This is a genomic window from Brevibacterium iodinum ATCC 49514, from assembly GCF_900169265.1.
GTDB lineage: Bacteria > Actinomycetota > Actinomycetes > Actinomycetales > Brevibacteriaceae > Brevibacterium > Brevibacterium iodinum.
Window position 1 is genome coordinate 1 of sequence record NZ_FXYX01000004.1, and the last position, 54,095, is coordinate 54,095.

At 64.7% G+C, this 54,095-nt stretch carries 61 protein-coding genes and 2 pseudogenes (1 of these 63 running past the window's edge); 46 read left to right on the forward strand and 17 right to left on the reverse strand.

Annotation, left to right across the window (positions count from 1 at the left end):
• On the forward strand, positions 1 to 201 hold a 201-nt coding region (locus BI49514_RS04655; RefSeq protein WP_145996179.1), incomplete at its 5' end, for a transposase.
• Positions 202 to 270: 69 nt separating this feature from the next.
• On the forward strand, positions 271 to 1,524 hold the full coding sequence (locus BI49514_RS04660; protein WP_167443934.1) for a 5'-nucleotidase C-terminal domain-containing protein: 1,254 nt from the start codon (positions 271 to 273) through the stop codon (positions 1,522 to 1,524).
• A 33-nt stretch (positions 1,525 to 1,557) separates the two neighbouring features.
• Here BI49514_RS04660 and BI49514_RS04665 read toward each other — a convergent pair whose 3' ends face one another.
• Positions 1,558 to 2,382: a maleylpyruvate isomerase family mycothiol-dependent enzyme gene (locus BI49514_RS04665; protein WP_101544710.1), complete on the reverse strand. Its 825-nt coding sequence runs from the start codon at positions 2,380 to 2,382 to the stop codon at positions 1,558 to 1,560.
• Between the two features lie 146 nt (positions 2,383 to 2,528).
• Here BI49514_RS04665 and BI49514_RS04670 point away from each other — a divergent pair, with 146 nt between their 5' ends.
• From BI49514_RS04670 to BI49514_RS04695, 6 genes are all read left to right on the forward strand, one after another.
• Positions 2,529 to 3,404 (forward strand): hypothetical protein, encoded by an 876-nt coding sequence (locus BI49514_RS04670; RefSeq protein ID WP_145996180.1) that lies wholly within the window; start codon positions 2,529 to 2,531, stop codon positions 3,402 to 3,404.
• Positions 3,401 to 4,429, forward strand: a complete 1,029-nt coding sequence (locus tag BI49514_RS04675; protein ID WP_208634974.1) for an ABC transporter ATP-binding protein — start codon at positions 3,401 to 3,403, stop codon at positions 4,427 to 4,429. The genes BI49514_RS04670 and BI49514_RS04675 overlap by 4 nt, the downstream gene beginning before the upstream one ends.
• Before the next feature lie 63 nt (positions 4,430 to 4,492).
• On the forward strand, positions 4,493 to 5,551 hold the full coding sequence (locus BI49514_RS04680; protein WP_101544713.1) for an ABC transporter substrate-binding protein: 1,059 nt from the start codon (positions 4,493 to 4,495) through the stop codon (positions 5,549 to 5,551).
• Complete coding sequence (locus BI49514_RS04685; RefSeq protein WP_101544715.1) at positions 5,548 to 7,323, forward strand: ABC transporter permease; 1,776 nt, start codon at positions 5,548 to 5,550, stop codon at positions 7,321 to 7,323. Before BI49514_RS04680 ends, BI49514_RS04685 begins: the two co-directional genes overlap by 4 nt.
• A complete protein-coding gene (locus tag BI49514_RS04690; RefSeq protein ID WP_101544716.1) occupies positions 7,313 to 7,984 on the forward strand; it encodes a metallophosphoesterase family protein in 672 nt (223 codons plus the stop codon). Before BI49514_RS04685 ends, BI49514_RS04690 begins: the two co-directional genes overlap by 11 nt.
• Before the next feature lie 106 nt (positions 7,985 to 8,090).
• Entirely contained in the window at positions 8,091 to 8,834 is a 744-nt protein-coding gene (locus BI49514_RS04695; protein WP_101544718.1) for an SDR family oxidoreductase, read from the forward strand.
• A 114-nt stretch (positions 8,835 to 8,948) separates the two neighbouring features.
• Here BI49514_RS04695 and BI49514_RS16660 read toward each other — a convergent pair whose 3' ends face one another.
• Together BI49514_RS16660 and BI49514_RS04705 are read right to left on the reverse strand one after the other, a co-directional pair.
• On the reverse strand, positions 8,949 to 11,759 hold the full coding sequence (locus BI49514_RS16660) for an amino acid ABC transporter permease (protein WP_219618448.1): 2,811 nt from the start codon (positions 11,757 to 11,759) through the stop codon (positions 8,949 to 8,951).
• Positions 11,760 to 12,286: 527 nt separating this feature from the next.
• Positions 12,287 to 12,556 carry a helix-turn-helix domain-containing protein gene (locus BI49514_RS04705; protein ID WP_101544720.1) on the reverse strand — a complete coding sequence of 90 codons (270 nt, stop codon included), beginning with the start codon at positions 12,554 to 12,556 and terminating at the stop codon, positions 12,287 to 12,289.
• An 857-nt stretch (positions 12,557 to 13,413) separates the two neighbouring features.
• Between BI49514_RS04705 and BI49514_RS04710 the strand changes: the two genes are divergently transcribed.
• The 4 genes from BI49514_RS04710 to BI49514_RS04725 all read left to right on the forward strand — a co-directional run bounded on the left by BI49514_RS04710 (position 13,414) and on the right by BI49514_RS04725 (position 17,576).
• Positions 13,414 to 14,613 (forward strand): MFS transporter, encoded by a 1,200-nt coding sequence (locus BI49514_RS04710; protein WP_101544722.1) that lies wholly within the window; start codon positions 13,414 to 13,416, stop codon positions 14,611 to 14,613.
• A gap of 367 nt (positions 14,614 to 14,980) precedes the next feature.
• Positions 14,981 to 15,382 (forward strand): HhH-GDP family DNA glycosylase, encoded by a 402-nt coding sequence (locus BI49514_RS04715; RefSeq protein WP_101544723.1) that lies wholly within the window; start codon positions 14,981 to 14,983, stop codon positions 15,380 to 15,382.
• Between the two features lie 125 nt (positions 15,383 to 15,507).
• Positions 15,508 to 16,368, forward strand: coding sequence for a 3-hydroxyacyl-CoA dehydrogenase (locus tag BI49514_RS04720; RefSeq protein ID WP_101544725.1), 861 nt, complete (start codon positions 15,508 to 15,510; stop codon positions 16,366 to 16,368).
• A gap of 182 nt (positions 16,369 to 16,550) precedes the next feature.
• Complete coding sequence (locus tag BI49514_RS04725) at positions 16,551 to 17,576, forward strand: DUF2254 family protein (RefSeq protein WP_244195070.1); 1,026 nt, start codon at positions 16,551 to 16,553, stop codon at positions 17,574 to 17,576.
• A gap of 10 nt (positions 17,577 to 17,586) precedes the next feature.
• Here the strand turns inward: BI49514_RS04725 and BI49514_RS04730 are convergent, their stop codons facing one another.
• A complete protein-coding gene (locus BI49514_RS04730) occupies positions 17,587 to 18,018 on the reverse strand; it encodes a uracil-DNA glycosylase family protein (protein ID WP_101544727.1) in 432 nt (143 codons plus the stop codon).
• A gap of 59 nt (positions 18,019 to 18,077) precedes the next feature.
• Complete coding sequence (locus BI49514_RS04735) at positions 18,078 to 19,835, reverse strand: oleate hydratase (protein WP_101544728.1); 1,758 nt, start codon at positions 19,833 to 19,835, stop codon at positions 18,078 to 18,080.
• A gap of 87 nt (positions 19,836 to 19,922) precedes the next feature.
• On the opposite strand from BI49514_RS04735, the gene BI49514_RS04740 reads away from it, so the two are divergent.
• The 7 genes and pseudogenes from BI49514_RS04740 to BI49514_RS04775 all read left to right on the forward strand — a co-directional run bounded on the left by BI49514_RS04740 (position 19,923) and on the right by BI49514_RS04775 (position 25,563).
• Positions 19,923 to 20,645 (forward strand): TetR/AcrR family transcriptional regulator, encoded by a 723-nt coding sequence (locus BI49514_RS04740; protein WP_101544730.1) that lies wholly within the window; start codon positions 19,923 to 19,925, stop codon positions 20,643 to 20,645.
• A 612-nt stretch (positions 20,646 to 21,257) separates the two neighbouring features.
• Entirely contained in the window at positions 21,258 to 21,656 is a 399-nt protein-coding gene (locus BI49514_RS04750) for an AAA family ATPase (RefSeq protein ID WP_167443935.1), read from the forward strand.
• Between the two features lie 18 nt (positions 21,657 to 21,674).
• A pseudogene (locus BI49514_RS04755) lies at positions 21,675 to 22,394 on the forward strand (ISL3 family transposase); the annotation flags it as partial.
• A 259-nt stretch (positions 22,395 to 22,653) separates the two neighbouring features.
• Positions 22,654 to 22,902, forward strand: coding sequence for an AbrB/MazE/SpoVT family DNA-binding domain-containing protein (locus BI49514_RS04760; protein ID WP_070545069.1), 249 nt, complete (start codon positions 22,654 to 22,656; stop codon positions 22,900 to 22,902).
• The gene (locus BI49514_RS04765) at positions 22,899 to 23,828 is read left to right on the forward strand and encodes an ABC transporter ATP-binding protein (protein WP_101544733.1); all 930 of its coding nucleotides are present in this window, start codon (positions 22,899 to 22,901) and stop codon (positions 23,826 to 23,828) included. The genes BI49514_RS04760 and BI49514_RS04765 overlap by 4 nt, the downstream gene beginning before the upstream one ends.
• On the forward strand, positions 23,825 to 24,577 hold the full coding sequence (locus tag BI49514_RS04770) for an ABC transporter permease (RefSeq protein WP_101544734.1): 753 nt from the start codon (positions 23,825 to 23,827) through the stop codon (positions 24,575 to 24,577). The genes BI49514_RS04765 and BI49514_RS04770 overlap by 4 nt, the downstream gene beginning before the upstream one ends.
• Positions 24,574 to 25,563: an IS481 family transposase gene (locus BI49514_RS04775; RefSeq protein ID WP_101544736.1), complete on the forward strand. Its 990-nt coding sequence runs from the start codon at positions 24,574 to 24,576 to the stop codon at positions 25,561 to 25,563. The genes BI49514_RS04770 and BI49514_RS04775 overlap by 4 nt, the downstream gene beginning before the upstream one ends.
• A 5-nt stretch (positions 25,564 to 25,568) precedes the next feature.
• On the opposite strand, the gene BI49514_RS04780 is transcribed toward BI49514_RS04775, so the two are convergent.
• Together BI49514_RS04780 and BI49514_RS04785 are read right to left on the reverse strand one after the other, a co-directional pair.
• Complete coding sequence (locus BI49514_RS04780) at positions 25,569 to 26,381, reverse strand: restriction endonuclease (protein WP_208634976.1); 813 nt, start codon at positions 26,379 to 26,381, stop codon at positions 25,569 to 25,571.
• A 108-nt stretch (positions 26,382 to 26,489) separates the two neighbouring features.
• Positions 26,490 to 27,173, reverse strand: a complete 684-nt coding sequence (locus BI49514_RS04785) for a hypothetical protein (protein ID WP_145996181.1) — start codon at positions 27,171 to 27,173, stop codon at positions 26,490 to 26,492.
• Positions 27,174 to 27,438: 265 nt separating this feature from the next.
• On the opposite strand from BI49514_RS04785, the gene BI49514_RS04790 reads away from it, so the two are divergent.
• The 4 genes and pseudogenes from BI49514_RS04790 to BI49514_RS17260 all read left to right on the forward strand — a co-directional run.
• Positions 27,439 to 27,645, forward strand: coding sequence for a type II toxin-antitoxin system RelE/ParE family toxin (locus BI49514_RS04790; protein ID WP_244195071.1), 207 nt, complete (start codon positions 27,439 to 27,441; stop codon positions 27,643 to 27,645).
• A complete protein-coding gene (locus BI49514_RS04795) occupies positions 27,620 to 27,940 on the forward strand; it encodes a HigA family addiction module antitoxin (protein WP_101544748.1) in 321 nt (106 codons plus the stop codon). Before BI49514_RS04790 ends, BI49514_RS04795 begins: the two co-directional genes overlap by 26 nt.
• A 17-nt stretch (positions 27,941 to 27,957) precedes the next feature.
• The gene (locus tag BI49514_RS04800; RefSeq protein WP_208634977.1) at positions 27,958 to 28,224 is read left to right on the forward strand and encodes an NUDIX hydrolase; all 267 of its coding nucleotides are present in this window, start codon (positions 27,958 to 27,960) and stop codon (positions 28,222 to 28,224) included.
• A gap of 48 nt (positions 28,225 to 28,272) precedes the next feature.
• Positions 28,273 to 28,420, forward strand: a pseudogene (locus tag BI49514_RS17260) (helix-turn-helix transcriptional regulator); the annotation flags it as partial.
• Positions 28,421 to 28,716: 296 nt separating this feature from the next.
• Here the strand turns inward: BI49514_RS17260 and BI49514_RS04810 are convergent.
• Both BI49514_RS04810 and BI49514_RS04815 read right to left on the reverse strand, forming a co-directional pair.
• Positions 28,717 to 29,757 carry a methionine synthase gene (locus BI49514_RS04810; protein ID WP_101544752.1) on the reverse strand — a complete coding sequence of 347 codons (1,041 nt, stop codon included), beginning with the start codon at positions 29,755 to 29,757 and terminating at the stop codon, positions 28,717 to 28,719.
• A gap of 17 nt (positions 29,758 to 29,774) precedes the next feature.
• A complete protein-coding gene (locus BI49514_RS04815) occupies positions 29,775 to 30,767 on the reverse strand; it encodes a putative oxygenase MesX (protein WP_101544753.1) in 993 nt (330 codons plus the stop codon).
• Positions 30,768 to 30,890: 123 nt separating this feature from the next.
• On the opposite strand from BI49514_RS04815, the gene BI49514_RS04820 reads away from it, so the two are divergent.
• Positions 30,891 to 31,838: a LysR family transcriptional regulator gene (locus BI49514_RS04820; RefSeq protein ID WP_101544755.1), complete on the forward strand. Its 948-nt coding sequence runs from the start codon at positions 30,891 to 30,893 to the stop codon at positions 31,836 to 31,838.
• A 646-nt stretch (positions 31,839 to 32,484) separates the two neighbouring features.
• Here the strand turns inward: BI49514_RS04820 and BI49514_RS16495 are convergent.
• Positions 32,485 to 32,715: a hypothetical protein gene (locus tag BI49514_RS16495; RefSeq protein ID WP_180954353.1), complete on the reverse strand. Its 231-nt coding sequence runs from the start codon at positions 32,713 to 32,715 to the stop codon at positions 32,485 to 32,487.
• Between the two features lie 500 nt (positions 32,716 to 33,215).
• Here BI49514_RS16495 and BI49514_RS04840 point away from each other — a divergent pair, with 500 nt between their 5' ends.
• The 3 genes from BI49514_RS04840 (at position 33,216) to BI49514_RS04850 (ending at position 35,623) form a co-directional block, all read left to right on the forward strand.
• Positions 33,216 to 34,445 carry an alpha/beta hydrolase gene (locus tag BI49514_RS04840; protein WP_180954354.1) on the forward strand — a complete coding sequence of 410 codons (1,230 nt, stop codon included), beginning with the start codon at positions 33,216 to 33,218 and terminating at the stop codon, positions 34,443 to 34,445.
• A 364-nt stretch (positions 34,446 to 34,809) separates the two neighbouring features.
• Positions 34,810 to 35,019: a hypothetical protein gene (locus BI49514_RS16665; RefSeq protein ID WP_208634978.1), complete on the forward strand. Its 210-nt coding sequence runs from the start codon at positions 34,810 to 34,812 to the stop codon at positions 35,017 to 35,019.
• A gap of 163 nt (positions 35,020 to 35,182) precedes the next feature.
• On the forward strand, positions 35,183 to 35,623 hold the full coding sequence (locus tag BI49514_RS04850) for a YtoQ family protein (protein WP_101544760.1): 441 nt from the start codon (positions 35,183 to 35,185) through the stop codon (positions 35,621 to 35,623).
• Positions 35,624 to 35,714: 91 nt separating this feature from the next.
• Here the strand turns inward: BI49514_RS04850 and BI49514_RS04855 are convergent, their stop codons facing one another.
• A complete protein-coding gene (locus tag BI49514_RS04855; RefSeq protein WP_101544761.1) occupies positions 35,715 to 36,185 on the reverse strand; it encodes a phage tail protein in 471 nt (156 codons plus the stop codon).
• A 37-nt stretch (positions 36,186 to 36,222) separates the two neighbouring features.
• Here BI49514_RS04855 and BI49514_RS04860 point away from each other — a divergent pair, with 37 nt between their 5' ends.
• The 3 genes from BI49514_RS04860 (at position 36,223) to BI49514_RS04870 (ending at position 38,635) form a co-directional block, all read left to right on the forward strand.
• Positions 36,223 to 36,720, forward strand: a complete 498-nt coding sequence (locus BI49514_RS04860) for a nucleoside deaminase (RefSeq protein WP_101544763.1) — start codon at positions 36,223 to 36,225, stop codon at positions 36,718 to 36,720.
• A gap of 99 nt (positions 36,721 to 36,819) precedes the next feature.
• Complete coding sequence (locus tag BI49514_RS04865; RefSeq protein WP_101544765.1) at positions 36,820 to 37,764, forward strand: alpha/beta fold hydrolase; 945 nt, start codon at positions 36,820 to 36,822, stop codon at positions 37,762 to 37,764.
• A 19-nt stretch (positions 37,765 to 37,783) separates the two neighbouring features.
• Positions 37,784 to 38,635 (forward strand): GNAT family N-acetyltransferase, encoded by an 852-nt coding sequence (locus tag BI49514_RS04870; RefSeq protein ID WP_101544767.1) that lies wholly within the window; start codon positions 37,784 to 37,786, stop codon positions 38,633 to 38,635.
• Positions 38,636 to 38,693: 58 nt separating this feature from the next.
• Here the strand turns inward: BI49514_RS04870 and BI49514_RS04875 are convergent, their stop codons facing one another.
• Genes BI49514_RS04875 through BI49514_RS04890 form a run of 4 tightly spaced genes read right to left on the reverse strand, consistent with a single transcriptional unit; the run spans position 38,694 to position 40,899 of the window.
• Positions 38,694 to 39,188, reverse strand: a complete 495-nt coding sequence (locus tag BI49514_RS04875) for a mycothiol transferase (RefSeq protein ID WP_101544976.1) — start codon at positions 39,186 to 39,188, stop codon at positions 38,694 to 38,696.
• A gap of 45 nt (positions 39,189 to 39,233) precedes the next feature.
• Positions 39,234 to 39,677, reverse strand: a complete 444-nt coding sequence (arfB, locus tag BI49514_RS04880; protein WP_101544769.1) for an alternative ribosome rescue aminoacyl-tRNA hydrolase ArfB — start codon at positions 39,675 to 39,677, stop codon at positions 39,234 to 39,236.
• A 1-nt stretch (position 39,678) separates the two neighbouring features.
• Complete coding sequence (locus BI49514_RS04885) at positions 39,679 to 40,284, reverse strand: 1-acyl-sn-glycerol-3-phosphate acyltransferase (protein ID WP_101544771.1); 606 nt, start codon at positions 40,282 to 40,284, stop codon at positions 39,679 to 39,681.
• A 33-nt stretch (positions 40,285 to 40,317) separates the two neighbouring features.
• The gene (locus BI49514_RS04890) at positions 40,318 to 40,899 is read right to left on the reverse strand and encodes a hypothetical protein (RefSeq protein ID WP_101544772.1); all 582 of its coding nucleotides are present in this window, start codon (positions 40,897 to 40,899) and stop codon (positions 40,318 to 40,320) included.
• A gap of 99 nt (positions 40,900 to 40,998) precedes the next feature.
• Between BI49514_RS04890 and BI49514_RS04895 the strand changes: the two genes are divergently transcribed.
• Together BI49514_RS04895 and BI49514_RS04900 are read left to right on the forward strand one after the other, a co-directional pair.
• On the forward strand, positions 40,999 to 41,661 hold the full coding sequence (locus BI49514_RS04895) for a hypothetical protein (protein ID WP_145996182.1): 663 nt from the start codon (positions 40,999 to 41,001) through the stop codon (positions 41,659 to 41,661).
• Between the two features lie 98 nt (positions 41,662 to 41,759).
• Positions 41,760 to 42,446: an SDR family oxidoreductase gene (locus BI49514_RS04900; protein WP_101544775.1), complete on the forward strand. Its 687-nt coding sequence runs from the start codon at positions 41,760 to 41,762 to the stop codon at positions 42,444 to 42,446.
• 137 nt (positions 42,447 to 42,583) lie between these two features.
• Here BI49514_RS04900 and BI49514_RS04905 read toward each other — a convergent pair whose 3' ends face one another.
• Complete coding sequence (locus BI49514_RS04905; protein ID WP_101544777.1) at positions 42,584 to 43,222, reverse strand: dihydrofolate reductase family protein; 639 nt, start codon at positions 43,220 to 43,222, stop codon at positions 42,584 to 42,586.
• Between the two features lie 119 nt (positions 43,223 to 43,341).
• Here BI49514_RS04905 and BI49514_RS04910 point away from each other — a divergent pair, with 119 nt between their 5' ends.
• From BI49514_RS04910 to BI49514_RS04920, 3 genes are all read left to right on the forward strand, one after another.
• Positions 43,342 to 43,833, forward strand: coding sequence for a winged helix-turn-helix transcriptional regulator (locus tag BI49514_RS04910; protein ID WP_101544778.1), 492 nt, complete (start codon positions 43,342 to 43,344; stop codon positions 43,831 to 43,833).
• 189 nt (positions 43,834 to 44,022) lie between these two features.
• Positions 44,023 to 44,355, forward strand: coding sequence for a VOC family protein (locus BI49514_RS04915; RefSeq protein ID WP_101544780.1), 333 nt, complete (start codon positions 44,023 to 44,025; stop codon positions 44,353 to 44,355).
• Positions 44,356 to 44,368: 13 nt separating this feature from the next.
• Positions 44,369 to 44,806, forward strand: a complete 438-nt coding sequence (locus tag BI49514_RS04920; RefSeq protein ID WP_167443937.1) for an SRPBCC domain-containing protein — start codon at positions 44,369 to 44,371, stop codon at positions 44,804 to 44,806.
• Here BI49514_RS04920 and BI49514_RS04925 read toward each other — a convergent pair.
• On the reverse strand, positions 44,796 to 45,701 hold the full coding sequence (locus BI49514_RS04925; protein ID WP_101544782.1) for a carbohydrate kinase family protein: 906 nt from the start codon (positions 45,699 to 45,701) through the stop codon (positions 44,796 to 44,798). The genes BI49514_RS04920 and BI49514_RS04925 overlap by 11 nt on opposite strands.
• A gap of 119 nt (positions 45,702 to 45,820) precedes the next feature.
• Here BI49514_RS04925 and BI49514_RS04930 point away from each other — a divergent pair, with 119 nt between their 5' ends.
• The 11 genes from BI49514_RS04930 to BI49514_RS04980 form a co-directional block, all read left to right on the forward strand.
• Positions 45,821 to 46,279, forward strand: a complete 459-nt coding sequence (locus tag BI49514_RS04930; protein WP_101544783.1) for a DUF2695 domain-containing protein — start codon at positions 45,821 to 45,823, stop codon at positions 46,277 to 46,279.
• Positions 46,280 to 46,305: 26 nt separating this feature from the next.
• Positions 46,306 to 47,439 carry a nucleoside hydrolase gene (locus BI49514_RS04935; protein ID WP_101544785.1) on the forward strand — a complete coding sequence of 378 codons (1,134 nt, stop codon included), beginning with the start codon at positions 46,306 to 46,308 and terminating at the stop codon, positions 47,437 to 47,439.
• Complete coding sequence (locus BI49514_RS04940; RefSeq protein WP_101544787.1) at positions 47,436 to 48,314, forward strand: histidine kinase; 879 nt, start codon at positions 47,436 to 47,438, stop codon at positions 48,312 to 48,314. The genes BI49514_RS04935 and BI49514_RS04940 overlap by 4 nt, the downstream gene beginning before the upstream one ends.
• Positions 48,311 to 49,147, forward strand: coding sequence for an energy-coupling factor transporter transmembrane component T family protein (locus BI49514_RS04945; RefSeq protein WP_101544789.1), 837 nt, complete (start codon positions 48,311 to 48,313; stop codon positions 49,145 to 49,147). Before BI49514_RS04940 ends, BI49514_RS04945 begins: the two co-directional genes overlap by 4 nt.
• Position 49,148: 1 nt before the next feature.
• On the forward strand, positions 49,149 to 50,558 hold the full coding sequence (locus BI49514_RS04950; protein WP_101544791.1) for an ATP-binding cassette domain-containing protein: 1,410 nt from the start codon (positions 49,149 to 49,151) through the stop codon (positions 50,556 to 50,558).
• Between the two features lie 91 nt (positions 50,559 to 50,649).
• The gene (locus BI49514_RS04955) at positions 50,650 to 51,186 is read left to right on the forward strand and encodes an HXXEE domain-containing protein (RefSeq protein ID WP_101544793.1); all 537 of its coding nucleotides are present in this window, start codon (positions 50,650 to 50,652) and stop codon (positions 51,184 to 51,186) included.
• 59 nt (positions 51,187 to 51,245) lie between these two features.
• A complete protein-coding gene (locus BI49514_RS04960; RefSeq protein WP_101544795.1) occupies positions 51,246 to 51,887 on the forward strand; it encodes a hypothetical protein in 642 nt (213 codons plus the stop codon).
• Positions 51,888 to 51,947: 60 nt separating this feature from the next.
• A complete protein-coding gene (locus BI49514_RS04965) occupies positions 51,948 to 52,520 on the forward strand; it encodes a DinB family protein (RefSeq protein ID WP_101544981.1) in 573 nt (190 codons plus the stop codon).
• An 11-nt stretch (positions 52,521 to 52,531) separates the two neighbouring features.
• Complete coding sequence (locus tag BI49514_RS04970; protein ID WP_101544797.1) at positions 52,532 to 52,993, forward strand: VOC family protein; 462 nt, start codon at positions 52,532 to 52,534, stop codon at positions 52,991 to 52,993.
• A gap of 103 nt (positions 52,994 to 53,096) precedes the next feature.
• A complete protein-coding gene (locus BI49514_RS04975; RefSeq protein WP_244195072.1) occupies positions 53,097 to 53,777 on the forward strand; it encodes a PepSY domain-containing protein in 681 nt (226 codons plus the stop codon).
• Positions 53,770 to 54,095: the 5' portion of a thymidine kinase gene (locus tag BI49514_RS04980; protein ID WP_101544800.1), read on the forward strand. 304 nt of this gene lie beyond the right edge of the window; the window shows 326 of its 630 coding nt (coding positions 1–326); the start codon lies at positions 53,770 to 53,772; its stop codon lies beyond the right edge, outside the window. The genes BI49514_RS04975 and BI49514_RS04980 overlap by 8 nt, the downstream gene beginning before the upstream one ends.

The following is a 54,095-nucleotide window of genomic DNA, read 5'->3' on the forward strand; positions in this document are numbered from 1 at the left end:
ACGTTGAAGCGTCGAGCTGCTGATGTGCTCGCGTTCTTCACCCGACCGGGAACGTCGAACGGTCCCACTGAAGCGATCAACGGCAGACTCGAGCATCTACGCGGGTCCGCGCTGGGATTCCGCAACCTCACGCATTACATCGCGAGGTGTCTGCTCGAGTCCGGTGGCTTCAGACCGGTTCTACACTCTCAATTACGATGAGCCGGAAAAGAGCGTCCCGTTATCCAGACCGGCTCGTACGCGGCGAACATCGGGCGCGTCACCCTCACCGTGGATCCCGAGACCCACGACGTCACCTCCTATGAGAAGGAGAACGTCCCGGTTCCGGCCAAGGCGGATGGCGCGAACCTGAACGATCCGGTCGTCGCCGACGTCAAGCAGATCGTCGACGACACGCTGCAGCGCGCGAAGGTCGAGGGGGAGAAGCCGGTCGGCGCGGTCGCCGGCGACATCACCACCGCGCACTCCGGTGGCAAGCGCGACGACCGCTCCTCCGAGTCGGCGCTCGGCAATCTCGTCGCCGAATTCATGGTCGATGCGGTCGCCGATCGCGGCGGCGCGCAGATCGGCTTCATGAACCCGGGCGGTCTGCGCGACGAGCTTCTCAACGACCCCGAGGGCGCCGAAGACAACATCAACAAAGCCGAGGCCAACGGCGTGCTGCCGTTCGCGAACACCATTGTCACGATGAAGATGACCGGCGGGCAGATCAAGAACGTACTCGAGCAGCAGTGGCAGCCGGACGGCAGCTCGCGGCCGTTCCTCGCTCTCGGCACGAACGACGCGCTCACCTGGACTTTCGATCCCACGCGCGAGCGCGGCGACCGCATTACCTCAGTGAGCTTCGAGGGTCAGCCCATCGACGAGAGCGAAACCTGTTCGGTCGTCTCGCAGAGCTTCCTCGCCGGAGGCGGCGACAACTTCACCGAATTCGCCGAGGCGACGGAGAAGGCCGATACCGGGCTCATCGACTCGGACACGTGGATGGACTTCATCAGCGAGAACTCGCCGCTCGAGCCGGACTTCTCCCGCCGCGCGATAGCGGCGAAGAACCTCCCGGGCACCGTCACCGCGGGGAAGAAGACGAGCTTCACGCTGTCCGACCTCAACCTCACTTCGCTCAGCGCAACGAAGGCCACGAAGGCCACCGTGAAACTCGGCGAGGACGACCTCGGCACCTTCGATGCCACGTCGGAGGTCGACGACTCGACCTTCGGTGCCGGCGCCTTCTCCGCGCCACTCGACGGCAAGGTCGACATCGACGTCGAGATCCCGGCCGACGCGACTGCCGGGGAACAGATCCTCACGGTCGACCTCGACAACGGCACGACCGTGTCGATCCCGGTCACCGTCGGTGCGGGTGAGGATGATGGTGACGACGAAGACGGCACCGACACCCCCAGCGCCGGTAGCCTCGCGAGCCTCGCCCCAGTATTCGGTTCCTCGGTCGCGCTGCTCCATGTCCTCGGCTTCGAGGTCGCGGGCGCCGAGGGCAGCCTCGAGTCCCAGACCATCGGCAGCTAGCCAGGCCGAGGCGGCCCCGGCCGCTCGTGGCCTCTACATAGTGACGGCGAGCTCGCTAAGCACCCGCTGGGCGAGCTCGCCGTCCCCGTCTATCTGGATATCGTCCGACACGTCGGCCGGCGCGACTCTTCCGCCGTAGAGACGCGCGAACACGCCTGCCGGCATCGTGAGCGTCACCGTGGGCTCGGCCGGAGGGGCGTCGATAAGCCGAGCCCGGCCCTCGACGGCCACAGAAACGGTTCGGCCAGCAGCTCCGGTAAGTCGCAATGTGAGCGTCGACCCGTCGGGAGCGGAAGCTCGTTTGCCGACGATGTAGCCGAGTTTGCCGACCATCTCCTCGATCGCGATGGCCGCTGCCGGCGAATCCATCCCGCCCTGCGCCAAGATCGCGTCGCGCAGATCCTGCTCGTGCATCCAGCGGTCGAAGATGCGGATCCGCATGAACTTCGCGTAGGTGCCTTTGCCCTCCGGAGTCCACGACTCGGCGTGGAAGTCCTCGTCCGCCATCGCGCGCAACGTCTCGGCCCGGGAGCGTGTGATCGTTTCGAACTGGTCGACCAGCTCAGCCGTGTCCACTCCGCGGAAGTGTTCGATCCACGCCTGGTTGAGCGCACCGATCTCGTTGCGCACGAACGACGGAGCATCGCCGCTGGATGCCGGTGCCTGCTCGCCGGCGAGCATTGATTCGGTGCCGATGATGTGGGCGATGATGTCGCGAGAGCTCCATCCGGGGCACGGCGTCTGGGCGCCCCAGTCGATCTCGTCGAATGTAGAGGTCAGCTCGCGGATCGCCGCCCATTCGCCCGTGAGGGCATCGATGATGCGGTCGCGTTCAGAAGTAAGGTTCTCGGTGGCCATGCAAGAAATCTAGCGTTGCCGGCGGCAGCGAAGGCTCGAACCGGGCAAATTGCGCCTCCGATTGTCCCCATTCCTTCGGCGCGAATTCAGCGGGGCATCGCCAGTCGTTTCCCTTAAATTAAGTTGAGAACCGTAAGGTTACTCGAGTGAACAAAATAGGTAAGCGAACTTTTCGCGGGTCGGCCGGGTTTGTCGCCGCATTCGCCGCCGGCGCACTCACTCTCGGAATCGCCCCCGTGGCCACTGCGGCCGGCGTCGCGGAACCCGAGGGCTACCAGGTGAAGCTCCGCCTGGACGACTCCGTCCTCGACGGATCGGGCAACCTCACCGCCGAGGCCGCGGGCTACTTCGGTATCCCGGAGGCGGCGGGCAACGCCGATGCGCCGGAGACCGAACAGAGCGTGTACGTGGATTCGAAAGATTCCGCGCTCGGCTCGAAGGGCTGGACAGCACGGCTGCGACACAAGGCAGGCGACGACGAATACGACCTGACTTTCAAGTACCGCCAGGACCTGTCCGACAACACTCTGTCGCAGGATTCGATCGACGAGGCGCTGGCCAAGGCCAAGGACGCCGATTTCGACAGTTCGGACGATAATTACGAACCTCAGGTCAACGCCAGCTACGCCACGAGCACACTCGACTTCAGCAACAAGAAGTCCGCCGAGTGCGTCTCGGACGATTGCGCGATCCCGAGCGGAGAGAAGGCGGTCGAGCTCCTCGACGAGAAGCTGCCCGGGAAGCTGGAGAAGCAGACCGGCGGCACGCTGGAAGACGCCGGCGCGACGGCATCGCAGGTCGTTACCCAGCGCACGTGGCCGGTCACGGTCGACGGGACCGAGGCCGAACTCGAGGTCACCGCGATGTCCGGCGGATACTTCGTCGAGATCACCACCGAGCTCGCAGGGCGTGGCGATGCGGCCGATGCCCGCGCCGACCTCATCGAGGCGCTCGACGACGAGGCCATCCTGCGCCACTCCGACGCATTCAAGACCCAGCTCGTCCTCGACGGAACCCTATGACGGCAACCGAGACGGTGGCCGCGCCAGAGAAGACGGCGTCCCCGATGCTGTCCCTCGACGCGGTGGCGCGCACGTTCGCAGATGGCACCGGCCTCAATCCGGTCACCATTGACGTCGCGCGTGGAGAGTTCATCACCGTGCTGGGGCCGTCGGGGTGCGGAAAGTCGACGCTGCTGCGCTGCGTGGCGGGCCTGGAGATCCCGACGTCCGGCGTCATGCATCTGGCTGGTCGAAAGGTATTCGATGCCGGCAGTGATGGGGCGCGAGCGGTCAACGTGCCGCCCGCCCGGCGTAGCTTGTCCATGGTGTTCCAGGATCTCGCGCTGTGGCCGCACATGACAGTGGCCGGGAATGTCGAATTCCCGTTGACGGCGCGGGGCGAGAAGATTCCCGCCTCAGAGCGCAGACGGCGCGTGGGGGAGGCGCTCGAGATGGTGGGGATCTCGGCGAAGGCCGGGCAGCGCCCGCACCAGCTTTCCGGCGGTCAACAGCAGCGCGTCGCGATCGCCCGCGCTGTCGTCGACCGCCCCGACCTGTTGCTCATGGACGAACCTTTGTCCGCTCTCGACGCGGCGCTGCGCGTGCAGGTGCGCAGGGAAATCACCGACCTTGCGCGCGAACTCGGGCTCACCGTCCTCTACGTCACCCACGACCAGGAGGAGGCGCTGTCCATGGCGGACCGCGTTCTGGTGCTCCGCGACGGCAAGGTCGCGCAGTTCGATCGGCCCGCGGTCGTGTACGAAAACCCGGCGGACGAGTTCGTTGCCGATTTCGTCGGAACTATGGACCGGCTCGAGAGTGGCCTCGCCGTGCGCCCCGAACAGGTCGAGGTCGCCGGCCTCGCCACGGACCCGGGCCACGGGACTGCGCCTGGCACCGAGGCGACCGTCGAATCGTGCAGCTACGTCGGCGGCCGCTACGAGATGCGCTGCGCCGTCCCCGGCGCGCCAAGGCCGTGGCTCGTCCACTCGCGCGACGAACACGCCCCCGGCACCCGCCTTCTGCTGCGCCACCCCGGGGCCTGACAGTCCCTCTCGCCCCACCACACTTCACACCTCAACGACACTCGAACACGAAGGAGACCCACCATGCGCTCACGAATTATCTCCGGCCTCGCCGGTGTCGCCCTCGCCGCGACGATGGCCGGCTGCGGATCGGTCGATGCCGCCGACGATTCCGGAAACGACAGCGCCGCCGACGCGCAGGAATGGACGGCGCCCGAAGGACTCGAGGGAGAGCTGACCTATTACTCGGCGAACCCGCAGGGGCTCACCGACGATCTGGTCGGCGCGTTCGAGGAAAAGACGGGAGTCACCGTCAACGTGTTCTCCGGGGAGACCGGTAAAATCACGGCGAAGCTCAAGGCCGAACAGGCCAACCCGCAGGCTGACGTCGTCTACCTCGCGAGCTGGTCCGCGGCGCAGTCGCAGTCCGAGACCGGCGCGTTCGAGAAGTTTGCGCCGGAGGGCGCGGACAAGGTGCACGAGGGCTGGACGGCGGAGTCCGGGGACTTCACCGGCCGCGACGGCTCGGCGCTCGGCCTCGTCGCCAACACCGAGGCCATCGAGGGCGGAGAGTCGCCGCAGGATTGGGAAGACCTCGCCGATCCGAAGTACAAGGACAAGGTGATCATGCCCGACCCCCGCGAGTCCGGCACTGCCGCCGATCTCATCGCCGCGATGGTCGAAAAGTGGGGAGAGGACAAGACCTGGGAGCTGTTCGACTCGCTCTTCGATAACGGCATGCAGGTGCAGGGAGCGAACGGGCCCGCACTCGACGCGGTGACCTCCGGCTCCAAGGCGGTCGTCTTCGGCGGTGTCGATTACTCTGCATACGCCGCAAAGGCGAAGGGCGAGCCGCTCGAATTCGCGATCCCGTCCTCGGGTACGACCGTGACTCCGCGCCCGATTCTCGTCAGCGATAAATCCGACAACAAGGACGCCGCCGAGGCGTTCGTCAACTTCATGTTCTCCGAGGAGGGCCAGGCGATCAGCGCCGATAACTACATGATTCCCGCCATCGAGGGGGTCGAGCCCGCCGAGGGCGAGCCGTACGAGGATATCGATCGGCTCACCGACGACCTCTCCGGTCTTAGCGAGGCCTCCGACGGAGTCACCGAGACGTTCGTCTCCCGCTACCTGAAGTGAGCCGCCCGTCGCTAAGGCGGCAGTGCGCCGGAACGACGGCGATCCTGCTCGTCCTTCTGGTACTCGTCGCCATCCCGCTACTGTCGGTGCTCGCCACTGCGGTCACGGGGTACGGGGACGACCCGTCCGCCCTGGGCACCCTCGTCGACGGGGATATGCCGCGGATCATCGGTAACACGATATTCCTGTCCGTCCTGGTCGTCGCGTTCTCGACGATCATGGCGGCGCCACTGGCGTTCCTCACGAGCTGGACCGGCCTCCGACGTCATTGGTGGATCGACATCGGGGTGATGGTGCCGTTCATGACCCCGCCGTTTGCTGCGGCGATGGCGTGGATGGACATCACCCGCACCGGCGGAGTGATCGACATGCTTCTCGGCGATTTCGCAGGCGATGCGCTCCGCGCCACCGTGAACTCGGTGTGGGGGATGGGCCTGATCATGGCGTGCGAGCTGTTTCCGTTCCTCTACCTTCTACTACGCAACTGCCTCGATGCCGTGCCCGCCTCGGGGACGGAAATGGCGGCGGTCGTGGGCGCGTCCAGGTGGAAGACGCTCACCCGAATCGTGCTGCCACAGGTCGTCGGGCCGTGGTCGCTCGGCGCGCTCATCGTGTTCATCCGCGCGGCGGGCGAGTTCGGCACCCCGGTGACGCTGGGGAACGCCATCGGTTACCAAGTCCTCGTCTCCCGCATTCAGCAGGACGTGACAGTCGACCCGCTGGACTTCTCCTCTGCCGCCGCAGGTGCGAGTGCGCTATTTACCCTCGGTATCGCGGTGTGGGCGTTGCAGCAGGTCATTTCCCGCAGAACTCTGGACGCCGGAGGCGCAGGGGCCGGAGGGCGCGTGTCTCGCCCGACCAGCGTGCGGCTCGGCCCCGTGGGCACCATCGCCGGCTGGGCGTGGGTCGCGGTCGTCGCGACGATGTCGATCATCGTGCCGTACATTTCCATCGTCCTCGGCGCGACGACGATCCTGCGTTCGAAAGCCCCGAAGCTCGATAACCTCTCGCTCGACTACTTCCTCATCGTTCTCTCCGACGACCGGGCGTTGCGCGCACTGACGACCTCCGCGGTTCTCGCCGCGATCGGCGCGACCGCCGGCGTGCTCATCGCCCTCGCCGTCACACTCGTGACAACGCTCCGTCGCAGCCGTGCGGCAGGTAGCGCGCCGGGCGGTCGACTCGGCCGGATCACCGACTTCCTCGCGGTCGCGCCGGAAACGGTGCCGGCGATCGTTCTCGCGATCGGCTTCATCTTCTTCTGGAATGCCGGATGGCTGCCGGCCACCCCGTACAACACGCCGGCGATCCTCGTCATCGCCTACGCGGTGCTGTTCCTGCCGATGGCCGTGCAGAACATCAAGACCTCAGCCCAGTCCGTCACCCCGACGGTATTCGAGGCTGCGGCGACGAGCGGCGCCACCGGTTGGCACACTTTCGCCCGGATCACGCTGCCGCTTCTGCTCCCGGGGATCGCGGCAGGTTGGTTGCTCGCATTCCTGACCGGCATCCGCGAACTCGTCATGTCCTCCCTGGTCCGCCCGAGCAACATGACGCTGCTGTCGCCATGGATCATGGGCCAGTTCGATCAGGGCCACCGCGCCGAGGCGATGGCGATGACCCTCATCGGCGTCGTCAGCTCGACCATCGTCCTCGTCGCCGTGCAATTGTGGCTGCGGCGCCGATCGGTCACGGTAGACCGCTCGCCGAAGGGGCCCGCCGCACAGCAACCGACCGCCGACGGAGCCCGCGAACTCAGCCATGCCGGATAGCCGCACACGTGTCGCCGCGCTGGCCGACATCCACCTCGGCCTGCCCCAGGCGCCCGGACTCGACTGGGCACTGTCCGCCGTTGACGCCGCCGTTCGTGCGCAACCGGACCTGTTCGTGTTCGCGGGCGATCTCATCGACCGCGCCCATGCCGACGACGCCACGGTCGCCGACGTAGAACATCTTCTGCGGTATGTGGCCGGCACCGGCGTGCCGGTAGTCGTCGTGTGGGGAAACCACGACGCGGCGGCGAAACTTCCCGCTCGACTGCCCGACATCCCGGGCATCGAGTACGCCCCGTCGGACAGGGCGCTCGAACTCGAGATAGGCACCCTCACGGTGCACGCGATCTCGGTCGCGACCGACCCCGACCCGCGACGCGCCGTCGGGGCATTCCCCATCGCGATCCGGGGGAGCGGCCAGCATCTCGGCGTCCTGCACACGAGTCTGACCGGCGAGTACAGCCGCAAACCCTGCCTCCCGGCGAGTCCAGACGAGCTATGTTCGCGTCGCTACGACCGGTGGCTGCTCGGGCACGTGCATGCACCGCTCACGGTCTCGGAAACCATCGGCTGGATCGGAATGGGTGAGCTCGCGATCACCGACGTGCCCGCTCTCGACCGCGACATCGCGCATACCCACATCGCCGCTTCGACACTGTGATCTTCCGCGTCCTCAGCTCCGCGCGGTGGCGACGCGGCCGTCCACGGGACGACAATGAAGGTACAACGAAGGCGCAGAACCCGACGAAGCGAAAAGAGGACTAGGCGTGAAGATCGCAGTATTGGGAGCCAGCGGAACGGCCGGACGGGAAGTCGTCCGCCACGCCAGGGCCAACGGGCATGACGTCGCCGAGCTGAGCCGTAGCGCCGGCATCGACCTCGCCACCGGTACAGGGCTCGTCGAGGCATTCGCAGGAGTCGACGTCGTCATCGACGCGTCGGCCCCGCAGGGCGGAAGCGGCGACGACGTTATTGCCGTCCACAAGACTGCCGCGCAGCACGTGTCCAAGGCCGCTCAGGAAGCCGGCGTCGGCCACCTCGTATACCTGTCGATCTGCAACATCGGCGACGAGTGCTTCGACGAATTCGACTACTACGTGGCCAAGCGCGAGCAGGAGGACGTGTACACGGCCTCGCCGCTCGCGACGAGCATCGTGCGCTCGGCGCAGTGGATGGAGTTCGCGAATAACCCGGCGGCGGTGCAGTTCTCCGACCGGGAGGTCGTCGTCTCCGACTGGCTGATCCAGCCGATCGCGGTGTCGGAAGTCGCCGGCGAGCTCGTGCGTACCGCCGAGGGCGACCCCTCCAATTATGACGTCGCAGGCCCGGAACAGATCCGTCTTCCCGAGCTCACCGAGCGCCTCCTCCGTGCGCGCGGCGACGAGCGCCCCGTGCGGTCCGAGGAGCCGCCTATCCCGCAGCTTGCGACAGGAGTGTTGCTGGCCCCGAAGGGCGCGAAAATCCTCGGCCCCACGCCGTCACAATGGTTGGATGAAGCCGCCGAAGAATAGCGCGGTCCCGGGATAACGGGGTAGCTCGCGCATGCGGGCGATCGATACGAAGGAGCGGGGCCGCAAAATCGCGGCCCCGCTCCTTCGCGGTCGACTGGGGAAGTGGAGTGCCCTCTAGGGCTCGGCTCCCACAGGTTCGGTGTCCTTCGCCTTGGCCAGGGGCGTCTTGCCCTTGCGGCCCTCGCGCACACGGCGCTCGAGCCAGCCGGCGAACTTCGTCAACGAGTAGTTGAGAATGATCATGATGACCGCGACCACGAACAGAGCGGCGAGGTAGTTGCGGTAGTACGAGGCGGACTGGATGCCCGAACGCACGACCTCGACGTAACCGATGATGTAACCGAGAGCGGAGTCCTTGAGTGCGATGACCATCTGCGCCACGATCGCCGGCAGCATGGCGGTGATCGCCTGCGGAAGCAGGATCATCCGCATGGTCTGACCGGGACGGAGCCCGAGTGCGACCGCGGCCTCGTTTTGTCCCTTCGGCAGCGAGTGCACGCCGGACCGGATGATCTCGGCGATGACCGAACCGTTGTAGAAGGTCAGACCGAAGACCACGGCCGCGAGCGCGAGATAGGTCGACGGGAACACCTGGTACAGGGAGAACAGCTGGTAGGCGAAGATCATCAGCAGCAGCACGGGGATGGCGCGGAAGAGCTCGACGATAATCGCCGAGATCCACCGCAGCGCCCCACAGACCACATCGGCTCTCAACGTGTCCGGCAGCGGACGACGCTTCATGTCGAAGTCAAGAGACACCTCTGGAGACCGCGTGACCGGACCGAAGTCGAGCCGGTTCTCAGAGCGCGACAGCTCCTGGAACGTAGGGAACGTTGTGTACGAATTTGGAACCTTCCCGTCTCGGGATACAGCCGTGTGCATGAACCACATACGCTCTTCCACCGAACCACCACGCTCGATACCTTCAGGAGTCTTCAACCCAGCCTTGGCAAGCACACCGTCCGGGGACAGGCTCACGTTCCCGCGAGTCGTCAAATTGACTAGGTCGTCCTGCCGATGCTTTATCTCCCACACCGTTGGGTCACCGACAAGCGCGTCGCGCGACGAGCGAAAAACGTCAGCCAACCCGAACGCGTCGTAGCACTCAACGTCGAGCTCGGAAGTGATGAACCCGTCAGTCGTAACGCTGATCAGCTCGACCTGGTTAGCCATACCGAGCAGGAACGCCCTCACCAGGCTGGTGATCATTGCTGCGTGGTATGGCGAAGTCACTGCCGACCCACCGATTGACTCCATCTCTTCCACCCAAGAGTTCCAGCCCCGGCGCTCAGCTACATCCTGTGCAAGCTTGCCGTAACAACTGTTGGTAGCAACCTTGATCATCAATTCGACCAGACTGCCCTTACCCCACACCTGCTTAGCTTCACAGCGATCAGCAACCATCTGCTTTACAGCTGAACGCATGGACCGAGACGGCTCACCACCACGATCGAGAGTGCGAAGCCGGTACCCGATCTGAACCGTCACATGAGCACCCAACTTGAGAGCCAACAGAAGCTCCGGGCCGCAGCACCACGCCCCCTCGAAGGAGTCAAACTCCACCTCGAAGGAGTCAAACTCCACGTCAGCCATGTTCTCGCCCATCGCGGCACCGATCCCTTCGGAGCTTCGAGGGTAAATGATCGATTGACCCACCCGGACGGGCAGACACGGCTCGACGCCCCTAGGGAACTCCCAATTGACGTACGCAACTAGCGGGGTGACGAATCCAAGCGGAAAGTCGTCGATGGACAACCCCCGGTTCTTGATTACTTCCTCGATGCATCCGTTCTCGTAGTCGACGTCGATCACGGCCGCCATAGCTGACGGGTACGCCGACTGAATGTCATGGTCATACGTTTCCGTTGCGAAAAACCCGACCTCTAAACAGCTGTTCCAGCCGCCATGGAAGGACTTCTGGAACGCGGAGTGGACCTGGTTGGCGTCACCGTCGACAGGTGTCTGTGAACGCACCCGGTAGTAGCTCAACCCGTCGTCGGCCATCTCTTGCCCGTCGTCCACCGACACTAGCCCCTGGAAACGCGCCGAGAACTCAGCGTTAGACGAGATTCCCAAGTAGGTTTTCACGCCCGCTCGCAGGGCATGCGCGCCACCGCCTGAGAGTGTCACCGGAGGCACGACACCGACCCCCCAGAGCGCAGTCAGATACTCGAGGACGATCGCGGCGTCGTTCACGCCGTATTCCAGGAAAGTAGGGAGATTTACGCGACGTAACGAGCTCATGTCCTCGATCGCATCGCCCACGTCGAGTTTGGGTACCCCGCATACCTCGCCAAGCACCTTGAGGGTGTTGGAGCCGGCTGCAGCCTGTCCCACCGTGTCGCGCACCGTTATCGATAGCGGAAGAAACCGACGGCTAGAACCATGGGCACCGGATCCCACAGACATCCGAATAGGCTTCAAGGACACTAGCCCACCCGAGGCGGAGGTGACACGACGCAGAATGTCATCGTACTTGCCATCTCCTCTGCGCCGAAGCGGCCTAGCGAAAGTTGTGAGGTCGGCGGTCAGGTAGTGACCAGCAAGCACAACGCTTACCCCGTGATGACGGTAAAGTACCTCCATACTCGGCGTGTAGCCTCCTGGGACCCAGAAATCCCGGCGAGCGACCCCGCGAGGGTCTGGCAGACCAAGAGCACGCCACAGCCCGCTTTCACGCAGCACCAAAGCCACGCAGTCACCAACGGCCAACAGGCCGCCAAAACTTCCACCCCCATCCCGATGACGAACCGCACCATCGACAAGAGGTAGCAGCACGATGTCGTAGCGGTAACGCTTGTCCCTGGGGGCGAATACTGAGAATTGGTAGCTGTCGATGACCCGCAGCTGGCGATCGGTACCTTTGTCGAGGTAGGTGAATTCGGTGTCGAACCCGATGACCACAGACTTCTTTCCAGTTCCCATTGCACGGACAGTGTCAAGATCCCCGAATCCAGGGATCTTTGAACCGCCCACTCGCGCTTCGCGCTCGCTAGGTGCACCCTCACAATCGCGCTCAACGCTCGCGTGCGGGCGGCGAGTGGGCACGCTGGCCTGCCCTTCCAGGCCAGGCCAGTCTGCCCTTCCCATAGGGGATTTTGGCCTGAAGTCATCGGCAGAGGTCAACGGGTCTTTTTCGGACTTTTCCCTGACACGCTTCCTGGGAAACGTGTCAGAATCGCTGCCCCTAAAGGTCTCTTCCGGATCCATTAAAGAACGCTGTATACGACGAACTAGGACCGCCGTAGCCACCCCATTTATGTCTTCGCGGGACACGTTCCAATCGGTTGTGGATGTGTCATTAACAACTCGTTGGAAAGCGTCGTTCGGGGTATCTTCCGTCGAGATTGAGGTTCCCGCGAATTGGTTCTTCACACCATCGGACGGCTGCTTTTCGAACCTTCCAGCGATACTCACGAAGCACCGCCCAGCAGTGTCGAGAGCTTGCGAACCTATTCGTTGGTTAGCGGGGGAGCGGACGCAACGATGCGCTGAACGGCACGTTCGACGTCCTCAAACGTCGTTTTTCGACAGGGGATCGCAAGACCGTCGAGATCGGCACGCAGAACTTTGACGCGAGAACCGATCTTCACGGCGGGCAGACGGCCGTCATCAATGTAGCGTCGAAGAGTTTGGTAGGCGCCGTAGCCCAGGGCTACAGCTTCGTTGAGATTGAGGTAGTGATCGCCGCTTGATGTCGGCGCATAGGTGGAGGTTGCCAAGGGGTCTCCCAGAGACGGGCACGCAACGCGTGCTCATGTCTCTGGCTGACACACTCACAGGTGGCGATCTCGGTCACGCCTGTGCTGCCAGATGGGCAAGCCGCGGTCTCTCTTCAACCGCTGGCGCTTGCCCGCCCGTTTGTAACTCCTAGCTTCGGTCCGGCGACCACTCCGGATCTTAGCGATGAGGTGGGTAGACCTCTTCGGTTTCTCCTAAGGGGCATGCGAGTCCCCACACGTTAATATCGGCGTGTTCGAGAGCCGCTACTCCCTAGCTCTGGTCAGAGCCACGACCTCTCGGTCGTCACGCGGGGTGATCCCTCTGAGACCATCTGACGGTCGCGATGATCTAAGACTTGACGCGATCCTATCGTATCTGTCAAGCGTGAGCAAGTGTAATCCATACATACGTAAGTAGTGTGTCTAACGCGGTGGAGTTCCGGTTTAATGTCTAATAAGGGCCTCTGACCAGGGGTTTTATCTTCTCGGCCTCCGGTTGGGTTCGATGGACAGGTTCCGCTTTACCATCAGTTGCTAAGCGTTTGTCCCGCTGACCTGGGACTTTGGTTGGCCTCTGCGGAGCTCCCGCAGAGGCCGATTCTCGTTGTCGCGTTGCGGTAGCGTCTCTGGCGAGTGGCTTCGGCTGCGCAGTTCTGTGGTGGGTTCAAGTTATTCGACGCGCGATCTCGCGGAAGGTGCGCTGACTCAAAAATCTGTCTGACTCATAAGTCGGTTGCCTAGCAACGCTATGGTTCACTGGGGCAGGTCTCGTTCCGCCTGAGTGCGAGTGATTTCGTCCCGCTAACAGCTCGCTCCCATGAGCCGCTGGTGGCGGTGCAATTGGTAGTCTGGGGCGGGTGTCTCTCGGTCGGTCTTTTCGAGTCCTGTGGGGAGCGAACGCCGCGTCGAACCTGGCTGACGGTTTGGTGTTCGTCTCGATCCCGCTGCTGGCGGCCTCGCTTACCGACGATCCACGCTGGATCGCTGGACTCTCGACGCTGTACGCTCTCGTCCGCCTGCTCGTGGCTCTGCCGATCGGTGTGTGGGTTGATCGTGTGGACCGCCGTTTAATCCTGATCGTCGCAAATATTCTGCGGGGAGTTGCCGTCATCGCCCTCGCGATCTGCGTGCACCTGGGCATCGGAGGTCTCGTCCTCCTCTACGCCGCTTACGCGGTCATCGGCACACTCGAGAGCGCTGCTGATAACGCCGCGGTCTCTCTCGTTCCCGGCCTTGTCCAGAAGGGCAAGCTGGACACGGCAAACGGCCGGATCTCGGCCGCGCAACTGGTGGCCGACGAGTTCGCTGGCCCACCACTCGGCGGGTTCCTCTTCGCGATCGCCGCAGCCGCCCCCGTCTACGCAATGGGCGGGCTGTGGGCAGCTGCGGGCTTGATCGCGCTGGCACTCCCCGTGCATCGGGGCAGACCATCTGAGGCGGTTGCGCCCACGGCGCGCGCCTCGGTATGGCGAGAAGCCGTCGCGGGAGCAACGTGGCTCGCGCACCACCGCCTCGTCGGGGGATTGGCATTGATTGGAGCCTTGGCGAGTATCGGCTACATGCTTCCGTTCTCCATCCTCGTCATTTTCGCTCAGAAGCAGCTGGGAGTCGACGGCGTTGGGTACGGGCTCATCCTGGCCGTGTCCGCGCTCGGTGGGCTCGTCGGCTCCTTCGCGACAGCTCGTATCCGCTCGCGGATCGGCTACCGCTGGACGATCGTTGCAAGTTTGCTCACCGGGGCCGCCTCATTGCTGGCCCTCGCTGTAACTGGCAATGCAGTGGTGGCCTCGGTGCTACTGGCGATCTATATTCTCCACGCCGTGGTGTGGGGGATCTGTGCGACGTCGCTTCGCCAGCGTCTCGTGCCAGATGCGCTCCTCGGGCGGGTCAATGCCGCGTCGCGCGTCCTTGGGTTGATCGGCCTTGCCCTTGGATCATTAATCGGCGGGCTTCTCGCTGGCGTGCATCTCGCGTTGCCCGTGGCGGTGGGTGGTGCGGTGTTCGTGATCTGCGCCGGCTTTGCTCTCGCCGTCGTCCGGACCATCGATACCGACTGAATCGTATGGTTGTGCGTGGTGTGGTCTAGCGCGCGGAGGCTTCTCTGCCGCCGTTGCGAAACCGGTGCAATCAGAGGTTGCTATCTGCGGCGACGTGGTTGAGTTCCGGTTCAACGTATAGGGAGCCGGCCTGGCCAGGGGTTGTGTTGCTTGGGCCCTGAGGGCAAGGGGTCTGAGTGTTCCGATCCAACGTCTGGCGATAGGTCCATAGATGCCTTCTGCGCCCCGAACACGTCTCTCGTTGTCGGTGGCCATAGCTAAGATTCCGATGGACCTGCTCCACTGTGAAGGGACCACGATGGGGCGGACATCGCGGTGGCCGCCGCGCGTGAGCTGTGGGACGCCGGCCTCACCACCCCCGGCGCACATGCGCGCCTCGACGCACCGCCAGCGCGTCGCCGCGCTGGGCCGCGACGGCTACCGCCGCTACGACGAGAGCACTGCGACCCGCCTGGGCCGCATGTCCGAGCACCTGCTCGCGGACTACGGCGGTGACCTGCGCCGGCTGCGTGCAGCGGGGCACGCAGAGCCCGCGGCCCTGAGCCGCCTGGTGCGCGCCTTTCCCGGCATCGGGCCCGCCGGGGCGCAGATCTTCCTGCGCGAGGTCCAGGGGATCTGGTCCCTCCCGCCGGTCTTCGATGCCAAGGTGCTCGAGGGCGCGCGCCGGGCGGGGCTGCCAGCCGAGCCCGAGGCGCTGGCCGGGCTGGTTGCCCCCGCCGACCGGGCGCGGTTCGCCGCCGCGCTCGTGCGCCGCGCGCTGCGGAGGTAGCCCCGGACGCGAGGGGAGCGGGCGCCGGGCCGCGCCCTTGCCGAGCGCGGAAAAATGAGTAAGCTCAAAAATAGGCGCGCAGGTTGCGCGGCTGCCGCCCCGGCGGCCCATCGAGGAGGAACACCATGAACGACATCGCCCGCGTCACCGTGCTGGGCGCCGGAGTGCTCGGCGCCCAGATCGCCTACCAGGCCGCCTACTCCGGCTTCGACGTCACCGTCTACGACATCGGCGACGAGGCCCTGAGCGCCGGCCGCAAGCGCCTGGACGCGCTCGTCACCGCCTACCGGGTCGAGGTCGAGGGCGCCACCGAGGCCAGCACGCAGGCAGCGCTCGAGCGCCTGGCGACGACGACGGACCTCGCGCAGGCCGCGGGGAATGCCGATCTCATCATCGAGGCCGTCCCGGAGCGCCTCGACATCAAGCGCGAGACCTACGAGAAGCTCGCGGCGCTCGCCCCCGAGCACACGATCTTCGCGACGAACTCCTCGACCCTGCTGCCCAGCGACATGAAGGACTTCACGGGGCGGCCCGACCGCTTCCTCGCCCTGCACTTCGCCAACCAGATCTGGAAGTTCAACACCGCCGAGGTCATGGGCACGGCGGAGACGAGCCCCGCGGTCTTCGACACGGTCGTGGAGTTCGCCCGCGCCATCGGCATGGTGCCCATCCCCGTGCTCAAGGAGCGCCCCGGCTACGTGCTCAACTCGCTGCTCGTGCCCTTCCTCAATGCGGCCCTCGACCTGGCGGCGGGCGGCTACGCACAGCCAGAGGACGTCGACAACGTCTGGCGGATCGCCACGGGCGCGCCCATGGGACCGTTCCAGATCTACGACGTCGTGGGCCTCGGCACCGCCTACAACATCCTGTCGAGCGGCGATGAGCACAGCCGGCGCCTCGCCGCCTGGCTCAAGGAGCACTACATCGACCGCGGCCGCATGGGCGCCGGCGCGGGCGGCGGCTTCTACGACGACCCGCAGGGCTGAGTCCCGCCCGCTCTGTGGTGGAGGTGGGCCGCGCTCGGTAGGCTAGCCCTGTCGCGCCACGGGTGCGGCGGTCGCGCCGCCGGGCGGCCCGGTCGCGAGGAGGTCCGTGTGGGTGCAGCGCTGGGGGACGGCGATTCCGAGGCGGGCCCGGCCCGCCGGGAGACCGCCGCCGCCCGCCGCGAATGGGCGGCCATGTGCCGCCAGGTCCGCGTGCCCACGATGTGGGGCATCCCCCTGCGCCTCTTCCTGCTCGCCCTCGCCCTCGGCGCCGTGCTGCCTGCCCTCGACCGCGCGCTCGCGCCGCCGCTGCACGCGGTCGCGGTGCGCGTGTGCCGGCTGCTCAACCCCGGCGCGCTGCTACGCCACCTCGCCGCCGAGGGCCGCGATTCCACCCGCTACGACCCGGCCCGCTTCCACACCCGCGCCGCGGAGCTCGCCACCGGCACCGCCGCCACCGGCACCGCCGCCGGCGGCGGCCCGGTGCGCCGGCGCCGCCGCGCCCCGCGGGGGACTTTGTGCTCGCCGTTAACATCCCGCGCCTGCTCGACTGCGAGGGTGCGTGGGGCATGCGCATCGAGCTCGTGCCCAGCCTGGGCACCCCCGTCTCGAGCGGCGGGATCCTCTTCCGGACCTCGGCGCCGGTGGGCCGGGCCCAGCGCCGCGCGCTCGAATCGGCGCTGGCGTTCGGCGACGTGCTCTCGCCCGCCAGCGGGCCCTTCGGCGCGATCCGCGCCATGGTCGACATCGCGCTCAAGGCGCTCTCGCCCGCGGTCAATGATCCCAGCCGCGCCGTCCAGGCGCTCGAGGAGATCGAGGACATCCTCGCCGAACTCGCCCCGGACATCGCCAAGCGCGAGGCGCTCCTGGCCGCCCACCACGACGCGTCGGTGCTGCGCGAATGGACGCGCAGCTGGGCCGACTACGTGGCCGCGGCCACCGACGAGATCCGCCAGTACGGCACCGGCAGCGTCCAGATCCAGCGGCGGCTGCGGGCGCTCTTCGACACGCTCGCCGGGCAGTGCGATCTCCAGCAGCGAGCGGCGCTGCTCGAGCGCCGCTCGGCGCTTCACCGTGGGCTCGAGCGCTGGTGGCCCGATCCGCTCGACCGCAGGCTGGCCGGCTGCGCGGATCCGCAGGGCCTGGGCCGGGCGCTCGGCACAGCGGCGCGCGCCGAGCAGGCCCCCGAGCCCGAGGCTCCGCCGGCCTGAGCGCGACGGCTCAGCCCCTTAGGGAGGCGGGCGGGGCGCCGGTGGCCGCCCACACCTCCCGCCACTTCTGCGCCAGCGTCGCGGCGGTCTCATGGACGTTGAGCCCGCTGGGGTTGGGCAGCGCCCACAGGGCCACCCCGTCCGGCCACCCCGGCACCCACGGCGCCCCGGACTCATCGGCCACCGGCTGCACCCCGAGCACCGCACCGGGACGGTCGAAAACCTGACGGCATGCGGTGATGCCCACGATGAGCAGGCGCACCAGGCCCGCGGACTCGGCATCGCCGGGCAGCGGCGGCACGTCGTCGCGAGCCGGGCCGTCCGCCGCCGCGGCGAGCTGGGCCGGCGTGGGCCGCGCACCGGCCAGCGGCGAGGGCCGGCGCCAGGGCCGCCAGGCGGCGGGCAGGCGGGATTCGGAGCCGAGGGGAGCGGTGGGCGACATGGGACCAGCCTAGGCGCGCCTCGGGACCGGGCCCGAGGCGCACCCGCGGTGGGCGGGACTCAGATGAGGCCGTGCTCCTCGAGGAGCTGGCCGATCTCTCCGTGCTCGAGCCTGTCGCGCAGGTAGCTGCGCAGCGCGGCCGGGCCGGGGATCTCCACCTTCTTGCCGTCGCGCATGCGCGCCGAGGCCTCGAGGAGGTCGCGCACGTCGTACGTGGAGCCCCAGGTCTCCGGCACGCCGCGCTCCACGTCGAGGAGCTCGTAGACGGCCTCCATGCCGGTGCGCACGGAGTACTCGGTGGTGAAGATCGTGTCGCGGCCGGTCTCCGCGAACTGCCCGAGGAACGCGAAGTTCTCGGCGCCCTCCGGGACGACCCGAGGCCGATCCCCAGCGCGGCGGGGCATGAAGAAGCTCGTCACGTAAGGCATCATCACCGGCACGCACCGGGCGCCGGTCGCCGCGAGCTCAGGGATCTCCTCCACGGGCACTCCCAGGTGGTAGAGCCACTCCTGGGTGATCTCCTCGCCGGTGCACTGCGACAGGGGCTTCTTCACGTAGTCGCCATCGACGTCGACGAACAGGCCGTAGACCCAGACGACGATCTGATCCTTCGGCTGCTTCTTGAAGTGCGGCTGGCGGTTGACCGTCCAGCTCAGCAGCCAGGAGGAGTCCTCGGCGGTGACGATGCCGCCGGTGACCACGCGGCCGCTGAACGGATCGCGCTGGGCGATGCGCTCGATGTAGGCCGGGATGCGCTGATCGAGCGTGGTGACGGTGGCCGACTCCCACTTCGTCTCCTCGATCGAGGAGCAGAAGACCTCCGGGCGCCCGAACGACGGGTCCTTCTTCGCGATCCGCTTCCACAGGTCCCAGGCCGGGGCCGGGGCCTCGTTGAGCACGGCGGCCGTGTGGTGGTCGCCCTCATCGGAGTTGTCCACCAGCGAGCCGATCGTCATCAGCGCGAGGTCGTGCTCACCGAGCTCGATGGTCTCCTCGGCGCCGTCGCGGCGGCAATGGATCGCGGTGGCGCGGATCTCGCCGTTGCGGTGGGCGAAGTCCACATCGAGGACCTCGGTGCCGGAGCGGAAGACGACGCCGTGCTCGGTGAGGTAGTGCATGAGCGGCAGGACGAAGGACTCGTACTGGTTGTACTTCGTGAACTTCAGCGCCGTGAAGTCGGGCAGCCCGCCGATGTGGTGGATGAAGCGGTGGAGGTAGAGCTTGAACTCGAGCGCGGAGTGCCACTCCTCGAAGGCGAACATCGTCCGCCAGTACATCCAGAACGGCGAGTCGAGGAACTCGCGGCCCATCACCTCGTCGATGCGCTTGCCCTCCATCTCCGCACGCTCGGCGAGGAAGATCCTGAGCAGATCCTTCTGGGCCCGCTTCGGCAGGTCGAAGCGGCCCTCGTGGCCCGCATCCTCGCCCTGGCGCACGGTGGCCCGACGCAGCGAGTAGTTGGGGTCATCCTTGTTGAGCCAGTAGAACTCGTCGAGCACGGAGGCGCCCTCGAGCTCGAGGGAGGGGATGGAGCTCATCATGTCCCACAGGCACTCCATGTGGTTCTCCAGCTCCCGGCCGCCGCGGATGACGAAGCCCTTCTCCGGAACGTCGAGGCCGTCGAGCGCACCACCGGCGATGTCGTCCTTCTCGAGGATCGTGACGTTGGCACCGGGGACCCCGGCGTCGCGGATCAGGAAGACGGCCGCCGCGAGCCCGGCCAGCCCGCTGCCGACGATGTAGGCCTTCGTCTCCTGCGCGTGCTGTGCGGGGCGGGGACGCGCGAACGCCTCGTAGTTACCTGCCGTGTGCTGCATGATCCATCCTTCCAGACGCGTGCCGGATGCCGATCACCCGGCCTCAATATTGAGTGTACTCAGAATTGAGTCGACTACAATGCCCGCATGGAAACTCGGGATGACACGGAACTGGGGCCGTCGGCGGCGCTGGGCAGGCGCGAGCGGGCGAAGGCGGAGAAGCGCGCCCGCATCCTCGCCGCGGCGCGCGCGCTGTTCGAGGAGCGCGGTTTCGAGCGGACCTCGATGAGCGAGGTCGCGCGCGCGGCGGATGTGGCCGAGGGGACTGTCTTCCAGTACGCGGCGACGAAGGTCGAGCTGCTCATGATGGTCGTCGATGCGCTCTGGGGAGCCCACGAGCGCGCGACGACCACCCCTTCGCTCTCCGCGTTCGCCGCGCCCGGCACCGCGACGGCGGGCGGGGAGACCTCGGACCGGATCGCGGAGCTGATCTCACCGCTCGTCACCGCGATGCGGCGCTGGCCCGAGCTTGCGACGTGGGTCGCCCGCGAGATCCTCTTCGGTGCGGACATGCCGCATCGCCGGCGGGTCCTCAACCACGTCGATCGGCTCGAAGAGCAGATCGCCGCGCGCCTGCAAGACGGCCGGGCCGACGCTTCCGGTGCGATCGGAGCGGCGCGGGACGGTGCGACAGGCACTGCCGGCGAGGAGCCCGGTGCGGCTGCGGCGGCCGGCGCCCGCCTCATCGTCGCCGGGGTGCTGGCCGAGCTCAACCGCTCCCGGCAGAGACGGATCGACGGCGAGAACGTCGATGTGGTGCTCCGCAGGCTCATCGACCTCGTGGTGGCGGGGGCGGGCGCCGCCCGGTGACCCGGAAGCCGTCCGGGCCGTTCGGGCCGCCGCTGGCACCGGCCAGCGCCGCCGCGATTGCCCGCCGCGCGGCCGGCAGGCGCGTGCCCGCCGCGGTCGTGTGGGGCCCACCGTCAGATCCTCGCCCAGCAGGGCGGGGGCGATGGCGCCATCGGAGAACTCCACTGCCGGAGATGTCGTTGTCCTCGTAGTCCCCTGCTGGAGTCCATCCGCTAGCCTTGATGAGCGCCTCGGCGTCCTCCCTGTCGCGGTCCACACCAGGCGACGGTTCTCGCGATCCTGAGAGATCCGCATGTAGACGGCGGCCCGCCGAGGCTCAGCACTCATGGAGTCAATCTACGTCAAAGGTTATTCGGCTACCGAACGTGGTGGAGTTCCGCTTCAACGTCTAAACCCCAGGTCAGACGCCTTATTCGTGCTACAAAACTACGTAGCGACACGCCGTCTGGTAGCACATTTGTAGCACCCGAGGAGGGGCAGATTGAAACGAGGAACCGGGGCGGTAGCTGCCATGGATGACGCCGATCCGTGCTTCCACATGCACTGCAGTACCGCTCTCGGTAAAGGCGAGGAGCGCCGACCGATGGACGTGGTGTTCTGATGCTACGGGAAATGACGATCACTGGCGGCACGTGCTTTGGGCGCTCTCCGCTGACGGTCACCGGTCTGAAACCCGCAAGCTTCTTCTACGGTCCCAACGGTTCCGGTAAGACGACAATCAGTCGAGCGTTCGCTGGCTACGGTTCCCTGCAGTTGGAGCCGGAGTGGCATGACGGCACGGATATGGCGGTACACGTCTACAACAGAGACCTTGTGGATCAGATACTGCGCGAGTCCAACCGGATGCCCGGCGTCTTCGTGCTCGGCGAGAACAGTGTCGACGCTCAGAAACGCCTTGAACAGATTCAAATGACTGGAGGTGAACGCGACCGGGCCGTGAATGTGTACGGGCGTATGCAAACCAGCCATTCGGTCGCGCAAGACCGCCAGAGGGGACTGCTGACGGTTTAGTTGACTCGCGGCACCCACCCCACCGCCAGACTCCTCGACCTCGTCCCCGGCCGATCCGGCAAGGCCTACGGAGACTGGCTCGACGAGCGCGGCGACGAGTTCCGCAAGCGGGTCGCGATCGCGACGCTGGACCCGTTCCAGGGCTACAAGAACGCGATCGATGACCAACTCGAGGACGCCACCTGCGTGCTGGATGCGTTCCACATCGTGAAGCTCGCCGGGGCTGCAGTCGATGACGTCCGCCGCCGGATCCAGCAGGAGACCCTCGGCCACCGAGGCCGCAAGGGCGACCCCCTCTACGGGATCCGTCATGTTCTCCGCGCCGGACGGGAACGCCTCACGCCGCGCCAGCAGACACGTCTGGCCAGCGCATTCGCGGCCCACCCCGATCACGTCGCGGTCGAGGTCGCCTACCAGTGCGCCCAGGACCTCCGAGACGTGTTCCACCAGCCCACGCCCGCCCAGGGACGCCGCCTCGCCGAGCAGCTGATCGCTGCGCTGCCGTCCTGCCCGATCCCAGAGATCGCCAGGCTCGGGAAGACCCTACGCCGCTGGCGGACAGCGTTCCTTGCCTACTTCGACACCGCTGGCGCGAGCAACGGCGGCACAGAGGCCATCAACGGGATCATCGAACTCGGCCGCCGCATCGCCCGCGGCTTCCGGAACTTCGAACAATATCGCCTCCGAATGCTCCTCATCACCGGAGGCCTCGACGCCTCACCCCACACTCAACTCTGAAGAGCCACTTTACGCATCGCGGAGTCCCTGCGCTCAGGCTGCTAGCTGTATTAGGTCGTGACGTCATGGTCGCTGAATCGGGGATGTAGGAACGGGCACAGGGCGGGACGGTGGAGCCTACATATATGGCCATCTCGCCGCAGGAGGCCTCACGTTTAGCTAGATGTACTGACCGGACACGTTGATTGACTACATGCCGTGAGGTCACCTCCTGGTTAGTGCCACTTGTTATACTTGTGGCACCAACCAGGAGGTCAGCATGGACATGGATCAAACGCCCCCACCGGGCAAGTACGCCGCGACAGTCAAGGTCGGCCCCAAGGGACAGATCGTCATCCCCAAGGGCGCGCGGGAGCTCTTCGACATCCACCCGGGCGACACCCTGCTCCTCCTCGCTGACGCGAACCAAGGGATCGCTTTGATGCGCCAGGAGACGCTCGATCAGATCGTCATGCAGGCGATGCCTGGCCATCAGACCCCCGTGGACTCAGAGGGTGATGAGGAATGAAGAACGTCGTGAGCTGTGCGGCTGTCAGCCGCAACTTCGGCAGCTTCACTGCCCTCGAAGACGTCTCCTTCGAGGTCCGTGAAGGAGAGGTCTTCGGGGTGGTGGGCCCGAATGGTGCTGGTAAGACGACCCTGTTGAACTGCATGGAAGGACTGGACCGCCCTTCGTCTGGGCGCGTCGAGGTGCTCGGCTTCGACCCCGTGCGGGACCAGCACTCGTTGGCTCAGCAAATTGGGGTCCAGCTGCAAAGCGCGGCCCTGCCACCTCGCCTCACTGTGCAGGACGCCCTCGAGCTCTACTCCGCCTTCTACGAGCGCCCGCGGCCTTGGCGCGAACTGTTGACGGATCTGGGGATCAAGGACAAGGCCAACGCCCGCGTTGACAGGCTCTCGGGTGGGGAGCGTCAACGAGTGTTCGTCGCCCTCGCGTTGATCAACCGCCCCCGGCTCGCTTTCTTGGACGAGCTCACCACCGCTCTCGATCCTCAGTCACGTCGAAACATGTGGGACACCGTCGAGCACGTCCGCGATGGCGGTGCAACGGTCGTTCTCACAACCCACTACATGGAGGAGGCCGAACGGCTATGCGACCGCGTAGCAATCATCGACCACGGCCGGTTGATTGCTTTGGACACAGTGACTTCCCTCATCCAGCAACATGCCGGTGACACCACGGCGAAGCTCATCCTGTCGGCGTCGCCTAGCGCAGAGTTCGACCTCACCGGAGTTCCTGGCGTGACCAGCGCTCGAACAGAGCGACGGGAACTGACCATCCGCGGCGCTGCGGACGGGCTGCAGGGCGTCCTTGCTGCACTGACGGCACACCGCATCACCGTAACGAGCATGAGCACGACGACTCCCGGCCTTGAAGACGTCTTTCTGGCCCTCACCGGTCGACACATCACCACCGAGGAGCAGGCGGCATGAACGCATATCGAGCCCTTCTCAAAGCCCTATGGCGCTCCCAGCGCCGCGACCCTGTAGGCCTGTTCTTCTCTTTCGGTTTCGCGCCGGTTTTGGTGCTGGCCTTGGGTGTGATCTTCGGTAACGATCCGCGACCGGAGTTCGGTGGACGGGGATTCCTCGATGCGACCCTGCCCGCCTTCGCCTCTCTTGTTCTCGCCATGACCGGGGTCCTCCAGGTGCCCGTGGCGATGCTGACCCTTCGTGACACGGGCGCACTCCGACGCCTGAGTCTTACGCCGCTGCGTCGTTCCACCTTCATCGCAGCGAGCCTCACCGTGCACTTCGTCGTAGGTATTGCGGGCATGCTCACCGCTTTGGCGATTGGGATCGGGGTTTTCGGGGTGCCCATGCCTAGCCACGTCCCAGGTGTCCTGGCTGTGTGCCTCATCGGGCTCAGCACCTTCCTCGCAGTGGGTTGCGCGCTTGCTGCGCTCTATCCGTCCGCCACTGCCGCTACGGGCATAGGGAACGTGCTCATGATCCTGCTCATGCTCACATCCGGAGCCTTTACGCCATTGGCGGCGATGCCGTCGGCGATTCAGCAGATCGTTAAGTATTCACCCGTCCGTTGGTTCGTCGAAGCCGCTCAACACGCGTGGGACGGCGACCCACTAGCCGCCATGATCATTCCGGTGTTTCTTCTGTGCGTTGTACTCGCTGTCGCTGCTCTCGTTGGCCGGTGGCGCTTCCAGTGGGAGCCGGTCCGATGACGACGCACGCGAACGCCGCTCTCACACCTCGCCACCGACTCAAGGTCGCCCGCCTCGTCGTCGACGAAGGATGGCCGATCAGCGAGATCGCAGCCCGGTTCCAGGTGTCGTGGCCCACCGTGAAGCGTTGGGTCGACCGCTATGTGTCCGGCGAGTCCATGCAGGACAGGTCCTCGCGCCCGAAGAACTCACCGACCAAGACATCGCTCGCGGTCACGAAGCGCTGTATCAGCCTGCGAATGAGGCTGCGAGAAGGACCGGTTCAGCTCGCCGTGCGCGTCGGTGTCGCTCCATCGACCGTGCACCGCATCCTGCGCTCGGCTCGATTGAACCGACTTGCTTACCTCGACCGCGCCACTGGCGAGCTAGTTCGCCGGTACGAACACCGCTACCCTGGCTCCCTCGTCCATGTAGACGTGAAGAAGTTCGGGAACATCCCCGATGGCGGTGGCTGGCGCTACGTGGGCCGCCGCCAAGGAGAGAAGAACCGTTCCGCCACCCCCGACAAGCCGAAGAACAAGTGGCGCGATCCCAAGCTCGGGTACGCCTTCATCCACACCGTGATCGACGATCACTCACGAGTGGCGTACTCCGAGGCCCACGACGACGAGACCGCCACCACTGCGGTCGCTGTGCTGCACCGTGCGGTCGAGTGGTTCACCGATCGTGGCGTCACTGTCGAACGAGTCTTATCAGACAATGGCGGTGCCTACCGCTCGCACCTGTGGCGCGGCACCTGCGAGGCGCTGTCCATCACCCCGAAGTGGACCCGCCCCTACCGGCCGCAAACCAACGGCAAGGTCGAACGCTTCCATCGCACAATGGCCGACGGATGGGCTTACGCTCGCTGCTACACCAGTGAGCAGGAGCGTCGCGACGCACTCACTGACTGGCTCCACCAGTACAACCACCACCGGCCGCACACGGCCTGCGACTACCAGCCGCCCATCTCCCGATTGACCAACGTCCCCGGTCAGTACAGCTAGATCCGTCAACTGTCGAGGCTGTGCCAATCGTCCCCTAGCACCCAGCGAACAGCGGAGATTCGCCCTGAGAGGTAGCCCCACGCCCAGTCCGATTCCACATCCTTCGCCAGCTCTTCCACGCCGTACTGCTCCTCGACTCGGCGCTTTGCTGCGAGCCTTCCAGACTTGATGTCATCGGGCCAATCGTAGAGATCCGAGTCCTCGTCCGCTGGTTTGCGCCCATACCAGAGTCGATCCATGAGCGTTGACTCGGCCTTTAGAATCTCTGACACCCGTCGCAGCGTGCTCGTCCCTACATCGTGCTTGAAAGCTAGATCTAGGTTCTGCTCAACAAGCCGAAGGAGCTGCGGCTTCTCCCAGATGCGGATCCGGAAGGGCGGGTTGTTTGTGCGCAGGTAGTCCGCAATCCAATCCTTAGCCCCGTTGGTGAGATAGCCAGACGCAATGAAGAGGAGCACTGACGGACGCTCAGCACTGGCCCAGGTGATGGCTCCCTGAAGCGCGTCCGGAGGAACGCCGCGCTTGTAGTGCTTGCAATCGACGAACCAGCGCTCCTCGTACTCGTGCCCGTCAAGGTCCTCCATTGACCGGCGAGCGACGATATCTCGGCCACGGTCGGAAGGCGATGCGGCGAGCGGAGTCCCCTTCCTCCAGTCCACATTGGAGAAGCCACTCTTGGCCATGAGGTCGAAGCAGAACTCTTCGAAGTCCGTGGGCGATAGGCCTCCGAAGTCGAGGGAGCCGAGGGCGAAGCCGTGCTCGGACTCGGCAACGTCCATCGCCTCCTCGTCGAGCGGATGTTCGGGCACCTTCTCCATGCGGCCAGTTTATGAAGCGCCAGGCACGAAGGAAGCCCGGCGTCCACTTGGGCTGCCGGCGTGCTACTAGCAGTCGTCTGCGATTACCCCGGGGGACGTGATGTCGGACTAGCTCCTCACGATTGGCGGTTCGGGACGCCCTGGCTCCCTGATCTCCCAGCCGATCTTCTTGCCCAGGTCACCGAAGCAGCCCTGGACGCCGAGGCGGTGGACGCAAAACCACCAGGCCTCCAGCTCGTCGGCGATGTAGCCCCGCAGCCTGGCCTCGTACTCGTCCAGCGCCTGGTTGTCTCCGTAGGGGATATCGGCGAACTCTGGCTCTGTCGTCCTAACGTGGAACTCGACCCGCCCCCAGTACTCGGACGGTGGATCGTCCGAGCCGGGCTCGTTGGTCGCGAGGACGTCCAAGTGGTGAAAGCGCCCCGACTTCCCGTATCGAGCGAAAGTCGCGAAGAGGAGCGGGAGCGCGGTGCTCTCGCTGATCCGAGTAGCGAGAGTCTCCGCGTACCCGGTGTGAGTGGTCCTTGCCAGGCCGCGTTCGATCGCCGTGTCGAGCAGCTGACTTAACGTCTGGATGTCATGGCCCCAGTCGTCCTTCAGCCTCTTCTTGGAAGGCCATAGACCCGACGCCTCGACCTCGTTGCAGCCGAGCATGACCTTCATGGCCTTCTCCACGCCGATGCTACCCAGAGTGAATACGCCATCGCCGTGCAGGGAGACGACGCGAAGGCTCCGGATCGCCTCCACGGAGTCGCGCAGGAGGTTGCGCACTGACTCGGCCTTTTCAAGCAACGCGAACCCCTGACGCGTGGACAACGCAGGGTGCAGTCCAGGTCGGCGCCCCTGCGACGGGCTCGATGACATTCCCTCGAGCCTCCTCACGCGCCTGTGGTCTCCCTCTTGCCCAGGATAGGCGTGTAATGCCGCATCATGAGCGGCGTACGCTCGCCACCGCGCGAGTCGCCGTGACCAAAGGTTATTCGGCTACGGAACGTGGTGGAGTTCCGCTTCAACGTGTAGTCGCGTCCTGTTCAACCCCTGGCGCGAACGCCGGACCGTGCAGCGAGCGACTCTGCGAAAGCTCGAGCTGATTCATGCCGCGAGGGACGTCGAGGACCTCCGGATCCCGCCCGGGTACCACCTGGAGCGTCTCGTCGGCGATCGTCGCGGCCAGCACAGCATCCGCGTGAACGCGCAGTGGCGTTTCTGCTTCGTCTGGAGAGATGGAGGTGCGGAAGATGTCGAACTCGTCGACTACCACTGAGGGCGACCTGATCGAGCCGATCCACCCTGGAGAGATCCTCATGGAGGACTTCATCGAGGGCTTCGGGATCACGCAGAACAAGCTGGCGGTGTCGATCGGAGTGCCGCCGCGGCGCATCAACGAGATCGTGCACGGCAAACGGGGGATCACCGCTGATACGGCGATCCGTCTGGCGCGCTACTTCGGGACGTCCGAGGAGTTCTGGATGAACCTGCAATCTCACTACGAGCTGCGGATCGAGCGGCGAGGGCTACGCGACCAGGTCGCGACGATCACGCCTCTCGCGGTCGCGTGATCGTGCTGCCGGAGGCATTGCGAGTTGAGGCACAAGCCGACGAGGTCGAGAGGTTTGTCGTCGGGGCCGTGGTGCACCATCGCGGAGCCGTGCTCATCGTCCGGCACAACGATCTCGATGAATTCTTCCCCGGGATCGAGGAGCTGCCCTCCGGTGGGGTCGAGGCGGGTGAGACCTTGGCGGAGGCGCTTGATCGAGAGCTGCTCGAGGAAGTCGGATTCGGGGCGGGTGGCATCGACTGCGACTTCCGCATCGGGTCTGAGCAGTTACGACAAGCGCATTGATCGCGCAGTGGCGGCTCTGCTTCGTCTGGAGAGATGGAACTACAGACAATGTCGAGCTCGTCTACTAACGCTGAGGGCGATCTGATCGAGCCCATCCACTCGGGAGAGATCCTGATGGAGGAACTTCATCGAGGGGTTCGGGATCACGCAGAACAAGCTCGCCATGTCGATCGGAATGCCGCCGCGACGCATCGACTAGCTGCGTCGTGAGCGGCGGACGCTGCGCGACAGGATCTCTGCGATCACACCTCTCGTAATCGCACAGCCGTTCGACTCGTCGTGGAATCCGGTCTGCCGAAGGTTCCGCTTCAACGTCTGAGGCAAGCGTTAATAGGTGGGCGCTCTCCGTTCTGCCCGGCGTCCGCGGCAGAGGCTGGGGCACTGTGGCAACGACAGCTCGAGCTGTCACTGTGCTTCCCGGGCTCAGAACGCCCGAATCATTGCCCAGAGGCCCGACGGCTCGGGACATGTGCGGATGGAGTGCGGCGGCGGTCAGACCCCTGACGAAACCAGCTCCTCGCGGACGATCGCTGTTCCCGCACTCAAGGCGCTCATCTTCGCGAGGGAGACGTCGCGCGCGAAGGGGGCCATGCCGCAGTTCGTGCTCGGAATGAGCTTGTCCGCGTCGGCGAAATTCAGTGCCTTGCGCAAAGTGGCGGCGACCTCCTCCGGTGTCTCGATGGTCTCATTTGCCACGTCGATGGCGCCGAGCATGACCTTCTTGCCGCGGATCAGTTCGATGAGGTCCATCGGGACATGGGAGTTGTGGCATTCGAGCGAGACGATGTCGAGGCTCGAGCGCTGTAGGAGGGGGAAGGATTCCTCGTACTGGCGCCACTCGGACCCGAGGGTCGTTTTCCAGTCGTTGTTCGCCTTGATCCCATAGCCGTAGCAGATATGCACTGCGGTCTCGGCCCGCAGACCTTCCGCGGCTCGTTCGAGCGCGGCGACTCCCCAGTCTTTCATCTCCTCGAAGAAGACATTGAATGCGGGCTCGTCGAACTGGATGATATCCACTCCCGCCGCCTCCAGGTCCTTTGCCTCCTGATTGAGGACCGTGGCGAATTCCCAGGCCAGCTTCTCGCGGCTCTTGTAGTGGTCGTCATAAAGTGTGTCGATCATCGTCATCGGACCCGGCAGCGCCCACTTGATCGGCTGATCGGTCTGCTGGCGGAGGAACTTCGCATCGTCGACGAAGACCGGTTTCTCACGGCTCACGGCGCTGACGACTGTGGGTACGCTTGCGTCGTAGCGATCGCGGATCCGAACCGTCTTGCGCTTCTCGAAATCGACTCCGCTGAGATGCTCGATGAACGTCGTCACGAAGTGTTGGCGGGTCTGCTCTCCGTCGCTGACGATGTCGATGCCGCGGTTGGACTGCTCATGAGTTGAGATGCGCAGGGCATCGCGCTTGCCCTCGACCAAGGCATCGCCCTGCAGGCTCCAGGGGGACCAGAGGGTTTCGGGCTGCGCGAGCCAGGACGGCTTCGGCAGACTGCCGACGATTGAGGTGGGCAACAGCGGCTGCGTCATCGTTTCTTCTCCTGCGGTCATGCGACTGGGACGGGTCGGTCGGAAGCCCACTGCTCGAGCATCTCTCGGTGCGGGTTGACGAAGAACTTCTCCGTGAACTTTCCCTGTCTGATTCCGAGCTGGTTGCGTTCGACGCGATCATATGTGACGGGCATCTCCGAGAAGTCGTGGCGGTCCAGCGTCGGCCAGTAGATCTCTCCGGCGGCGGTATTCGCGTTGTAGATCTCGGGCCGATAGATCTTCTGGAAAGTCTCCATCGTGCTGATCGTGCCGATGAGCGCCAGATCGGAATAGTCGCCGAGGAGGTCGCCGCGATGATAGAAGGCCAGCGGTGCGACGCTGCCCGGCGGCATGAAATACCTCACCTGGAGTCCCATCTTCGCGAAGTAGTCATCGGTCAGTGAATAATCGTCCTGCTGGTATTCGAACCCGAGAATCGGGTGGTGATGCTCGGTCCGACGATACGACTTGCTTGTGGACACGCTGATGCAGATCACGGGTGCCGTCTGGAACCGTTCCCGATAGGCGGCAGAATCGAGGAAGTGTTGGAATAGTTTGCCATGCAGATCACCGAAGTCATCGGGGACCGTGAACTCGGTTGCGGCCTCATTGGCAGCCGGCAGCCGCACGCTGAAATCGAAATCGCGGACGAAGGACGAGAAATTGTTCCCCACGATCCCGGGGTGACGTTTTCCGGTCTGTCTGTCGATGATCTGGATATCCAGGACTTCGAGCAGGGGGAACTCCTGTTCCCGGCCGCCAGTGGTGAAGTGAAGTCCTCCGGAGACGATGTCGAGTTCGAGGACATAGCGATCCCGGTCGGGATTGTCCCAGGACGCGAGTTCGTTGAAGCGGCGATGGATGATGCTCAGAGCAGTGCGGAGGTTCTGCCGACGGTCCTCGCCCCTGGCGAGGTTGGCGAAGTTCGTCGTCGCTCGGGTGCTCTCCGATGGCGAGTAGTCCTCGTCGAATCGAGTCGTGGTGATGCTGAATGAGAACTCAGGTGTCATGGACGTCCAATTCGGTGGGTGTTCGGCCGGTTGCGGTCGTTTGCATATCTGTGATCCATCCTGCCCGTCCCCGGCGGTCATCGGGTAACTCGGGGGAACTATGGATTCCTATAGCCTTAGACTATGTCTCGAGGTCTGAAGAACATCACGCTGCTGCAACTCCAGTACTTCATCGAGGTCGCCTCGGAGGGGTCGTTCACCGCCGCAGCCGATCTCCTCTATGTCTCCCAGCCGACCATGTCTGCCGCGATGAAGGACCTGGAGACCCGTGTGGATCGCGCTCTGCTCATCCGATCCGCCCGCGGGGTGACTTTGACTGACGACGGTGTGGAGTTCCTCGGCTATGCCCGGCAGGTCGTCGAACAGGTGGAACTGCTCGAACAGCACTACTTAGGGCGCCCACCGTCACGGCGTCTGCTCGGAGTCTCGGCGCAGCACTACTCGTTCGTCGTCGATGCTTTCGTTCGGATGGTCAAGGCCAGCGATGCTGCCGAGTACGAGTTCTCACTGCGAGAGACGCGTACCTGGGACATCATCGAAGACGTTCGCACGCTCCGCAGTGAGCTCGGCATCCTCTACCGCAACGATTTCAACAGGAAGGTCATCGACAAACTGCTGCGAGACTCCGGGCTTGCGTTCCACCCGCTTTTCCTCGCCTCTCCGCACATCTTCATCTCTCGTACGAACCCGCTTGCCTCCCGCCGCCGCGTCACCCTTGACGATCTCGCCGCCCTGCCGCGGCTCACTTTCGACCAGGGGGCGAACAACTCGTTCTCCTTCGCCGAGGAGATTCTCTCCACCCTGTCGAGCAAGCAGGAGATCCGGGTTTCTGACCGTGCGACCATCTTCAACCTGATGATCGGACTCGACGGCTACACCATCTCGACGGGCATCATCAGCGACGATCTCGATCCGGCCATTGTCGCGATTCCACTCGAGGTCGAGGAACGCATCGAGATCGGCTGGATCGGTCATTCCGGGATCCCGCTGACCGAACAGGCGCAGCGCTACCTCGACGAAGTGCGGGCCGTCGTCGGCGGTTTCGGCATTGCGCTGCTCGACCGGCCTTGACCGAGGGCAGCGCCGAGGCGGTTCCCTCGACCCACGAGATCGTCAGTTCGTCAGCGCTCCCTCGGCAAAGGCCGCCGACGCCGCTGTGCGGCAGACGCTCTGCTGTGGCATGTTTGAGGAGCACCGGAGTCGGGCTAGTCGATCCGCGGTGGAAGATCAACTGATGACGCCTCGCACGATCGATGTCGTCGCCCGTCAGGATCCCGCGTCAGCTGATCTGACCGAGTTCCGGCCGATGTTCAACCGAGAGAACTCGATGGTTCCGGCGAGTGGGTTTTCGAATAGCCGTACGGCTAGTCTTCGCTTGGTCTCCACGTCAAGGCGCGGATCGAACAGTGCGTGCGGGATCGGTGGCGGGTATGGCAGCTGGTGAGTGGTGGCAGGCCGACGACTCGCCGCGCCCCTCGCTTGAAGACCACCTCGGTGCAGGGGCCGTGCTCTCTGGGGTTGCAGATCGCGGCATCCGCGAGGCGATGAGTCCTGTAGCCTCAGCTGCCGCCGACCTAGTCGAGGCAGCGAGGCCACGTCTGACTCCGGCCCTGGCCGAATGCGTCAGGGCTCGAGAGCTGGAAGCGATGGGATTTCACTCCGACGTTGAAGCGGCACCCTCGTCGGACGTCTCATGGGTGAAACTCAGATTCGACGTCTAGTGGACGGTGACCGTGTCGGCGTCGGCCACCCATTTTTCGTCGTCCACGACCACGCGCTCGATTCGGCGTCCGCCGATTTCGGACGCGGAAGCGGCGAAGTCCGCGAGGGTGACCGGCTCGGGCAGCGTCAGGTCGATCGGGCCCTCAAATGGTTCGACCGTCTTCTGAAGCGGATTCCGCCTTGGCAGATCGGCGTCAGTGTCCGCGATCCCTCGCGTGCGACCCATTTGGCCGATCAAGGAGTCCGCGTCCGGCAGGGGTTCTCCTCCAGGAGTATCGCGGCTCCGAGCAGTTGCTGGCCCTGTGCCAAACCGGAACGGAATTCCACGACAGCCTTGTCGCTCAGGGGCACGACGCCGGCGTATTGGTCCCCGACTTCACAGCAGAAGACTTCCAATCACTTGCCCGCGACAATGCTCTCGTCCTCAAACACGGGGGCCGACCGCCTCGAGCCGACAATGACCGCCGAACAGCATTCCAGCTCGGTGGGATCTGCCGATCGTCCAGCGTGCCCGACTAGCCTCGCGACATCGATGAGGCTGACTCAGTGCAGGGATTCTCTGCTGACCTCGGCTGCCCTCCCACGGCCGTGGGCGCAGGCCGATTCATCTGGGTTGTGAGAATCGGACTGCGTTAAAGTGGCCCCTGGCGTCAGGAGGTGACCGCCACGATGAGATCTGCTGCAGCGGGAATCTCAACCCGACAGGTCGGAAAGCGAGGACCGAAGGTGACAGTCAGCAAGCGTTCGTCACAGCCCGCGGTGCCCCAACGCGCGGCCAATACAGTTCGGGCAACGGGCGTCCTCCTCGCGCTCGTGTTCGGTGCGATCGCTGTCGTCAACGGCCTGGCATCGCTCATTCCCGGGCTTGGCCCGGTCAGTTCCGCTGCGGCCCGGTTTGCGCCGACGATTGCGCCGATGGCAACTGTGGTCGGAGCGATTGTGCTTGGGTTCGGAATCGTCTGGCTGCGCCGAGGCCGTCGATGGACCGGAGCTGCAATGACAGGATTCGGAGTGGTGAGCACGATCGCGAATCTGGCGGTCGTCATTGTGCTCCTCGTCGCCATCACCTCGGCCGGTGGTTCGGTGAACTTGTTCACTGCGACGTTCGGGCTCTCGGCGATCGACTCGGCATCGCCTGATCGCAAGGAAGTGTACGACAAATCCAGCTCAGGCGATGACCTCTCCGTATCGATCTACGAACCTGAGAGAGCGAAGGGTTCAGCCCCGACGATCATGTACGTCCACGGAGGCGGTTGGATCGCAGGCGACCCGAACGCAGCGAGTTCAGAACTCCGTGAACTCGCTGATCACGGCTACCTGGTCGTATCGGTCGAATACGAACTCGCCACCCTGGATAACGCAACCTGGCAGAGCGCACCGTCGCAGGTGGCCTGTGCGGCAAGCTGGATTCAGACCCACGCAGACACGATCGGTGCAGATACCGATCGCCTTGCGTTCTGGGGCGAGAGTTCGGGCAGCAACATGGTCGCCAATACCGCCGGTGCCGCAGCGCAAGGTGACGCCGAATCGTCCTGCGGTGGGAAGGTTCCGGTTCCGGCGGCGGTCATTGCCGACTACCCCGCATTCGACGTGACAGGTCTCTACGAGAACGCCCCCACCGGGCCAGGTGCGGGATCCGGCACGCGCCTATTCGCGACCAGCTACACGGGTGGCACACCAAAGGAATATCCGGACCGCTACTCAGTGGCCGATTCCGTCACGCATCTGAAAGCACCCGCGCCGCCGATGCTTATGATGACAGCGATGCGCGATGACGTGATCACCCCAACCGACCAGCTTTCATGGGCCGAATCGGCCCGAAGCCGCGGAGTCGACGTCAAGACCGTAAAAGTTCCCCTCGCCAATCATGCGTACACGCAGAAGGCGAAGAACTCAATCGGCAGCCAGGGACACCTGAGCATCGCGGAGGCCTACTTATCCGAGCAACTTCGCTAGCCACACGTCTGTTGTGGATCTCGGCTGTCCTGGTGGGGAGGCGTGGATGCAAGTATCGTGGAAACCGGCAGCACGTACGGTTGCCAGCACTTCCAGGTACCTAAGCCTGAATCATTGCGGAGAGCTCCGGTCTGCCCGGAACATGTCCAGATGGGGTGCGGCGCATTCTTGCGCCGTCTTCAACCGCCGGTGCGACACACCGGCTGACGTAAGGACATGATATGACGACCAAAGATAAGAAGAACCTGTCCCAGGTGACCGACAAAATCACGAAGATGGACGAACCGGAACGATCGCTCATGCAGCGAGCGCACGAGATCATCGTGACCGTCGCCCCAGTCTCAAGCCGCGGATCTGGTACGGCATGCCGGCCTATGCTCTGTTCGCGAGCACTCCTGCACTGGTGACACTGCGCAATGACGAGCGGGTCAACCTGGCCCTCACGGAAAAGGTCGAACTCACCCCAGCCGGTGGTTCCGACGGATCGCTGATGCCCGCCGCATGGTACTTCGAGACTATTGACGAGGTCGCCGAGAAGCGCATCGCCGAGATCGTCAGGACGGCAACCTCCTGACGGTGACGATCGCCGGGGCTGAGCCCGCAGCCGTCACTTCGTGCGAAGTCTGTGTCCGGGGCTCGGCCGCGCGGTCAGCGCTGAGCGTCTGAGTTCCGATTGGCTATGGTGGTGCTTGAAGGGAAAGCAGTCCCATCTGCCGTAAGTTTGAGGAGTGATCGACATGAGTTTCTCTGTCTACCTGTCCGGTGAGATCCACACCGAGTGGCGCGATGAGATCAAGCGCGGCGCCGAGGCGGCCGGCCTGGATATCGATTTCACCGCCCCGGTGACGGACCATCCCGCCAGCGATGCCGCCGGTGACCACCTCGGCGAGAACGACAGCTCCTTCTGGCGCGACCACCAGTCGTCAAAGGTCAATGCCATCCGCACCCGCACCCTGATCGCAAAGGCCGATATGGTCGTCGTGCGCTTCGGCGACAAGTACAAGCAGTGGAACGCCGCCTTCGACGCCGGCTACTGCGCAGCACTCGGCACACCCTATGTGACCCTCCACGATGCCGACATCATTCATCCGCTCAAAGAGGTCGACGCTGAAGCCCAAGCCTGGTGCCAGACGACCGATCAGGTGGTCGAAACCCTGAAGTACCTCCTCAGAGACTGAACCTGAAAAGGACTGAACCCGATGAGCTGAGGCCGCGAACGACCACCTGCCAAAGGGTCGCTCGCGGCTTCAGCTATTGCGTGGCGTGATGCTACGGGAGGGGGTCTCCCTTGATCTTGAAGAAAGATCCCCGGATCTCCCCGGCCAGTTTCGACTTCGGACGGGCGAACTTGAACGCCGACAGTTCGGGCGGCACGTCCATGCCCTCCGAGAGTTTGAAACCGACGGCGCGCTTGCCATCGTCGGCCAGGGTCCACAGTACGTTGATCGCCAGACCGGACTGATATAAGACGTGCACCCAGTAGATGCCGTCGATATCGTTGATGCTGATTTCGAGCGCGGGCGAGGTCGGAACGATCTCGCGTTCGGACACGAGGATCTCCTCGACCCAGTCCAGAACGTCCTGTGCTTCAGCAGCCGGGGCCACGGTGAACGTGTGCTTGTACTTATCGGAGAAGTACCGTGCCTCGTTGGCACGTAGGCCCGCCAGCGCCTCGGCGACGGGGGAGGACTCGAGACCTTCGGTGGAGACCTCGGTGAATGACACGGCTTCGAACGGCATGGATCAAGGATATGCCCGCTGTGATTGGATGAGGAGCATGGAACCTCAAACTGATCTCAATGATGATGACCGCAGATTCCTCACCCGGTGCGTCGACCTGGCTCGCGAAGCCCTTGATGCCGGAGACGAACCATTCGGGTCCGTGCTCGTCGACGCCGACGGTCGTGAACTCTTCGCCGACCGCAACCGGGTGGCCGGCGGCGACCACACCCGTCACCCCGAATTCGAAATCGCTCGCTGGGCAGCCGACCATCTCACACCCCAGCAGCGAGCCGAAACCGTCGTCTTCACCTCCGGCGAACACTGCCCGATGTGCTCAGCGGCGCACGCGTGGGTGGGCCTCGGCCGCATCGTCTACGCCAGCAGCAGCCAGCAGCTGAGCGCCTGGCACAAGGACTGGGGTCTGGCCCCCGGTCCCGTGCTGCCGCTGCCCGTTCAGGACGTCGCCCCGGGAATCGAAGTCGCCGGACCCGATCCGGAATTGAGCACCCAGGTGCGGAATCTGCACGCCCGTCTGCACGGAGTCGATGCCTGAGATCCGCGGTACAGTATCTGCATCATCTGCATCTCAGCGATTGTTCTGCCCGCACCGAAATCACGGGGCCGGCAGCGAAAATGACAAAGGAGTCCGGCCTTGGCCCTGCATGAAATCACGTTCCCCTCGAGCAACGATCGCGACACGATCAACGCGTGGCTCCACACTCCCACGACGGCGCCAAACGGCATCGTGCAGATCATCCACGGCCTCGGCGAACATTCCCGCCGCTACCTCCACCTCATCAGCACCTTGCTCGATGCCGGCTTCGCCGTCGTCGCCAGTGACCACGCAGGGCACGGGCGCACTGCCATGGAGTCGGGCGTCTGGGCCGACGCTGGAGACGAGGCCGCGCGCGTCGTCGTCGACGACGAGCTGACTCTGCAGGCGAAGGCGCGTGAGATCCTGCCCGGACTGCCCTATATCGTCTTCGGCCACAGCTGGGGGTCGATGATCGCCCGGTCCATGGCATCCCGCCCTGAAACCGAACTCACCGGGCTGGCGCTGTGCGGAATCGCCGCGCAGATGATGGGAATCGAACAGACCATTGACCGCGCTGAACTCGCCGAGGCGGCCGCTGGCGACCATCGTGCGGAACCTGCCGCAGACCATCTGGTGGGACAGCTCTTCGACGGGTTCCTCGACCGCTGTGGTCCCGATGCAGGACCCACCGCATGGGTTGCCCTCGACGAAGCGGTCGTCGCCGATCACGGCCGTGACCCGTTCAACAACTTCGGTGCCCCGATGAGTGCGCGATTCCTGCAGGGATTCGTCGACATCTACGACGAAGCCAATGCCGATTCCTGGTATGCGACGATCTCAAACGATCTGCCGGTGCTCATCCTCGCGGGTGACCAGGATCCGGTTGCGAACTACGGCGAAGGCGCTTACCACGTGGCCAACAGGCTGCGCGAGACCGGTCACGCCGACGTGCGCACACGAGTCTTCTCAGGAGTCCGGCACGAAGTCCACAACGAATCGACGACTCGCGCCGAGGCGGAAGCGGAGATTGTTGGTTTCGCAACCCGCGTCGTCGCAGGTTAAAGATCGAGGCTGACCCACCATGATGATTCCGTCTGCCGAGGACCTGTCGAACATCATCGATGCTGTCGCGTCCTGGCAGCGCGAGGGGCTGCCCGTCCAAGTCCATCCAGGCGACCTCGGTTGGTATCAGCGCTTCGGCTCGCAAGCGCTCGCCTCGGGACTGCGGGTGTGGACGCGCGACGGCGAGATCGCAGCCGTCGGATTCCTCGACGAATCCGAACTCATCCGTATGGCGATCTCGCCTGACCATGCCTCGGATGAAACCCTCGCCGAGGCGGTCGTGACGGATCTCGAGACCACGCTGTCCGATCTCCTCCCACCGGGGACAGGAATCGTCGAGGCTCGCTTCGGGGCCGAGTTGCAGCACACCCTCACCCAGGCGCGATGGACACCCGACGAACCCTGGACCGTCCTGCACCGCGCACTGTCAGATTCTGTCCCGCCGACCTCGTTGAGGTTCGAGACTGTCGAAGCGGATGGCATCGCTGACCGGGTCAGCGTCGAATCCGCCGCATTCCCCGGCGCATCACTGACCGCTGAGCGATGGCAGCTGATGGCTGCAGGACACGCCTACCAACAGGCTCGGTGTCTCGTCGGCTATTCCACGGACGGTGCTGCCGTCGGCGCCACCACCGTCTGGTCCGCTGGACACGGTCGCCCCGGCATCATCGAACCTCTCGGAGTTCATGGTGACCACCGCGGCCACGGGTATGGCACGGAAATGGCGCTCGGTGCTGCAAGCGCACTGCGGTCGATGGGAGCGTCGAGTGTCAACGTGGCCACCCCGTCATCGAACACCGCCGCCGTCGCCACCTATCGAGCGGCCGGGATGGACAGCCTCGGCGAGGTCAGGGACTTCAGCCGCCCCTGATCGGCGTTGGAGAACAGGCCGGCGCGGCGTTGGAGATCAGGACAGCCGACGTCGGAGGTCAGGCCGGAGCGCCGGCGATGAACGCCGCCTGCGCGACGTGCTGAATCGCATCATCGATGATCGAGACCATGCGGACGCCGCGAGTGACTGCCGGCGTCCAGTTCTCATCGATGATCTCGTCGAAGTCGTCCTCCGACAGCGTCTCCAGGTACTCGGTGAACGCGTTCAATGTAGCGTTGAGATAGGCGACGAGCAGCTGCTGATCGTCGACGCGGATCTCGGCTGCCTGTTCCGGGGTGTGCCCGAGCCCGAACCCATCCCCGATCTCGCCGAGGTCGAAACGGTCGCGGAAGTCCTCCCACCGCTGAGGACGGCCGGTGAGGTCCGAAAGCTGCACGTCGATCTCGCGGCCGCTGTGCCACAGCAGCCAGGCGATAGAGTTCGGATGCCCGCCGAGGTGGCTGTTGAGTTCCTCGGGGGAGAGGTCGGGCAGCGCCTGCGCCGCTTGGAGGGGGCGCTGAGACAGGTCGGTGAGAATCTCAATGCTGTTCATGTCGCCCATTGTGCTCTTCGCGACCATCTCTGTCACCACCGGGGATCAGTCGAGACGGGGCCGGCGGCGGTTGCGTTTGATCTCCGACCGCCGCTGTTCGGAGCGCACTCTGCGGCGCCGGGAATTTCGGGACGGCTTCGTGGCTCGCCTCTGCACCGGCGGAGCCAACGCCTCCCGCAACAGCTGCGCCAGCCGCATCCGCGCGTCCTGCCGGTTCTTCAGCTGCGACCGCTGCTTCTCCGAGGTCACGGTGACCACAGTGCCGGACAGGCGCGGTGCCAACCGGCTGAGCACCCGCTCGCGCTGAGGTTCGGTGAGGAAGGTCGCCGCAGCCAGGTCGAGGCTCAGCTGCACTCGGGAGTCAGAGGTGTTGACGTGCTGGCCTCCGGGTCCCGATGACCGGGAGAACTGTTCTGACAGTTCGGCGGCGGGGACGACCAGCCCGGCAGGGATCCCCGGTCCGGCGGGGACCCGCAGATCACCGTCCATCTCAGCTCTGCCCCGCCTCGCCTTTGCGATCGTCACCGGGGGCGGCTTCTTCGCGCAGCCTCGGCGTGATCTGCAGGTGCGGCCGGATGCCGTGCTTGTCGGCATAGAACTCGCGGATCCGATCCATGTCGCTGACCAGGTCATCGGTCATCTCCAAGGTCGGACCCAGGCCTGTGGTGTGAGTGGCCGAGTCCACGTAGCCCAAGGTGACAGGAAGGCCCGTCTGACGGGCGATGCGATGGAACCCCGATTTCCAGTGAGTGTGCCCACCGCGGGTTCCGTCTGGAGTGATGACGAGAGCGAAGACCTCCCCTTCACGCATGCGGCCGACGACCTCGTCGACGATCTTGGCCGGAGCCGACCGGTCGACGGGTATCCCGCCGAGTCCGCGCATGATCGGCCCACGCCATCCGGTGAAGAGGGAATGCTTGCCCAGCCAATGGACATCGACACGAAGGCGCCACGCGATCGCGAGCATCACGACGAAGTCCCAATTGGAGGTGTGGGGTGCCCCGATGAGGATCGTCGGACGATTCGGGGCGGGCTCGGTGACGAGCTTCCACTTGCTGAACGTCCAGATGGTTCGGGCGAGGAGGAGTCGGATCATGATGTCAACGGTAAGGCACCCGCATGTGCGGGCCTATCGGGGGCCATGAAGGCGCGGTGCGAAACGGGCATGTGCGGCTTTCAGGACCGGGAAGAGTCGACGGGGACTGAGGACAAAACCATTCCTGACGAGTAACCGCGGATGATGCCCGCGCCCGAGTCGTCGACGGGTCGCCTCCTCGGTGAGGATATACGCCGCGGCCCTGGGGCCACGGCGTGCCGCCTTTTCGAACACGATCGCTTCGATATTCTGCCACGGCAGCAGCGTGCCGGGCAGTACCTGATCGCGCCGTGCCAACGCGACGCCGACGGGGGAGAGGACGAGGGCTTCGCGCCTGCGCATTCGCACGAACAGACCGATCGGTGCGACGACGAGGCACCCGACGATGCCGATGACCAACGCCCACATGCGCAGGTTGATGATGATCAGCCACGGGCTGCGTCCGTCTTGGATCGTGTCAGTGACGATGAAGAGGAAGAAAGCGAGCAGGCCGATACCGATGACGAGCGCGAGGAGCAGAACGAAGACGACTGAACGATTCGAGGAAGGGATGACGACCTGCTGTCCACGGTCGAGCCGACGCACGACGGCGGCAGGCGAATAGTCCTCGGGCATAAGCATCAGAGTACCGGGCACCGTGACCAACCTGAGCATTCGGACACAATCCGATCGGCCCGGCGCCGCCGCGCGGTCGTGGTCGATACGCTCGATTCCATGGGTCTCAATGCCAACATTCTCATCGCCGATACGACGCTGACCGACGCCGACCTCGCTGGGATCGACCTGCAGTCCACAGTGGAAGAGCTGACCGCCGAGGCGGTCCTGCTGACCCCGGCCGAAGACCGTGCCTGCGTGGTCAGAGCCGACGGTTGCACGATCATCGTCGATGGATCCGATGCGCTCGCCGAAGCGATCGACGACGAGGCAATCACCCTGCCGGGACGGATCGTGTCCGCGGCCGTCGTGTCGAGTGTGGGATTCAGCGACTTCCTCATCGTCGACGACGGTCATGTGGTGCGGCACCTGTGTGAGGACGACGGCGAGATCAGGATCGACGAGGGTCAGGCAGTCCCAGGCGAATCGGACTTCGTCTTCCCCGCCGAACCTGATGAGGACGAAAGCGCGGACGCGAGCGCTGACGGCGCCGTCGATCGAGACGGCACGGACGCCGGAGCTGTCGAGATCGACGGGGACCTGCTCATCCAACTGCTGCCCGCGGTGGCAGGTATGGATGCGGACACCGACCTCTTCGCCCTCGCCGGCACCGCCTACACGCGAGCCTCGGCCGGGTTGGTCGGCAGCGATGGTGAACCTGCACCGGCCGAAGGTGCCGAGCCTGCTCGGAAGGGGCTCTTCTCACGGCTCTTCCGGCGCTGAAGTCTCGGCTCTTCGCATGGTGAGTTCTGGCGACGGGAATAATCGCGGCCGAATCATCGCTGTGCGTGATACGACTATCACCAACAGCAGAGGAAGATATGTCTGATTCAGCTCGTGTCGTCATACTCGGCGGCCATGGAAAGATCGCACTTCTGGCCGCGCCCAAGCTCAAGGCCGCAGGCTTCGCCGTAGACTCGGTGATCCGCAACCCCGACCAGTCATCCGATGTCGAAGCCGCTGGGGCCAACCCGGTCGTCCTCGACATCGAAACCGCCGACACCCAGGTGCTCGCCGACCTGTTCGCAGGAGCCCAGGCTGTCGTGTTCTCCGCCGGAGCCGGCGGCGGCAGCCCGGAGCGGACGAGGGCCGTCGACCTCGAATCAGCCAAGCGATCCATCGACGCCGCCGAACAGGCCGGGGTCAAACGCTTCGTCATGGTCTCCTACGCCAGCGCCTCCGTCGACTCGGACCGCGTCGACCCGGAGAGCTCGTTCTACCCCTACGTGCAGGCCAAGCACGGTGCCGATGAGCACCTGCGAGCCAGCTCGTTGGACTTCACGATCCTCGGACCCGGCGGTCTGACCCTCGAGCCCTCCAGCGGGAAGGTCCTCATCGCCGATTCGAGCGGTGACGTCGATGGGCAGACGCCGGCCGACGATGTGCGGGTGACCTCACGCGACCTCGTCGCCGACGTCATCACCCACGTCATCGCCGAGTCCGCTGCGGTGCGCGAGACCGTGAACTTCTACGACGGGCAGACCCCCATCGCCGAGGCGATCCGCTGACCTGAGTCCGACCGCTCCGAGCCGTCACCCGGCTCCGAGCGGCCCACTGACCCGATGGCCCGCCGTTCCGATTGGCAACGGCGGGCCATCGGCATTGCCGCACCGGCAGGGACCGGACCCCTGAGTCCTCGGGCAGATCAGCCTCGGCGATTCCACAATTGATGGGTCAGACCGCCGGCGGTGGTGAGACTCTCGATCGTGAAATCCTTCTCAAGTCCCTCGAGGCCCTCCCAGAGCCAGACTCCCCGGCCGAGGGTGACAGGGACGACGACGAGGTGCATGAAATCGACGAGGCCGGCCGCAAGGAACTGTCTGACCATCGAAGGACCGCCGCCGATGCGGACATTGCCGCCGTCAGCGGCGGCGGTCGCCTCGGCGAGTGCGTCGGCTGGGGAGGCATCCACAAAATGGAAGCTCGTGCCGTTGTCGAACTCCATCGGCTCCCGCGGATGATGAGTGAGGACGAAGCACGGGGTCTTGAATGGCGGTTCCTCTCCCCACCAACCGCGCCAGCCGTCGTCGGGCCATTGCCCTGTCTGGGGGCCGAACTTCTTCCTGCCCATGATCTCGGCACCGATGCCCTGACCCCACATGGCGAACAAGGCACGGTCTGCGGTCACCGGGGCGTCGACATGGTGGACGCCCTCGATGCCGCGGCCGTCGAAGTAGGAGAACAGCGCTTGGGCTTCACCGATCGGCTGGTCGAAGGTGACGAACTCGCCGGCGGCGAAACCGTCAAGAGAGACGAAGAGATTGTTGACACACGCTTTGGCCATGATCACTCCAATGTGATGGTTAGCTGATGTCTGCAGTCGGCTGGGTGGTGCCGGTTCCGGGGAAGTGGACCCAGTGTACGATCGAGTAGTTGTAGAGTGCAATCACTGGAGGTGGAACGATGCCCGCACAGCCGCGCTCAGGATGTGCGATCAATGCCGCTGTCGAAGTTCTCGGAGACAACTGGTCGCTCATCGTCCTGCGCGACATCATCTTCGGCGATCGCCGGCACTTCCGGGAGCTGCTCACCTCCAACAACGAGGGCATCGCATCGAACATGCTCTCCAGTCGCCTGAAGAAGCTCGTCGACGAAGGGCTCCTGACAAAGGCGGAAGCGGTTCGTGGGCAGAAGGCGAAGTACTCGCTCACCGAGGCTGGAATCCAGACTCTGCCGGTCATGGTCGCCCTCGGAACGTGGGGAATGACCCACCGGGAGACGTCTCCGGAGCTGACGCTCCGAGCCAGGCTCATGGCAGAAGACCCGCAGCTCGTCACCGAGCTCATGGACGAACTTCGGGAGGCCCACCTCGGCGTGCCGCGCCCGAATCCTGATGCACCACGGGCCTCACGGCGACTGCAGGCCGCCTACGAGGCCGAGATCTGCGGAAGCTGAGAGTCCCGGTAGCTGAGCCGGGCGTCGACCTCGGTTGCGGCCAGCCCCAATGGTCGGGGGATCGAGGCGAGGCCGGTGTGAGGTCGATCCGACGGTTCCCTTGTCCGATCCCGCGAGATGTGGTTCCATGTACTAGGTGATTGCATATTGCAATCACTTACTCTCAGGGCTGATCCCGAAGGAGCGATCATGATCACTGGACTCATGGCCAATATTGCTGTCACCGACGAGAAGGAGGCGACCGCATGGTATTCCCGGCTCATTGGGCGACAGCCGGGTGACAAGCCGATGGCGGGGCTGACCCAATGGCTCTTCGACGAGAAGTTCGGCCTCCAGATCTGGGAGGTCCCGCAGCGAGCCGGAAGCTCCAATGTGGTCATCGCAGTGGACGACCTCGACAAGATGGCCGAGCATCTGCGGGTGACCGGCATCGACCACGACGAGCCGAGCCCCGGTGGCGGACAGCGCATCCCGCCGATCACCGACCCGGACGGAAATCAGGTGGTGTTCTTCGGTGAGTGAGGAGGGCGCGCCCGTGACCGCGACGATCAGTCTCAGTGCTGATTTCGACCACCCGGTCTCCGCGGTGTGGAACGCATTCGCCGATACCGGCCAGCGCGTGCAGTGGGGAGTCCCCGAGGGAGAGGAGATGGTCTGCGATGTCGACGAGTTCCGCCCGGGTGGAGCGATCCGCGCCCGCTGCGGGTCACCCGGAGCGCTGGAATTCGTCTCCACCGGACAGTACTGCGCGGTCGTGCCGGACCGTCATATCGTGACCACTGAGACTCTCACAAGAGGCGATGAGATCCTCTCGACCGCCATCATCACCTGGGCCCTGATTCCCACCTCGACAGGCACCCGAGTCGAACTCGTCGACCAGGTCGTGTCCTTCGTCGGGGAGGGGATGATCGATGGCCACCGCAACGGCCACGACATCTGCCTGCGACAGCTCGGCGAATTCCTCAGTTCGTGAGATCCGCGGCCCACGGAAGATCGGCGCCTTCGCGACTGACCGTGATCGCGGCGAGCGCCGCTGCGTGTTCGCCCAGGCCCGTGAGCTCTGTCGTGCTGAGATCGGACAACGCGGCCTCCTGAGCGTGCAGGTCGTGGATGAGGGAGACCATGAATGTGTCCCCGGCCCCGATCGTGTCCGTGACGTCGACCTGAGACGCAGCTGCTGTCACCCGCGCCGAGGCGGTCGCCAGGATCGCACCGTCACCTCCGCGAGTCATCGCCACCAGTGATGGACCGAGTCCGAGCAGACGATCGATCTGAGCATCTTCGGCGAGGTCGGGATAGAGCCAATCGGCATCGACATCGCTGAGCTTGAGGACATCGACACGCTGGGCGAGAGCTTCGAACCGCGGCAGGGCCTCCTCGTGGGAACCGATGATCGACGGCCGGATGTTCGGGTCGAAGGAGACGAGAGGTCTGTCTCTCTGCTGATCTGACTGCTCCGCGGCATCATCGAGGTGCCGATCGATCACGGCGGAACCCGGTGACAGGAATGCTGCGATCGACCCGAAATGCAGGACGGGATGGGCATTTCTTCCGAGAAGCGATGAATCGGGATCCCACCGCAGCTGGAATTCGTACTCGGCCGATCCGTCCTCTGAGAGTCGAGCCAGCGCCGTGGATGTGGCGCCGCGCGGGGAAGTGAGAACGTCGACCTGGGACTCCCGCAGGTGGGCGAGAAGGAATCCGCCGTGGAAGTCATCACCGACATCGGTGAGGAACTCGACATCGTCACCGAGGCGGCCCAGGCCGAGCGCCACGTTGGCCGGGGCTCCGCCCGGTGCATAGCGGTCGGGAGCGCCGTTCGTGCTGACGATGTCGATGAGGGCTTCACCGATGACGAGAATGCTCATGGTCACGATTCTAAGGTGAGAAACATTCTCCGGCCGTGACCAGCAGGAATAGGACGAAAATCGGTGAGTGGAACACATCTGCGTCATTTCATGTCAGTACCGTCTGGAATTGTGTGGTCATGGACGAGAACACCATTGACGACGACGTCAGAACGATCATCGACGCGGAAACCGCCCGCGTCTTCGCCCCTCGGCCCGGAGAATGCCTGGCCTGCTATGTGTTCCGCCAACTCGGCGAATTCGGCTGCAACGGCACTCATCGCTTCGCAGAGAGCTTCCGCGACCGGACGGCTCCACGAGCTACGGCGCTGCTCGCGCGGTTGAGCAGGATGGGTGCCTGCTGCTGTGACTGTGAGATGTTCTTCAACGCCTTCACCTTCGCAGCCAAACCCTGGATCACCAGCATGCCGTTCGGAGAGCTCATCGGCACTCCCTTCGGCAGTGAGGAAGCGATCGACATGAGAGAACGGTTCGGAATCGACGAACCTCCCTCGACGACGCTCTACCTCTGCTGCCGACTGGTGAGACGAGGATCCACCCAAGCCTGCGGAAACTGGGCCCGCATCCGACGGTGGTGAGCGCACGCGTCCGGCAGAATAGGATCATGCCTTCCACACTGCCGCTCTTCCTCGACTGCGATCCCGGCATCGACGATGCAATTGCGCTGGCCTACCTGAGCTGCCAGAACGACGTCGACGTCATCGGCATCGCCGCCACCGGAGGCAACGTCGCTACCTCACAGGTCGTCGAGAACACCCGCGGATGGCTGTCGCTGGCCGGCCGCAGCGACATACCCGTCCACGCCGGCCACGCTCTTCCGCTGGCACGACAGACTCCGCAGACAGCGCCGGACGAAGGACTGGAATACGCCGACCTCACTCATGGCGAGACCGGGCGCGGGTATGCGCACTTGCCGGCCCCAATCGACCCGGTGAGCTCGGTGTCCGCCGCACAGGCGTGGGTCGATGCAGCCCACGCCCATCCCGGACAGCTCCTCGGCGTCGTCATCGGTCCGGCCACGAACCTCGCTCTCGCCCTCGACATCGACCCGGAGCTGCCGAGACTGTTCAAACGACTCTTCATCATGGGCGGAGCGTTCAACTACCGCGGCAACACCCACCCCACGACGGAATGGAACGTCACCTTCGACCCGGAATCCACATCGAAGGTCCTCTCTGCCTTCAGCACTGCCCACACGAACGGTCGGCTCAAGCATCTGCCGGTCATCGCCCCGATCGAAGCCACCGAAGCCGTGGAGATGACACCCGATCGACTCACTGAAATCCGGAACGGAGCCAAGGCCTCCGGCCAGCCGTGGCAGGCGATGGTGGCTGAGCTGTCCGAGGCGCTGCGCTTCTACTTCGAGTTCCACGAATCCGACGGACTCGGCTACCTCGCCCATATCCACGATCCCTTCGTCCTCGCCTGCGCCCTGTCATGGGCACGACAGACCACCGTCGCGTCGACCGGGGCGGAGCCCGAAGAGCCGAACACCGACGCCCAGGACACGGCCGCCACGGCTCCCGTCAGGGGAGCTGCAGGCCAACTGCCGTGGGCGACAACTCGGTGGGCACCTGTCGATGTCGAACTCACGGGTACACTCACACGAGGCGAAACCGTCGCCGATTGGCTGGGACGTTGGGGCCGTCCCGTGAATGCAGAGATCATCCGCACCATCGACGCTTCTGCATTCCTCGACCACCTCAGCACCACCCTGATGAAAGGACCACTCGCATGACCGCACACTCCAGACAGTCTGGGCAGGGGCCGACCACCACGGTCGGTCCCGGACAAAACCGCAACCGCACCCTTCCCCTCACCCTCACACTGCTCGGCACCCTCATCGTCATCGGCACCTACGTCGCCGTGCTGCTGACCCAACCGGCCAACCTCGGCGTCGACCTCGGCCACACCACTCTGTGGGTCATGCTCGGCTATCTGGGCGGAGGCATCCTGCTCGCCGCCGGCACCCTCCCGCTCATTCCCCGCAGCGTCCTCGCGCTCATCCCGGTCGCGATCGCGCTCAACATCGTCATCGGGCAGATCATCGGCAACTACACGCCCGTGCCCCTCTACCTCGACTCCATCGGAACAGTGCTCATGGGCGTCCTGGCCGGACCCGCAGCAGGAGCATTCACCGGAATCATCTCGAACCTCATCTGGGGTGTGACCCTGAGCCCCAGCGTCATCGCCTTCAGCTCCGGCGCCGCCTTCATCGGAGCCGCCGCCGGTTGGGCCGCCCGACTCGGAGTCTTCCGCACACCCTGGACCGCGGTCATCGTCGGCGCCGTCGCCGGTGTACCTGCCGGTGCCATCGGGGCACCCGTCGCCGCCTACGTCTTCGGCGGCGGACTGGGAGCCGGCACCGGGGGAGTCGTCGCGATCCTCCAAGCTGCGGGCCTCGAGATGTTCAACGCCACGTTCGCCCAGAGCATGGTCTCCGACATCGTCGACAAAGCGCTCATCTTCGCCCTCGCCTATGTCGTCATCCGGTCGCTGCCCAAACGCATCATCGCTCGCTACGAGTTCGCCGCCCACAGTCGGCCCCGTGCGACGAAGACCCGTGGCTCCGGTCCAGCGAAACCGGTCGAAGCGGCACAGCCGACGGAATGAGCTCTGCCTCAACCGACACGCACACCGCGAACGCCGCCCAGGACGTCGGTCCGAAGCGTCGTCTGCACCCGGCCACGGAACTGGTCATCCTTGCCTGCAGCCTGTTGCTCGTCTTCGGAATCCCGTCTCCGATCGTGCCCGCCATCATCTTGGCGGGTTCGCTCGTGACCGTGATGGTCTCACCGATCGTAAGGCTGCGGACATGGGCGATGACTGTGGGGCTGCTGTGCCTGCCGACTCTGGTCGTGCTCATCATCGTGCAGGGACTGTTCTATCCCGGCACCGAAGTGCACGTACTCTGGCAAGCCGGGCCCACCCGCCTCAGCGTGGAAGGACTGAGCATCGCCGTCCAGATCTGGCTGCGAGTGAGCAGCCTGATCGGACTGTGTGCGCTGTTCGGACTCGGCACTGACTCCGCTCGCCTCTTCGACGGTCTGCGTCGACTCCGACTGCCGCCGGCAGTCGCCTATGTCTGTGCCTCGGCCATCGGCCTCATCCCACTGATCGGCGCACGCACCCGACACATCATCGAAGCGAGACAGGCCCGAGGTTGGGCCACCGACTCCTGGCGAGTGCGCATTCGTCTGCTGCCGGGAATCGTCGTCGGACTCGTCACCGCGATCCTGCTGACCGTCGATCAGCGTCACGAAGTGCTCGAAGTGAGCGGACTCGATTCCAGTCCGAGCACGGTCGACCTCCAGGACCACACGGACGGGACGGGGCAGCGCCTACTGCGCATCCTGACTCCGCTCGTGACTTTCGGAATCGTCGTCGCCTCGGTGATCGGAGTTCTCCCGCTGCCGGGTGCCGCTCAGCTGATCGGCGGTGCCTGACATGACCGTTGAGATCACGGACGCGGGCTTCACCTATCACGGGGAGGACACTGCCGCACTGAGCGGCATCAACCTCGACATCACCGGTGGAACCATAACCGCGGTGCTCGGACCACTCGGATCGGGAACGTCGACTCTGTGTCGCATGCTGTCCGGACAGCTCGCTTCCCGCGGCACCACGACCGGCACCATCGACCGAGGCGGCCGGGTGGCCCTGCTCGGAGATGATCCGGAAGCGCAGCTGGGCGGAATGACCAGCCACGTCGGCGATGAGACGCAGCTGGCCTGTCGACTGCACGGATCCGACCCGGCCGAAGCCCGCAGCCGAGCTCGGAACCTGCTCGAACAACTCGGCATCGACGAACTGTGGAGCCGCCGGTTGGACACGCTCTCCGGCGGGCAGAGGCAGCTGGTCGCGCTGGCACGGATTCTTGCATCCGGGCCCGACCTTCTCGTTCTCGACCAACCCGCACAATCCCTGGACCCGCAGATGCGAATGCGTCTGGCGACAGTGCTGCAGGAATTCTGTGACCGGGGCGGGGCGGTGCTCATCACCGGTCATCAGACCGACGAACTGACCCGCATCTGCCGGGAGGTCCTTGTCCTCGATGCCGGACGGCTGCAGACGGCGACTGCATCGACTCCATTCGGCGGCATCTGGGACAGCCTCCTCGACGACGCCACGGACCAACCGAAAACAACGAACCGTCAATCAGATCCGCTGCTCACGATTCGCGACCTCACAGTGGACCGCGGAAGCAGACGCATCCTCGACGGATTCGAGGTTGATCTGCGGCCCGGTGAACTCACCACCGTCACCGGAGCCAACGGGGCCGGGAAGTCCACGCTCCTGCGCGCCCTCCTCGGACTGCTCGACCGGTCGGCGGCCCTGGCGGGAACGATCACGGTCAGCCGCCTCGGCGAGATGATCCGTTTGGACACCCTGCCCGCCCACGCGCGCAGTGCTCACCTCGGGTGGGTGGGGCAGGATCCGGGACTGCAGCTCTCCGCCGCCACAGTGGCGCGCGAACTGCTGCACGCCGCGCCACTTCCGCCACATCGGCGAAGAGACCGCTCTCAAGTGCGCGACCAACGCCGGTCAGATGTGGACACCGTCCTCGCCGAGGCGGATCTGACCGAGGTCGCCGACGAACACCCCTTCGACCTCGACGTGCCCCGACGCAAAGACGTCGTCATCGCCTCGGCACTGATGACCGAAGCGTCGGTGCTGCTGCTCGACGAACCGACGATCGGACGCGACCTGGCCGCGATGACTCGGCTGAATGCGATCATCGAGCGATTCCTCAGCGGAGGCGGTGCCGTCCTGGCGACCACACACGACCAACGGTGGGCGCACGAGTCCGCGCACCACCGACTGCGTCTGGTCGGCGGGCGGGCCCAGCGAAGATGAGCAGGGGAGTGCCGAGCAGCGAAGCGACGGTACTTCGAGGCGATTGCATGGTGCAATGTGACTGTGAGGACCGTCGTCTGAAAGGAACGCAATGCGCGGACCGATAGTGCTGTTCGCCGCCTGGGCCCTCCACGATGCTGAGGAGACACTGACCTTCCCCGCGTCGGCCGACTATGTGGCCGACCTCACCGGAATCGACGCTTTGCGGATGACGACGAAGCAGAGCGTGGCCGCGATCGGCCTGGTCGGGGCTGCGCTCGCCGCTGCCGGAATCCGCGGGGTGCGAACGCGAGGTGACTCCTGGTTCTATCGGTCCTCTGTCGCCGGTCTCGAAGTCCACGTGTTCACTCATCTGCTCTCGGCAGCGGTGGCGCGCCGATACACCTCAGGGGTGCTCACGGCAGTGCCGATCATGTGGCCGGGCGCCGCGTACGCGCGACGAGAACTCGCTGCGCTCGGCAAGCCGCTGACCGCCGCCGACTGGCGTTATGGGGCACCGACCATGGGCGCGGTGGCGTTGGCTGCTCACGTCCTCGTCCGCATCGACTGGTTGTCCCTGCTCAGAAGTCGAAGGAATCGTCTCCGGCGGTCGCAGGGCTGCGCAGCCTCTGCAGATGCAGATGCCTGATCAGGCGGACGTCGGTCGGCACTGAATCTCGTGTCAGGGGCTGCATCTACCGTGAGGACATGGATCAGAACTCGCACCCAATCGATTCCTACAGCATCGAGGAGCTCGACCATCAGCCGCCGATGCCATGGGATCATCTGCTCGCCGCCATCCGTCGGTCCCCTCAGCTCTCCGCGGTCGAGGCGGCCCGCATCGCGCAACACCAGCCCGACGTCACGACCGATGTTCTCAATCCTCTGCCGGCACCTGGCCCACCCACGTGGGACGGACTGCACAGAGTCATCAACACGCTGCACCGGAAGAATCTGCTGCCGGACGATCTTCCGCAGACACGCAGCGCCTCCGTCATACTCACTCATCTCCTCACCGAACTCGCCCTTGCCATCTCCGGCCACCGCGGGCCACGGCCAGACCTCCAAGCGGCATCGGCGGAGACACGGACCGAGGCCGCCCAGGTGCGCTTCGAAATCGAATGCATCACCTGGCTCATCGCCGGAAGACTCGGGGTGAGGACCGCCGCCTCGGGCTCACTCAAGGGGTACCTCAAACACGGCGAGCTCATTCCCGAGTTCTCCCGGGACCGAGTGCTGCAGACGGTCGACACGATCGAAGCCCTCTTCGGCGGTGCGCTCGCCTTCGGAGCCGCAATCCGAGAAGAGACCCCCAGCCTGTTCGAACTCGATGTGCAACTGGCTGTCTGAACCCTGACAAATCGTCCTCAACCCTGGTGCGCAGACACCCACCGGAGAAGAATGGCCACCATGTCCACCTCACCGCGGCGTTGGAGCATTGCCACCGTCTACCCTGATATGTGGGTCGATCCCGACGACGATCCCCGCAACACCGACGGGTACAGTCCCGACGGAGAACTCGCCACACTGCTGAGCTATCTCCATGACTACCGGCTGACACTGGATATGAAATGTCAGGGCCTCACTCCTGAACAGATGGTGAGGCTCTCTGTCCCACCGTCGACGATGTCACTGCTCGGGCTGGTCCGACACATGACCGACGTGGAGAGAGACTGGCGGAACTGGATCACGGACGGCGAACCCGAACCTCCGATCTACGGGAGCTTGGACGCCGCATTCGACCTCAGTGAAATTCCGCCTGACCCCGACGACGCCGTCCTGGTCGACGCCTTCGACCGGCTCGAACAGGAACAGGCCGCCACCGACGCCGAAGTCAGCCGACACGACGACCTCGACACACACGTCGGCCGTGAAGACATTGCGGTGCGTGAGTTCCTCGTCCACCGCATCGAAGAATATGCCCGCCACTGTGGGCACGCTGATCTGCTGCGCGAATGCATCGACGGCAGAACCGGACAATAGGGAGTCAGACAATGAGCCGCACAGTCCAGATCACCGTCGACTGCCACGATCCCGAGAAGCTCGCCCGATTCTGGGCCGAGGCGCTCGGCTACATCATCCCCGGCCCTCCAGGGGTACGACTCGGAGAATATGAGGATCCATTCGCCGCCTGGAAGAAGTTCATCGCCGACCTCGGAATCGAACTGGGTCCCGAGAACATGCGCGCTGCGATCGATGACCCGGACCAAGTCGGTCCCCGTATCTTCTTCCAGACCGTGCCCGAGCCCAAAACAGTGAAGAACCGCCTGCACCTCGACGTTCGGACTGCGCCCGGACTCGACGGCGATGAACGGATGGACTCGCTCGAGGCCGAATGCCATCGGCTGTCGGAACTCGGAGGGACCCGGCTTCGCCGAGTCGACCCGGACCCGCCCCTGGAACACGGATTCATCGTCATGGCCGACCCCGAAGGCAACGAATTCTGTCTCGACTGACCACCGGTTGTGGACGTCTGACCAGATGAGATTGTTCTCAGAAACCTCTGGTGTGAGCCGTTCGCTTGCTAGCGTGGCAGCCATGAAGACGAATCGCATGGCAATGAGTACAGTGGCAGGACTTGCGGCACTCACGCTCGCCCTGGCCGGATGCGGCGGAAGTGATTCCGAAAGCGGATCCGACGAAGCTCAGAACTCACCCGCGGCAAGCGAATCGGCCCCGGCCGGCCCTGCCGAAGACGACGACCAGAGCGCGGCCACCGACGACGACACAGACGATCAGGACGAACAAGACGACGAGAAGAAGACCGCGGCTCAGGACTCGTCCGGTCAGGGCCTCAGTGCCGATGCCGACCTCGCCGAGGATTCGCCGGCGATCAGTGCCGAAGACGCAATCAAGAAGGCGAAGGAGAAGGTCGGAGGCGGAACCGTTCACAGCATCGAACTCGACTGGGACGACAAGGACGAGGCTTGGCAGTACGACGTGTCCGTCCTCGACGGCAAGACCGACCACGATGTCGACATCGATGCCGAAACCGGCAAGGTCGTCAGCGAGGACACAGACGACGCCGACGACAAAGAGCAGGCCATCGACCTCAATGATCCGATGACCTTCGACGACGCTCTCAAGCGTGCGCAGAAGAAGTCCGACGGAAAGCTCGTGAGCTGGAAGCTCGAATTCGACGATGACAAGCAGGAATACCAGTTCGACTTCGAGAAGGGCGGCGAAGACACGGAGGTCACCGTCGACACCGAATCCAAGCGAGTCAGCGTCGATGACTGACTCCGGCCGCCTCACGGTCATCGCCGGACCCATGTTCTCCGGAAAATCCGAAGAGCTGATGCGCAGGGTCCGGCGAGCCACGATCGCCGGAGTCGATGTCCTCGTCGTGTCCCACTCTCTTGACACCCGTTCGGACATCTCGACGATCACGTCGCACACCGGGGTGAATATCCCTGCAGTGCCGCTCGGTGACGTCGCGTCTCTCGCCGAGGCGGCCAGGCAGAAGGACTATGACCTCATCGCCATCGATGAGGCCCAGTTCTTCGGTCAGGACCTCGTCCCCGCAGTCGACGAACTCCTCCGACAGGGAATCGACGT

Excerpts from the sequence above, each read along its gene's own strand:
- BI49514_RS04675 (WP_208634974.1), top strand. The coding sequence starts at position 3,401 with ATGACGGCAACCGAGACGGTGGCCGCGCCAGAGAAGACGGCGTCCCCG.
- BI49514_RS04765 (WP_101544733.1), top strand. The coding sequence starts at position 22,899 with ATGAAGAACGTCGTGAGCTGTGCGGCTGTCAGCCGCAACTTCGGCAGC.
- BI49514_RS04895 (WP_145996182.1), top strand. The coding sequence starts at position 40,999 with ATGGGTCTCAATGCCAACATTCTCATCGCCGATACGACGCTGACCGAC.
- BI49514_RS04875 (WP_101544976.1), bottom strand. The coding sequence starts at position 39,188 with ATGAACAGCATTGAGATTCTCACCGACCTGTCTCAGCGCCCCCTCCAA.
- BI49514_RS04910 (WP_101544778.1), top strand. The coding sequence starts at position 43,342 with ATGCCCGCACAGCCGCGCTCAGGATGTGCGATCAATGCCGCTGTCGAA.
- BI49514_RS04750 (WP_167443935.1), top strand. The coding sequence starts at position 21,258 with ATGACGATCACTGGCGGCACGTGCTTTGGGCGCTCTCCGCTGACGGTC.
- BI49514_RS04950 (WP_101544791.1), top strand. The coding sequence starts at position 49,149 with ATGACCGTTGAGATCACGGACGCGGGCTTCACCTATCACGGGGAGGAC.
- BI49514_RS04915 (WP_101544780.1), top strand. The coding sequence starts at position 44,023 with ATGATCACTGGACTCATGGCCAATATTGCTGTCACCGACGAGAAGGAG.
- BI49514_RS04860 (WP_101544763.1), top strand. The coding sequence starts at position 36,223 with ATGGAACCTCAAACTGATCTCAATGATGATGACCGCAGATTCCTCACC.
- BI49514_RS04960 (WP_101544795.1), top strand. The coding sequence starts at position 51,246 with ATGGATCAGAACTCGCACCCAATCGATTCCTACAGCATCGAGGAGCTC.
- BI49514_RS16495 (WP_180954353.1), bottom strand. The coding sequence starts at position 32,715 with ATGGGTCGCACGCGAGGGATCGCGGACACTGACGCCGATCTGCCAAGG.
- BI49514_RS04725 (WP_244195070.1), top strand. The coding sequence starts at position 16,551 with ATGGGCGGCCATGTGCCGCCAGGTCCGCGTGCCCACGATGTGGGGCAT.
- BI49514_RS04940 (WP_101544787.1), top strand. The coding sequence starts at position 47,436 with ATGACCGCACACTCCAGACAGTCTGGGCAGGGGCCGACCACCACGGTC.
- BI49514_RS04885 (WP_101544771.1), bottom strand. The coding sequence starts at position 40,284 with ATGATCCGACTCCTCCTCGCCCGAACCATCTGGACGTTCAGCAAGTGG.
- BI49514_RS04925 (WP_101544782.1), bottom strand. The coding sequence starts at position 45,701 with ATGAGCATTCTCGTCATCGGTGAAGCCCTCATCGACATCGTCAGCACG.
- BI49514_RS04735 (WP_101544728.1), bottom strand. The coding sequence starts at position 19,835 with ATGCAGCACACGGCAGGTAACTACGAGGCGTTCGCGCGTCCCCGCCCC.
- BI49514_RS04770 (WP_101544734.1), top strand. The coding sequence starts at position 23,825 with ATGAACGCATATCGAGCCCTTCTCAAAGCCCTATGGCGCTCCCAGCGC.
- BI49514_RS04955 (WP_101544793.1), top strand. The coding sequence starts at position 50,650 with ATGCGCGGACCGATAGTGCTGTTCGCCGCCTGGGCCCTCCACGATGCT.
- BI49514_RS04850 (WP_101544760.1), top strand. The coding sequence starts at position 35,183 with ATGAGTTTCTCTGTCTACCTGTCCGGTGAGATCCACACCGAGTGGCGC.
- BI49514_RS04965 (WP_101544981.1), top strand. The coding sequence starts at position 51,948 with ATGTCCACCTCACCGCGGCGTTGGAGCATTGCCACCGTCTACCCTGAT.
- BI49514_RS16660 (WP_219618448.1), bottom strand. The coding sequence starts at position 11,759 with ATGGGAACTGGAAAGAAGTCTGTGGTCATCGGGTTCGACACCGAATTC.
- BI49514_RS04680 (WP_101544713.1), top strand. The coding sequence starts at position 4,493 with ATGCGCTCACGAATTATCTCCGGCCTCGCCGGTGTCGCCCTCGCCGCG.
- BI49514_RS04690 (WP_101544716.1), top strand. The coding sequence starts at position 7,313 with ATGCCGGATAGCCGCACACGTGTCGCCGCGCTGGCCGACATCCACCTC.
- BI49514_RS04855 (WP_101544761.1), bottom strand. The coding sequence starts at position 36,185 with ATGCCGTTCGAAGCCGTGTCATTCACCGAGGTCTCCACCGAAGGTCTC.
- BI49514_RS04740 (WP_101544730.1), top strand. The coding sequence starts at position 19,923 with ATGGAAACTCGGGATGACACGGAACTGGGGCCGTCGGCGGCGCTGGGC.
- BI49514_RS04665 (WP_101544710.1), bottom strand. The coding sequence starts at position 2,382 with ATGGCCACCGAGAACCTTACTTCTGAACGCGACCGCATCATCGATGCC.
- BI49514_RS04715 (WP_101544723.1), top strand. The coding sequence starts at position 14,981 with ATGCGCGCCTCGACGCACCGCCAGCGCGTCGCCGCGCTGGGCCGCGAC.
- BI49514_RS16665 (WP_208634978.1), top strand. The coding sequence starts at position 34,810 with ATGCCGGCCTATGCTCTGTTCGCGAGCACTCCTGCACTGGTGACACTG.
- BI49514_RS04810 (WP_101544752.1), bottom strand. The coding sequence starts at position 29,757 with ATGACGCAGCCGCTGTTGCCCACCTCAATCGTCGGCAGTCTGCCGAAG.
- BI49514_RS04945 (WP_101544789.1), top strand. The coding sequence starts at position 48,311 with ATGAGCTCTGCCTCAACCGACACGCACACCGCGAACGCCGCCCAGGAC.
- BI49514_RS04975 (WP_244195072.1), top strand. The coding sequence starts at position 53,097 with ATGAGTACAGTGGCAGGACTTGCGGCACTCACGCTCGCCCTGGCCGGA.
- arfB (WP_101544769.1), bottom strand. The coding sequence starts at position 39,677 with ATGGACGGTGATCTGCGGGTCCCCGCCGGACCGGGGATCCCTGCCGGG.
- BI49514_RS04970 (WP_101544797.1), top strand. The coding sequence starts at position 52,532 with ATGAGCCGCACAGTCCAGATCACCGTCGACTGCCACGATCCCGAGAAG.
- BI49514_RS04775 (WP_101544736.1), top strand. The coding sequence starts at position 24,574 with ATGACGACGCACGCGAACGCCGCTCTCACACCTCGCCACCGACTCAAG.
- BI49514_RS04720 (WP_101544725.1), top strand. The coding sequence starts at position 15,508 with ATGAACGACATCGCCCGCGTCACCGTGCTGGGCGCCGGAGTGCTCGGC.
- BI49514_RS04780 (WP_208634976.1), bottom strand. The coding sequence starts at position 26,381 with ATGGAGAAGGTGCCCGAACATCCGCTCGACGAGGAGGCGATGGACGTT.
- BI49514_RS04890 (WP_101544772.1), bottom strand. The coding sequence starts at position 40,899 with ATGCCCGAGGACTATTCGCCTGCCGCCGTCGTGCGTCGGCTCGACCGT.
- BI49514_RS04760 (WP_070545069.1), top strand. The coding sequence starts at position 22,654 with ATGGACATGGATCAAACGCCCCCACCGGGCAAGTACGCCGCGACAGTC.
- BI49514_RS04815 (WP_101544753.1), bottom strand. The coding sequence starts at position 30,767 with ATGACACCTGAGTTCTCATTCAGCATCACCACGACTCGATTCGACGAG.
- BI49514_RS04795 (WP_101544748.1), top strand. The coding sequence starts at position 27,620 with ATGTCGAACTCGTCGACTACCACTGAGGGCGACCTGATCGAGCCGATC.
- BI49514_RS04870 (WP_101544767.1), top strand. The coding sequence starts at position 37,784 with ATGATGATTCCGTCTGCCGAGGACCTGTCGAACATCATCGATGCTGTC.
- BI49514_RS04930 (WP_101544783.1), top strand. The coding sequence starts at position 45,821 with ATGGACGAGAACACCATTGACGACGACGTCAGAACGATCATCGACGCG.
- BI49514_RS04900 (WP_101544775.1), top strand. The coding sequence starts at position 41,760 with ATGTCTGATTCAGCTCGTGTCGTCATACTCGGCGGCCATGGAAAGATC.
- BI49514_RS04905 (WP_101544777.1), bottom strand. The coding sequence starts at position 43,222 with ATGGCCAAAGCGTGTGTCAACAATCTCTTCGTCTCTCTTGACGGTTTC.
- BI49514_RS04820 (WP_101544755.1), top strand. The coding sequence starts at position 30,891 with ATGTCTCGAGGTCTGAAGAACATCACGCTGCTGCAACTCCAGTACTTC.
- BI49514_RS04730 (WP_101544727.1), bottom strand. The coding sequence starts at position 18,018 with ATGTCGCCCACCGCTCCCCTCGGCTCCGAATCCCGCCTGCCCGCCGCC.
- BI49514_RS04935 (WP_101544785.1), top strand. The coding sequence starts at position 46,306 with ATGCCTTCCACACTGCCGCTCTTCCTCGACTGCGATCCCGGCATCGAC.